50 protein-coding genes and 1 pseudogene are annotated in these 50,899 nt (G+C 61.4%); 23 read left to right on the forward strand and 28 right to left on the reverse strand.

Annotated elements, in window-relative coordinates; translation table 11 throughout:
* Window positions 1-5: 5 nt before the first annotated feature.
* Both ppk1 and hemB read right to left on the reverse strand, forming a co-directional pair.
* Window positions 6-2,234 (reverse strand): polyphosphate kinase 1, encoded by a 2,229-nt coding sequence (ppk1, locus tag SNL23_RS19040; protein ID WP_076013100.1) that lies wholly within the window; start codon window positions 2,232-2,234, stop codon window positions 6-8.
* Between the two features lie 18 nt (window positions 2,235-2,252).
* Window positions 2,253-3,266: a porphobilinogen synthase gene (hemB, locus tag SNL23_RS19045; RefSeq protein WP_167664031.1), complete on the reverse strand. Its 1,014-nt coding sequence runs from the start codon at window positions 3,264-3,266 to the stop codon at window positions 2,253-2,255.
* Window positions 3,267-3,495: 229 nt separating this feature from the next.
* Between hemB and SNL23_RS19050 the strand changes: the two genes are divergently transcribed.
* Window positions 3,496-4,134: a DedA family protein gene (locus SNL23_RS19050; protein ID WP_318303106.1), complete on the forward strand. Its 639-nt coding sequence runs from the start codon at window positions 3,496-3,498 to the stop codon at window positions 4,132-4,134.
* Here the strand turns inward: SNL23_RS19050 and SNL23_RS19055 are convergent.
* Window positions 4,115-5,350 carry a sterol desaturase family protein gene (locus SNL23_RS19055; protein WP_167664030.1) on the reverse strand — a complete coding sequence of 412 codons (1,236 nt, stop codon included), beginning with the start codon at window positions 5,348-5,350 and terminating at the stop codon, window positions 4,115-4,117. The genes SNL23_RS19050 and SNL23_RS19055 overlap by 20 nt on opposite strands.
* Window positions 5,351-5,465: 115 nt before the next feature.
* Here SNL23_RS19055 and elbB point away from each other — a divergent pair, with 115 nt between their 5' ends.
* A complete protein-coding gene (elbB, locus tag SNL23_RS19060) occupies window positions 5,466-6,131 on the forward strand; it encodes an isoprenoid biosynthesis glyoxalase ElbB (protein WP_167664029.1) in 666 nt (221 codons plus the stop codon).
* Here the strand turns inward: elbB and SNL23_RS19065 are convergent.
* Entirely contained in the window at window positions 6,128-6,580 is a 453-nt protein-coding gene (locus SNL23_RS19065; RefSeq protein WP_167664028.1) for a YaiI/YqxD family protein, read from the reverse strand. The two genes, elbB and SNL23_RS19065, sit on opposite strands and share 4 nt — an antisense overlap.
* A 2-nt stretch (window positions 6,581-6,582) precedes the next feature.
* On the reverse strand, window positions 6,583-8,478 hold the full coding sequence (locus tag SNL23_RS19070) for a cytochrome c/FTR1 family iron permease (protein WP_318303108.1): 1,896 nt from the start codon (window positions 8,476-8,478) through the stop codon (window positions 6,583-6,585).
* A gap of 305 nt (window positions 8,479-8,783) precedes the next feature.
* Between SNL23_RS19070 and SNL23_RS19075 the strand changes: the two genes are divergently transcribed.
* Genes SNL23_RS19075 through SNL23_RS19090 form a run of 4 tightly spaced genes read left to right on the forward strand, consistent with a single transcriptional unit; the run spans window position 8,784 to window position 11,933 of the window.
* Complete coding sequence (locus SNL23_RS19075; protein WP_318303110.1) at window positions 8,784-10,181, forward strand: COG3014 family protein; 1,398 nt, start codon at window positions 8,784-8,786, stop codon at window positions 10,179-10,181.
* A gap of 10 nt (window positions 10,182-10,191) precedes the next feature.
* Window positions 10,192-10,563 (forward strand): YcfL family protein, encoded by a 372-nt coding sequence (locus SNL23_RS19080; protein ID WP_003214024.1) that lies wholly within the window; start codon window positions 10,192-10,194, stop codon window positions 10,561-10,563.
* 35 nt (window positions 10,564-10,598) lie between these two features.
* Window positions 10,599-11,186 carry a penicillin-binding protein activator LpoB gene (gene lpoB, locus SNL23_RS19085; RefSeq protein WP_076013106.1) on the forward strand — a complete coding sequence of 196 codons (588 nt, stop codon included), beginning with the start codon at window positions 10,599-10,601 and terminating at the stop codon, window positions 11,184-11,186.
* Between the two features lie 3 nt (window positions 11,187-11,189).
* Window positions 11,190-11,933 (forward strand): penicillin-binding protein activator LpoB, encoded by a 744-nt coding sequence (locus SNL23_RS19090; RefSeq protein ID WP_318303112.1) that lies wholly within the window; start codon window positions 11,190-11,192, stop codon window positions 11,931-11,933.
* A gap of 141 nt (window positions 11,934-12,074) precedes the next feature.
* On the opposite strand, the gene SNL23_RS19095 is transcribed toward SNL23_RS19090, so the two are convergent.
* The 3 genes from SNL23_RS19095 to SNL23_RS19105 form a co-directional block, all read right to left on the reverse strand.
* Window positions 12,075-12,707 (reverse strand): LysE family transporter, encoded by a 633-nt coding sequence (locus tag SNL23_RS19095; RefSeq protein ID WP_003208844.1) that lies wholly within the window; start codon window positions 12,705-12,707, stop codon window positions 12,075-12,077.
* A gap of 170 nt (window positions 12,708-12,877) precedes the next feature.
* The gene (locus SNL23_RS19100) at window positions 12,878-13,444 is read right to left on the reverse strand and encodes a mechanosensitive ion channel family protein (RefSeq protein ID WP_318303113.1); all 567 of its coding nucleotides are present in this window, start codon (window positions 13,442-13,444) and stop codon (window positions 12,878-12,880) included.
* Complete coding sequence (locus SNL23_RS19105) at window positions 13,444-15,354, reverse strand: ATP-binding cassette domain-containing protein (protein ID WP_318303115.1); 1,911 nt, start codon at window positions 15,352-15,354, stop codon at window positions 13,444-13,446. Before SNL23_RS19105 ends, SNL23_RS19100 begins: the two co-directional genes overlap by 1 nt.
* Before the next feature lie 50 nt (window positions 15,355-15,404).
* Between SNL23_RS19105 and SNL23_RS19110 the strand changes: the two genes are divergently transcribed.
* On the forward strand, window positions 15,405-15,866 hold the full coding sequence (locus SNL23_RS19110; protein WP_167664023.1) for a TIGR02444 family protein: 462 nt from the start codon (window positions 15,405-15,407) through the stop codon (window positions 15,864-15,866).
* A gap of 245 nt (window positions 15,867-16,111) precedes the next feature.
* On the opposite strand, the pseudogene SNL23_RS19115 reads toward SNL23_RS19110, so the two are convergent.
* A pseudogene (locus tag SNL23_RS19115) lies at window positions 16,112-17,125 on the reverse strand (AlgP family protein); the annotation flags it as partial.
* Window positions 17,126-17,317: 192 nt separating this feature from the next.
* On the opposite strand from SNL23_RS19115, the gene SNL23_RS19120 reads away from it, so the two are divergent.
* Window positions 17,318-17,983 carry an FKBP-type peptidyl-prolyl cis-trans isomerase gene (locus SNL23_RS19120; protein ID WP_318303117.1) on the forward strand — a complete coding sequence of 222 codons (666 nt, stop codon included), beginning with the start codon at window positions 17,318-17,320 and terminating at the stop codon, window positions 17,981-17,983.
* Window positions 17,984-18,036: 53 nt separating this feature from the next.
* Here the strand turns inward: SNL23_RS19120 and SNL23_RS19125 are convergent, their stop codons facing one another.
* The 7 genes from SNL23_RS19125 to SNL23_RS19155 form a co-directional block, all read right to left on the reverse strand.
* A complete protein-coding gene (locus SNL23_RS19125; protein WP_076013113.1) occupies window positions 18,037-18,495 on the reverse strand; it encodes an Rsd/AlgQ family anti-sigma factor in 459 nt (152 codons plus the stop codon).
* A 206-nt stretch (window positions 18,496-18,701) separates the two neighbouring features.
* Window positions 18,702-19,223: a disulfide bond formation protein B gene (locus tag SNL23_RS19130; RefSeq protein ID WP_318303118.1), complete on the reverse strand. Its 522-nt coding sequence runs from the start codon at window positions 19,221-19,223 to the stop codon at window positions 18,702-18,704.
* A gap of 237 nt (window positions 19,224-19,460) precedes the next feature.
* Window positions 19,461-20,702 carry a heme biosynthesis protein HemY gene (locus SNL23_RS19135; RefSeq protein ID WP_318303119.1) on the reverse strand — a complete coding sequence of 414 codons (1,242 nt, stop codon included), beginning with the start codon at window positions 20,700-20,702 and terminating at the stop codon, window positions 19,461-19,463.
* 5 nt (window positions 20,703-20,707) lie between these two features.
* Complete coding sequence (locus tag SNL23_RS19140) at window positions 20,708-21,826, reverse strand: uroporphyrinogen-III C-methyltransferase (protein WP_318303120.1); 1,119 nt, start codon at window positions 21,824-21,826, stop codon at window positions 20,708-20,710.
* Between the two features lie 18 nt (window positions 21,827-21,844).
* Entirely contained in the window at window positions 21,845-22,612 is a 768-nt protein-coding gene (locus SNL23_RS19145) for a uroporphyrinogen-III synthase (protein ID WP_318303121.1), read from the reverse strand.
* Window positions 22,609-23,550: a hydroxymethylbilane synthase gene (gene hemC, locus SNL23_RS19150; protein ID WP_003208822.1), complete on the reverse strand. Its 942-nt coding sequence runs from the start codon at window positions 23,548-23,550 to the stop codon at window positions 22,609-22,611. Before hemC ends, SNL23_RS19145 begins: the two co-directional genes overlap by 4 nt.
* Before the next feature lie 138 nt (window positions 23,551-23,688).
* Complete coding sequence (locus tag SNL23_RS19155) at window positions 23,689-24,435, reverse strand: LytR/AlgR family response regulator transcription factor (protein WP_017476662.1); 747 nt, start codon at window positions 24,433-24,435, stop codon at window positions 23,689-23,691.
* 562 nt (window positions 24,436-24,997) lie between these two features.
* Here SNL23_RS19155 and argH point away from each other — a divergent pair.
* Complete coding sequence (argH, locus tag SNL23_RS19165; protein WP_076013117.1) at window positions 24,998-26,392, forward strand: argininosuccinate lyase; 1,395 nt, start codon at window positions 24,998-25,000, stop codon at window positions 26,390-26,392.
* Window positions 26,393-26,537: 145 nt separating this feature from the next.
* On the opposite strand, the gene SNL23_RS19170 is transcribed toward argH, so the two are convergent.
* Entirely contained in the window at window positions 26,538-27,197 is a 660-nt protein-coding gene (locus tag SNL23_RS19170; protein ID WP_318303123.1) for a glutathione S-transferase family protein, read from the reverse strand.
* A 125-nt stretch (window positions 27,198-27,322) separates the two neighbouring features.
* Between SNL23_RS19170 and SNL23_RS19175 the strand changes: the two genes are divergently transcribed.
* From SNL23_RS19175 to SNL23_RS19185, 3 genes are all read left to right on the forward strand, one after another.
* Complete coding sequence (locus SNL23_RS19175; RefSeq protein ID WP_076013119.1) at window positions 27,323-27,607, forward strand: hypothetical protein; 285 nt, start codon at window positions 27,323-27,325, stop codon at window positions 27,605-27,607.
* Between the two features lie 148 nt (window positions 27,608-27,755).
* A complete protein-coding gene (locus SNL23_RS19180; protein ID WP_076013120.1) occupies window positions 27,756-28,004 on the forward strand; it encodes a TIGR02647 family protein in 249 nt (82 codons plus the stop codon).
* A gap of 168 nt (window positions 28,005-28,172) precedes the next feature.
* Window positions 28,173-31,013: a class I adenylate cyclase gene (locus SNL23_RS19185; RefSeq protein ID WP_167664015.1), complete on the forward strand. Its 2,841-nt coding sequence runs from the start codon at window positions 28,173-28,175 to the stop codon at window positions 31,011-31,013.
* Here the strand turns inward: SNL23_RS19185 and rnk are convergent.
* The 3 genes from rnk to cyaY all read right to left on the reverse strand — a co-directional run bounded on the left by rnk (window position 31,010) and on the right by cyaY (window position 32,105).
* Window positions 31,010-31,420, reverse strand: coding sequence for a nucleoside diphosphate kinase regulator (gene rnk, locus SNL23_RS19190; RefSeq protein WP_017476667.1), 411 nt, complete (start codon window positions 31,418-31,420; stop codon window positions 31,010-31,012). The two genes, SNL23_RS19185 and rnk, sit on opposite strands and share 4 nt — an antisense overlap.
* 131 nt (window positions 31,421-31,551) lie before the next feature.
* A complete protein-coding gene (locus tag SNL23_RS19195; protein ID WP_010168015.1) occupies window positions 31,552-31,770 on the reverse strand; it encodes a DUF1289 domain-containing protein in 219 nt (72 codons plus the stop codon).
* A 2-nt stretch (window positions 31,771-31,772) separates the two neighbouring features.
* A complete protein-coding gene (cyaY, locus tag SNL23_RS19200; protein ID WP_076013122.1) occupies window positions 31,773-32,105 on the reverse strand; it encodes an iron donor protein CyaY in 333 nt (110 codons plus the stop codon).
* 239 nt (window positions 32,106-32,344) lie between these two features.
* On the opposite strand from cyaY, the gene lptM reads away from it, so the two are divergent.
* The 6 genes from lptM to SNL23_RS19230 are packed head-to-tail and all read left to right on the forward strand — an operon-like array spanning window position 32,345 to window position 36,925.
* Window positions 32,345-32,506, forward strand: a complete 162-nt coding sequence (gene lptM / locus SNL23_RS19205; RefSeq protein WP_003208801.1) for an LPS translocon maturation chaperone LptM — start codon at window positions 32,345-32,347, stop codon at window positions 32,504-32,506.
* 9 nt (window positions 32,507-32,515) lie between these two features.
* On the forward strand, window positions 32,516-33,763 hold the full coding sequence (gene lysA / locus SNL23_RS19210) for a diaminopimelate decarboxylase (RefSeq protein WP_318303126.1): 1,248 nt from the start codon (window positions 32,516-32,518) through the stop codon (window positions 33,761-33,763).
* A 4-nt stretch (window positions 33,764-33,767) separates the two neighbouring features.
* Entirely contained in the window at window positions 33,768-34,598 is an 831-nt protein-coding gene (gene dapF / locus SNL23_RS19215) for a diaminopimelate epimerase (protein ID WP_003208798.1), read from the forward strand.
* Window positions 34,599-34,611: 13 nt separating this feature from the next.
* The gene (locus SNL23_RS19220) at window positions 34,612-35,328 is read left to right on the forward strand and encodes a DUF484 family protein (RefSeq protein WP_010168025.1); all 717 of its coding nucleotides are present in this window, start codon (window positions 34,612-34,614) and stop codon (window positions 35,326-35,328) included.
* Between the two features lie 2 nt (window positions 35,329-35,330).
* Complete coding sequence (gene xerC, locus SNL23_RS19225; RefSeq protein WP_076013125.1) at window positions 35,331-36,230, forward strand: tyrosine recombinase XerC; 900 nt, start codon at window positions 35,331-35,333, stop codon at window positions 36,228-36,230.
* The gene (locus tag SNL23_RS19230; protein ID WP_076013126.1) at window positions 36,227-36,925 is read left to right on the forward strand and encodes an HAD family hydrolase; all 699 of its coding nucleotides are present in this window, start codon (window positions 36,227-36,229) and stop codon (window positions 36,923-36,925) included. Before xerC ends, SNL23_RS19230 begins: the two co-directional genes overlap by 4 nt.
* A 255-nt stretch (window positions 36,926-37,180) precedes the next feature.
* On the opposite strand, the gene sutA is transcribed toward SNL23_RS19230, so the two are convergent.
* The 4 genes from sutA to glnK all read right to left on the reverse strand — a co-directional run bounded on the left by sutA (window position 37,181) and on the right by glnK (window position 39,953).
* Window positions 37,181-37,504, reverse strand: coding sequence for a transcriptional regulator SutA (gene sutA, locus SNL23_RS19235; RefSeq protein ID WP_076013127.1), 324 nt, complete (start codon window positions 37,502-37,504; stop codon window positions 37,181-37,183).
* Between the two features lie 103 nt (window positions 37,505-37,607).
* Window positions 37,608-38,033: a secondary thiamine-phosphate synthase enzyme YjbQ gene (locus SNL23_RS19240; RefSeq protein ID WP_017476675.1), complete on the reverse strand. Its 426-nt coding sequence runs from the start codon at window positions 38,031-38,033 to the stop codon at window positions 37,608-37,610.
* Window positions 38,034-38,242: 209 nt separating this feature from the next.
* Window positions 38,243-39,580, reverse strand: a complete 1,338-nt coding sequence (locus SNL23_RS19245) for an ammonium transporter (protein ID WP_318303129.1) — start codon at window positions 39,578-39,580, stop codon at window positions 38,243-38,245.
* Between the two features lie 34 nt (window positions 39,581-39,614).
* Window positions 39,615-39,953: a P-II family nitrogen regulator gene (gene glnK, locus SNL23_RS19250; protein ID WP_002555808.1), complete on the reverse strand. Its 339-nt coding sequence runs from the start codon at window positions 39,951-39,953 to the stop codon at window positions 39,615-39,617.
* A gap of 419 nt (window positions 39,954-40,372) precedes the next feature.
* Here glnK and SNL23_RS19255 point away from each other — a divergent pair, with 419 nt between their 5' ends.
* Complete coding sequence (locus SNL23_RS19255) at window positions 40,373-40,633, forward strand: accessory factor UbiK family protein (protein ID WP_318303132.1); 261 nt, start codon at window positions 40,373-40,375, stop codon at window positions 40,631-40,633.
* Between the two features lie 52 nt (window positions 40,634-40,685).
* Here SNL23_RS19255 and cfa read toward each other — a convergent pair whose 3' ends face one another.
* Window positions 40,686-41,798, reverse strand: a complete 1,113-nt coding sequence (cfa, locus tag SNL23_RS19260; RefSeq protein ID WP_318303133.1) for a cyclopropane fatty acyl phospholipid synthase — start codon at window positions 41,796-41,798, stop codon at window positions 40,686-40,688.
* A 234-nt stretch (window positions 41,799-42,032) separates the two neighbouring features.
* Here cfa and SNL23_RS19265 point away from each other — a divergent pair, with 234 nt between their 5' ends.
* Both SNL23_RS19265 and SNL23_RS19270 read left to right on the forward strand, forming a co-directional pair.
* The gene (locus SNL23_RS19265) at window positions 42,033-42,941 is read left to right on the forward strand and encodes a LysR family transcriptional regulator (RefSeq protein ID WP_076013130.1); all 909 of its coding nucleotides are present in this window, start codon (window positions 42,033-42,035) and stop codon (window positions 42,939-42,941) included.
* A 97-nt stretch (window positions 42,942-43,038) separates the two neighbouring features.
* Window positions 43,039-44,535: a YifB family Mg chelatase-like AAA ATPase gene (locus SNL23_RS19270; RefSeq protein WP_167664010.1), complete on the forward strand. Its 1,497-nt coding sequence runs from the start codon at window positions 43,039-43,041 to the stop codon at window positions 44,533-44,535.
* Here SNL23_RS19270 and SNL23_RS19275 read toward each other — a convergent pair.
* Window positions 44,522-45,106, reverse strand: coding sequence for a TetR/AcrR family transcriptional regulator (locus SNL23_RS19275; protein ID WP_076013132.1), 585 nt, complete (start codon window positions 45,104-45,106; stop codon window positions 44,522-44,524). The two genes, SNL23_RS19270 and SNL23_RS19275, sit on opposite strands and share 14 nt — an antisense overlap.
* A 114-nt stretch (window positions 45,107-45,220) precedes the next feature.
* Here SNL23_RS19275 and SNL23_RS19280 point away from each other — a divergent pair, with 114 nt between their 5' ends.
* Window positions 45,221-46,144: an ABC transporter six-transmembrane domain-containing protein gene (locus SNL23_RS19280; RefSeq protein WP_318303134.1), complete on the forward strand. Its 924-nt coding sequence runs from the start codon at window positions 45,221-45,223 to the stop codon at window positions 46,142-46,144.
* A 117-nt stretch (window positions 46,145-46,261) separates the two neighbouring features.
* Here SNL23_RS19280 and SNL23_RS19285 read toward each other — a convergent pair whose 3' ends face one another.
* The gene (locus tag SNL23_RS19285) at window positions 46,262-48,238 is read right to left on the reverse strand and encodes a methyl-accepting chemotaxis protein (protein WP_318303135.1); all 1,977 of its coding nucleotides are present in this window, start codon (window positions 48,236-48,238) and stop codon (window positions 46,262-46,264) included.
* A gap of 178 nt (window positions 48,239-48,416) precedes the next feature.
* The gene (locus SNL23_RS19290; RefSeq protein ID WP_318303137.1) at window positions 48,417-49,337 is read right to left on the reverse strand and encodes a LysR substrate-binding domain-containing protein; all 921 of its coding nucleotides are present in this window, start codon (window positions 49,335-49,337) and stop codon (window positions 48,417-48,419) included.
* A gap of 152 nt (window positions 49,338-49,489) precedes the next feature.
* Here SNL23_RS19290 and SNL23_RS19295 point away from each other — a divergent pair, with 152 nt between their 5' ends.
* Window positions 49,490-50,893: a NorM family multidrug efflux MATE transporter gene (locus SNL23_RS19295; protein WP_318303138.1), complete on the forward strand. Its 1,404-nt coding sequence runs from the start codon at window positions 49,490-49,492 to the stop codon at window positions 50,891-50,893.
* Window positions 50,894-50,899 lie beyond the last annotated feature (6 nt).

Consider the following 50,899-nt stretch of genomic DNA (forward strand, 5'->3'; position numbering starts at 1 on the left):
GGCTTTTAGTTCACCGTCAGAATCGGGCTGCCCAGCTTCTCCAACAACGTCGCCTGGGCGCTGCGCGGGTTCTGGTTGCCGGTCGGGGTGTTGCGCACGTAGCGCCCGTCCGACTGCAGGCTCCAGCTGTGGGTGTTGTCGGTGAGGTAACTCTCCAGCTCCTTCTTGACCCGCATGATCAGCTTCTTGCCTTCGACCGGGAAGCAAGTCTCCACACGCTTGTCGAGGTTGCGCTCCATCCAGTCGGCACTGGATAGGAACATCTGCTCCTCGCCGCCATTGAGGAAGTAGAACACCCGTGTGTGCTCCAGGAAGCGCCCGATGATCGAACGCACGTGGATGTTATGGGAGACCCCGGCGATGCCCGGACGCAGGCAGCACATGCCACGCACCACCAGGTCGATGCGCACACCCGACTGACTGGCCTTGTACAGCGCGCGGATGATCTTCGGATCGGTCAGCGAGTTGAACTTGGCGATGATGTGCGCCGGCTTGCCTTCGAGGGCGAACTGGGTCTCGCGGGCAATCATGTCGAGCATGCCCTTCTTCAGGGTGAAAGGCGCGTGCAGCAGCTTCTTCATGCGCAGCGTCTTGCCCATGCCGATCAACTGGCTGAACAACTTGCCGACGTCTTCACACAGCGCGTCGTCAGAGGTCAGCAGGCTGTAGTCGGTGTAGAGCTTGGCGTTGCCGGCGTGGTAGTTACCGGTGCCCAAGTGGGCGTAACGCACGATCTCACCGGCCTCGCGGCGCAGGATCAGCATCATCTTGGCGTGGGTCTTGAAGCCGACCACGCCGTAGATCACCACCGCACCGGCCGCTTGCAGGCGGCTGGCCAGTTGCAGGTTGGATTCTTCGTCGAACCGCGCCCGCAATTCGATCACCGCCGTCACTTCCTTGCCGTTACGCGCGGCGTCTACCAGCGCATCGACGATTTCGGAGTTGGCGCCGGAGCGATACAGGGTTTGGCGTACGGCCAATACATGCGGGTCCTTGGCGGCCTGGCGCAGCAGGTCGACCACCGGGGTGAAGGACTCGAACGGGTGCAGCAGCAGGATGTCCTGCTTGCTCACCACGCTGAAGATGTTCTCGCTGTTCTGCAGCAGTTTCGGGATCTGCGGGGTGAACGGCGTGTATTGCAGCTCCGGATGGCTGTCCAGGCCAGTGATGCTGAACAGGCGCGTCAGGTTCACCGGGCCGTTGACCTGGTAAAGCTCGGTCTCGCTCAGGTTGAACTGCTTGAGCAGGTAGTCGGACAGGTGTTTCGGGCAGGTATCGGCCACTTCCAGGCGCACCGCGTCACCGTAGCGACGGGAGAACAGCTCGCCGCGCAGGGCGCGGGCCAAGTCTTCGACGTCCTCGGAGTCCAGCGCCAGGTCGGCGTTACGGGTCAGACGGAACTGGTAGCAGCCCTTGACCTTCATGCCCTGGAACAGGTCATCGGCGTGGGCGTGGATCATCGACGAAAGGAATACATAGTTATCGCCAGCGCCCCCCACCTCTTCCGGTACCTTGATGATCCGTGGCAGCAAGCGCGGTGCCGGGATGATCGCCAAGCCGGAATCGCGACCGAAGGCGTCGATACCTTCCAGCTCGACGATGAAGTTCAGGCTCTTGTTCACCAGCAACGGGAACGGGTGCGTCGGGTCGAGGCCGATGGGGGTGATGATCGGCGAAATTTCGTCGCGAAAGAAGCGGCGCACCCAGGTCTTGATCTTGGTGGTCCAGTGACGGCGCCGGATGAAGCGGACGTGATGCTTTTCCAGTTCCGGCAACAGAATGTCGTTGAGGATCGCGTATTGGCGGTCCACATGGCCGTGCACCAGCTCGCTGATGCGGGCCAGGGCCTGATGCGGTTGCAGGCCGTCGGCGCCGGCCTGTTCACGGGCGAAGGTGATCTGCTTCTTGAGGCCGGCAACACGAATCTCGAAGAACTCGTCCAGGTTGCTGGAGAAGATCAGCAGGAACTTCAGCCGCTCCAGCAACGGGTAGGACTCATCCAGTGCCTGTTCCAGCACGCGGATGTTGAATTGCAGTTGTGACAGCTCGCGATGGATGTACAGGCTGCTGTCATCCAGGTTGGGAATCGCAACCACCGGCACTGGTGCGGCGGCAGGCGTTTCGGCCACCACGGCAGGCGGTGCCGGCTCCAGCTCCGGCGGGGTCTCGGTGACTTGTTCAACCACCGGGTGAGCGTCTTTTACGGCAACTTCTGTGAGTCCTTCGGTATTCATCGAGTGTTCCTGTGAGGGCTAGTGTTGCTCTCTAAGCAATTGGGCGGCGCGGGCGGCGAAGTAAGTCAGGATGCCATCGGCACCCGCACGTTTAAAGGCAGTCAGGGATTCAAGGATCACCCCTTCACTCAACCAACCATTCTGGATTGCGGCCATGTGCATGGCGTATTCACCGCTGACCTGATAGACAAAGGTCGGCACCTTGAATTCCTCTTTGACCCGATAAAGGATGTCGAGGTACGGCATCCCGGGCTTGACCATGACCATGTCGGCACCTTCAGCCAGGTCCGCCGCCACTTCATGCAGGGCTTCGTGGCTGTTGGCCGGGTCCATCTGGTACGAGGCCTTGTTGGCCTTGCCCAGGTTCAGCGCCGAGCCCACCGCATCGCGGAACGGGCCGTAATAGGCGCTGGCGTACTTGGCCGAGTAAGCCATGATGCGCACGTTGACGTGGCCGGCCAGCTCCAGGGCTTCGCGAATCGCCTGGATGCGACCGTCCATCATGTCAGACGGTGCCACTACCTGGGCGCCCGCTGCGGCGTGGGACAAGGCCTGCTTGACCAGCGCATCAACGGTGATGTCGTTCTGAACATAGCCTTCTTCGTCGAGAATGCCATCCTGCCCGTGGGTGGTGAACGGGTCCAGGGCCACGTCGGTGATCACTCCCAGTTCCGGAAAGCGTTCGCGCAAGGCGCGGGTGGCGCGCTGGGCGATACCCTCCGGGTTCCAGGCTTCGGCGGCGTCCAGGGACTTGAGTTCAGACGGCGTGACCGGGAACAGCGCCAGCGCCGGGATCCCCAGTTCAACCCAGTTCGCGGCCTCTTCGAGCAGCAAATCAAGGGTCAAGCGCTCCACGCCCGGCATCGACGCCACCGCTTCCCGACGATTTTCACCGTCCAGCACAAACACCGGCAGGATCAGATCATTCACCGTCAGGACGTTTTCACGCACCAGGCGACGGGAAAAATCATCGCGACGGTTGCGACGCAGACGGGTGGCGGGAAACAGGCGGTTGGCGGGGGTAAAGCTCACGGCAGACTCCTGAGCCCGGCTTGACGGGCGAGCGTGACAGTTATAAGCGGCCATTATGACGAAGGAATTACAGTTGTGGTGAGCTCATGCACCGTAAGGCAACCGGCATGCGACCCGTAGTCGCATTCGTCGTTTATGTAGGAATTGTTCACTTCGTGACACATCTCGATACTTTCATGAATGTTCACGAAGGCGTAGGCTGCGCGTTCATTTCGCCAGCACCCAGACCATGCTTCAACAATTTCTGCATGACTTCGGCTACTTTGCGCTGTTCCTAGGCACCTTCTTCGAAGGCGAAACCATTCTGGTTCTCGCAGGCTTCCTGGCGTTCCGTGGATACATGGATATCAACCTGGTGGTGGTCGTTGCCTTTTTCGGCAGCTACGCCGGTGACCAGTTGTGGTACTTCCTGGGGCGCAAGCACGGCCGCAAACTGTTGGCACGCAAGCCGCGCTGGCAACTGCTGGGTGACAAGGCCCTGGAGCACATCCGCAAGCACCCGGACATCTGGGTGCTGAGCTTCCGTTTTGTCTACGGTTTGCGCACGGTGATGCCGGTGGCCATTGGTTTGTCGGGCTACCCGCCGGGCCGCTACCTGTTGCTGAACGGGATTGGCGCCGCCGTGTGGGCCGCGGCGCTGGGGGCTGCGGCTTACCATTTCGGCGCGGTACTGGAAGGCATGCTAGGCAGCGTCAAGAAATATGAGCTGTGGGTACTGGGCGCACTGCTGGTGCTGGGCCTGGGCTTGTGGATCCGCCGGCGCGTCAAGAACGCCCGCCTGACCCGCGAAGCCTGCGCTGCGGAAAAGGTTCGCCTGGCGGCAGGCGAACCTGCAAAAACCGAAAAGCCTACGACGCCAGTCGAGTAAGCCGGTCTCTGCAACAGTAGAGGCCGATGCCGCTGAGCAAGCTGTAACTGACCAGGCCCAGCCAGCCCAACGAGCTGGCCGGCCACAGCCCCACCAGCGGCGCCAGCCACACCAACGGCACATTCAGCGCCAGGCGTGCCAGCTCGGCTTTCAACGCCCATGGGCGATTCTCCAGCGCCACCCCCAGGGTGAACAACCCCAACGCCATTGCGCTCCAGCCCAACACCAGGGCGGCGGTCGGCAAGCCCTCGCCGAAATTCATCAAATAGCTGCCAAAGCCAACGTACGCGGCAAACTGCAGGGCGATGTAAACCTGTTGGCGCCCGTCCAGCGGCACCTCGAACTTGCGGAACTGGCTCAAGTCCGGCTTGGCCATCGGGTACTTCGCCGCCACATCCGCCGGGCGCCAGCCGGTGCGCATGAACCAGATGCGCAGCTTGTCCCACCAGCTCTCAGCACGCCGTGCATCACTCCACAACTGCGCATAAAACTGCAGGTTGGCCCACAGCGGGTTCCAACTGGCCAATGGCGTGGTCACGCCAAAGATCACCGGCTCGTTATCGTCTTCTTCCTGGAAGGAGCCAAACAGACGGTCCCAAATAATGAACACCCCGCCGTAGTTGCGATCCATGTAGAGAGCGTTCTGTGCATGGTGGGCCCGATGATTGGACGGCGTAACGAAAAACCACTCGTACCAGCCGAGCTTCGGCACATGGCGTGTGTGCACCCAGAATTGATACAGCAGGTTGAGGGAAGCCACACTGATAAACACCACCAGCGGCACGCCCAACACGGCCAGCGGCAGGTAGAAGATCCAGCTCAGCAGGAAGCCGGTGCTGGTCTGGCGCAAGGCGGTGCTGAGGTTGTAGTCCTCGCTCTGGTGATGCACCGAATGCGCGGCCCAGAGGATGTTGCGCTCATGGCCCATGCGATGCAGCCAGTAGTAGCAGAAGTCATAGAACACAAAGGCGAACACCCAGGTCCAGACGCTTTGGGCCGACAGTTCGATGATCGCCAGGTGCTTGAGCGCGAAGGCGTAGGTAAGGATGCCCACACCTTTGGTCAGCAACCCTGTGGTGGTGGACAGCACGCCGGTGCTGAGGCTGTTGATGGCATCGGCCACCCGGTAGTTGCGTTGGCCACGCCGGTAGTCGGCCAGCAGCTCGACCACGATCAAGGCAATGAAAAACGGTACCGCGTAAGGGACGAAGTCCATGGGCAAGTCCGGTCAATTATTGTTACATCAAGATTAGGTGTAACCGCGAAATATCCCATTGGCATCGAGTTACAAATTGGTAGACATTTAACGCCATGAATCAGGAGAAATGCCCATGAGCAAAAAGATTGCAGTGATCCTTTCCGGCTGTGGCGTGTACGACGGCGCCGAGGTTCATGAAAGCGTGATCACCCTGCTGCGCTTGGACCAGCGCGGCGCCGAGGTGCAGTGTTTTGCGCCGAACATTGCCCAACTGCATGTGATCAATCACCTGACCGGCGAAGAGATGCCTGAGTCGCGCAATGTGCTGGTGGAGTCGGCGCGCATTGCCCGTGGCGAGGTAAAGGACATTCGTGAGGCCAACGCCGAGGACTTCGACGCACTGATCGTGCCCGGCGGTTTTGGCGCGGCAAAGAACCTGTCGAACTTTGCCGTGGAAGGCGCCGGGTGCACGGTCAACCCGCAGGTGCTGGAACTGGCCGAAGCCTTTGCCGAAGCGGGCAAGCCAGTCGGCCTGATCTGCATCTCGCCGGCTCTGGCAGCGAAGATCTATGGCCCCGGCGTGACCTGCACCATCGGTAACGATGCCGACACTGCGGCCGCCATGGACAAGATGGGCGCCACCCACCAGGTGTGTGCGGTGGACGATATTGTCGAAGACAAGGCACGCAAACTGGTGAGCACCCCGGCCTACATGCTGGGCAAGCGCATCAGCGAAGTGGCGTCAGGCATCAACAAGCTGGTGGACCGAGTGCTGGAGCTGACCCACGAGAACGATTAGGCCTTCATCAGCCTCGTCAGAATCCGATCCAGTGAGTTGGCAAACGCCTGCTTGTCCTTGTCCCCATGGGGCGGTGGACCACCGCCCATCTGGCCCTGCTCCCGCAGATCGGTGAACAGGTTGCGCACCGCCAGCCGCTCGCTCATGTTCTGCGGGCTGAACTCCTTGCCTCGCGGGTCCAGCGCTGCCACGCCGTTCTTTACCAAACGGTCGGCCAGCGGCACATCGCTGCAGATCACCAGTTCGCCGGGCACCGCGTTCTCCACCAGGTAGTCATCGGCCGCATCCGGACCGCTGGGCACCACAATCAGCTTCACACACGAGAAGCTCGGCTTGATCTGGCTCTGCCCTGCCACCAGCACCACTTCGAACTGGCGCTTGAGGGCGAACTTCACCACCTGGTCCTTGGCCGCCCGTGGGCAGGCGTCTGCATCGATCCACACGCGCATGATTACGCCACCACCCGGCGCTTTTCAGCCAGCCGGCTGCGGCCGTACAGCACCACAATCGCCAGGATCGCCACGGCCTGGGCACTCAACGAATAAGCATCGGCGTGAATGCCCAGCCAGTCGAAGTCAAAGAACGCCACTGGCCGGGTGCCAAAGATCCCGGCTTCCTGCAACGCCTTGACGCCATGCCCAGCGAACACCACCGACAGCGCACACAGCAACGCCGCGTTGATACCGAAGAACAGCGCCAGCGGCAGTTTCGCCGAACCCCGCAGAATCACCCAGGCCAGGCCCACCAACAACACCAGCGCCGTGGCACCACCGGCCAATACCGCGTTGTGCCCGGCTGGGCCTGCCTGCAACCACAGGGTTTCGTAGAACAGGATCACTTCGAACAGCTCGCGGTACACCGAGAAGAACGCCAGCATCGCAAAGCCGAAGCGCCCGCCGCCGCCCACCAGGCTGCTCTTGATGTAGTCCTGCCAGGCGGCTGCGTGACGGCGGTCGTGCATCCACACCCCGAGCCACAGCACCATCACGCTGGCAAACAGCGCCGTGCAGCCTTCCAGCAACTCGCGCTGGGCGCCGCTGACGTCAATCACATAAGCCGCCAACGCCCAGGTGGCCAAGCCGGCCAACAGCGCCAGACCCCAGCCGACGTTGACGCTGCGCACCGCCGATTGCTGGCCGGTGTTACGCAGGAACGCGAGGATCGCCGCCAGCACCAGGATTGCTTCCAGGCCTTCGCGCAGCAGGATCAACAAACCAGAGATATAACTCAGGGACCAGCTCAAGCCATCGCTGCCCAGCAGGCCGGCCGACTCGGTGAGCTTGCCCTTGGCCACGTCCAGGCGCTGCTGCACTTGCTCGATTGGCAACCCGTCCTGCAAAGACTGCCGGTAGGCCATCAAGGCCTTTTCGGTGTCCTTGCGCACGTTGGCGTCGACGTTGTCGAGAGAGCTTTCAACCAGTTCGAAACCTTCCAGGTAAGCCGCTACCGACAGGTCGTAGGCCTGCTCGTGCTCGCCATTACGGTAAGCCGCGAGGCTTTTGTCGAGGGTGGTCGCGGTGTAATCGAGCAACTGCGCCGGGCCACGCTTGACCTGCGGCGGCTGCGCGCGCTGGGCACGGAAAGTGGCGACGGCGTCGGGGCCTTCGGCGGCGAGCACTTCATTGGGGGTTTGGCGCGCCAGGTCAGCGAGGTTGAAGGACTTCTCGCTTTTCGCCGCAGCCGGGTCGGCAGTAAAGCCGGCAATGTAGGTGGCCAGGTCCCAGCGCTGGCGGTCGTCCAGTTGATCGGCGAAAGACGGCATGTCGGTGCCTTCGACGCCCAGCCCAAGGGTGTTGTAGATCGCGTAGAGGCTCAACCGGTCGAGGCGCGCAGCGTCCCGCAGATTGGCGGGCGGCGGGGTCATGCCGACAGAGGCAGGGCCATCGCCGGCGCCTGTGGCGCCGTGGCACACCGAGCAATTCTGCGCGTACAGCGGCGCACCACGCGTCGGGTCGGGCGTAATGGCCGGGGCTTGGCTGACTTCATATGCCACCGCCAGCTTGGCGCCCAATTTCCGGGCCTGGTGAGCAACCAACGCGCCATCCTGATGGGCCGTTACGGCAGCCAGCAGTTCATCCACGCCTTTTATCAGCTCGGCGCGCTCGGGCTTTTCCGGTAGATCGGCCACCAGCCCCTGCAACACCCCGAGAAACTCTACCTGTTCACGGTATTCGGAATCATCGATAACCTTGCCCGCCTCCACTGTCGGGGGGTAGTCCGCACCGATGTAGTCCAGTAAATGCAGGGCTTGGGGCGCGCCCTCGGCAGTTGCAGCCAGCAGGTTGAAACTGCACGACATCAACGCCGGCAGCACCAGCCAGGCAAGAAAACGGAAGGGGGCAATCATGAATGGATCTCAAATGGAAATACGAAGTAACACATTGTCAAACCTTACGGGGTTTGACTCAAGTTGTTAGTGATATGGGCTGGGTTTACCCAAGGGCTGATGCTGGCCTCATTACCGGAAAATGGATCCAAAAGGCCATTGTTTTGCCAGTAATCGGGCTTATAATGCCGCGCCTTCGTTATTGCGAACTGGCATTTTCGCTCCTCTTTTTATGAGGAATTGGCAGGATGCAACGCCTTCCTGCCATTGGTGATTCGGTCCGACCAGCACCTTCGGCCGATTACGTTCAGGGAAGAAGCTCCTCGATGGCATCTCGCGCCTTTACCTCGCTCGCGCTCGCATCAGTCACCTTGTTGTCCGGTTGTTCGATGTTCCGCAGCTACGACACCGAGCTGCAAGCCACCAACCAGCAGTTGGCCACCGGCAATGTCGACGGCGCGCTGACCCTGCTTGAGAAGAACAACACCGGCGACGACAAGGACCTTCTCTACTACTTCGAAAAGGGCGAGTTATTGCGGGCCAAGGGCGACCTGACCGGCAGCCAGACCGCCTGGCGCAGCGCCGACCTGCAAGTCTACAAGTGGGAAGAGTCGGTCAAGTTCGACACCGATAAGTACCTCGCGCAGTTCGGCTCCTTTCTGGTCAATGACAAGGTCCGCCGCTACGAAGGCTACGACTACGAAAAAGTCATGCTCACCACGCAGATGGCCCTGAACCTGCTGGCGCTGAACGACTTCGACGGTGCCCGCACCGAGATCAAGAAGACCCACGAACGCGAAGCGGTGATTGCCGACCTGCGGGACAAGGAATACCTCAAGAGCGAAAACGAAGCCGAGCGCCAGGGCATCGCAACCCAGTTCAAGGACCTGCGCGGCTACCCGGTGGAAAGCCTCAATGCCCCGGAAGTGGTGGGCCTGAAGAACAGCTACCAGAGCGCGTTCAGCCATTACCTGGCCGGCTTCGTCTACGAAGCCCTGGGCGAAAAAGACCTGGCCGCGCCGGGCTACCGCAAGGCCGCCGAACTGCGCCCCAACACCCCACTGCTGGAACAGGCGCTGCTCAACCTGGATAAATCCAAAGTCGGTGCCGATGAGACCGACGTGCTGATCGTGGTGCAAAGCGGCCTGGCACCGGCCCGCGACTCGATTCGCCTGCCGTTGCCGATCCCCATCGACGGCCACCTGGTGATCACCCCGCTGTCGTTCCCGGTGATCAAGGCCGACACCTCCACCGCGACCTTCGCGCAGATCGGGGTCGATGGCCAGCAGCAGAACCTCACGGCCCTGAACAGCACCACCGCCATGTCCCGCCGCGCCCTGCGGGATGACATGCCGGGCATCATCCTGCGCACCACCGTGCGGGCCGTCACTCGCGGCGTCACCCAGAACAACCTGAACAAGACCAACCCGATGGCGGGCCTGGTACTCGGTATCGCTTCGGCCGTCACCGAAGGCGCCGACACCCGCACCTGGCGCACGTTGCCGGACATGACCCAAGTGACACGCCTGCGCCTCAAGCACGGCGAGCACCAGGTCAGCCTGCCCAACGCCCTGGGCGGCACGCTGGTAACGGTCAAGGCCGACCAGCGCTACCAAGTGATCACCTTGCGCGTGGTCGGCAACCAGGTATTCGCCGGCGGTCTTGCGGCCCATGTGGTGCAGAGTAATCCGCCCCAGGCCGTCGCCACTCTCAAACAACCTTAAGGAGCACGCTATGCGTCATTTCATCCTCGGCGCCCTGGCGCTGATCCTGCTGGCCGGTTGCGCCACCCCGCCACCGCCGGAACCTGGCAGCGCCGCGAGCAAAATCGTGGTGATGGGCAAGTTCAAGGGCATCGCCGTCGGCGCGATCCGCGTCGCCCGGGAAAACGGTTTCCTGACCGCCAAGGTGCAGTTGAGCAATATCACCAGCAGCAACCAGATGATGTATTACCGCTTCGCCTGGCTGGGCGCCGACGGCTTCCCGGTGGGCGACGAAGAAACCTGGAAAGTGCTGAACCTCTACGCAAACCAGGCGACCTTCCTGCCGGCCATCGCCAACCTGCCCCAGGCTGCCGACTTCCGCCTTGAAGTGAAAACGCCTTGATCCGCCCACTCATTCAGTTTCAGAGAGACATCCCCATGTTTGCACGCTTCTCGTTCCTCGCCGTGGTCGCCGTTATGGCCAGCGGCTGCGCCAACACCTCGCCGGTACTGGGCGGTAAAAACATCAGCTACGGCGACACCAAGGCCGTGGAACTGGTGACCAACGAGTTCGGTTCCACCGACCTGCAGATGATCGCCGAAAGCATGACCCGCTCCCTGGCCCAGTCCGGCATCCTCCAGGGCCGCCCGGTGGTGCAGGTATATGACGTGAAGAACAAGACCAGCGAGTACATCGATACCCGCGAGATCACCACGTCGATCAAGACCCAGCTGATGAAGACCGGCACCGCTCGCTTCGCCAGCGACAACACCGACATGCAAAGCCAGGTCGACCAACTGAAGCTGCAGAACCAGAGCGGCCTGTACAAGAAGTCGACCGTCAGCAAGACCGGCAACATGGTCGCCGCCAAGTACCGTCTGGAAGGCTCCATCAGCTCCATCGTCAAGCGCAGCTCGGACTACAAGGACGTGTTCTACAAGTTCAGCCTGCAACTGATTGACGTTGAAAGCGGCCTGGCCGAATGGATGGACGAAAAAGAAATCCGCAAGACCACGGAGCGCTAAGCAATGCGTGCATGGATCGGCATGATCGGCCTGTTGTGCGCCTTTGGCGCCTCGGCCGCACCGAAGATCGCGGTGACCGACCTGGCCTACGAGGCCCGGGTGGAGGAGTACATTCACCAGGTCGCGGCCAGCAACAACTTCCAGGCCAGCGCCTATAGCGCCAGCGGCGGCTCGAGCTACAGCGAGTACGAGAGCCGCAACAGCTACATCGAGCAGACCGAACTGCGCAAGTTCAGCGGCGACATCAAGGGTGAAATCCTCAAGTCGCGGCAGTTCCAGCTGGTGCAGGGCACGCCGTACACCGCTGACGCCAAGGGCGATGTGTATGACGTGATCAAGCGGATCAAGGCCGGTAACTTCAAGGGCGCGGACTACGTGTTGTTCGGCACCTTGTCGGACATCGACTTCACCCAGGACGTCAACGCGCTGGACCACACCAACAGTTATTCGGCGGTGCTGGGCCTGACGCTGGTGGCAGACTTCAGCCTGATCAACACCCGCACCTTTGAGATCACCTCGGCGTTTACGGCCATGGGCGAAGGCCAGGACACCAAGCTGGTGAACAACCGTGACGTGCGCGTGAGCCTGAACCGGCCTCGTGTGGTGCGGGAAGTGTCGAAGGCGTTGGGCGAGGATGTTGCGCGGCAGTTGGCCGAACAACTTGGCGGTGGTTATCAGGAGCAACCGGGGCAGCCTGCATTGCGCAATAACCTGCCACGGGATGAAGCGCCGAAGATCTTGCGCTGATCACTGGAAGTACATGCAACACAAAACCAATGTGGGAGCGGGCTTGCTCGCGAATGCTGTGAATCAGTCAATACATCTGGTGACTGACACTCCGCATTCGCGAGCAAGCCCGCTCCCACATTTTTTATCCGGTTTCGTCAGTTATGCCGTTGCGCGGTGCAAGCTGGCCAGGAACCCCGCCGCACCAACAAACAGCCCGGCAAACGTGCGGTTCATGCGTTTCTGCTGCTTGGGTGTGCGCAGCAAGCGCAACACTTTCGACGCCAGCCCGGTGTAGCCGGCCATCACGATCATGTCCACGCAGATCATTGTCGCACCCAGGATCAGGTACTGGTTCAGCAGCGGCGCTTGCGGGTTCACGAACTGTGGCAGCACCGCCAGCATGAACACCAGGGCCTTGGGGTTGCTGGCGTTGACCAGGAATCCACGGAACATCATCGCCATCGGCTTGCCGATCGGGCGAATCGCCGCGTCATCGCTAAGGTCGGTTGGCAGCGCGCGCCATTGCTTGATGGCCAGGTACACGAGGTACGCCACGCCAAACCATTTGATCGCGTAGAACGCCGTGGAGGATGCCGCGAGGATCGCCCCCAGGCCGCCGGCGACCACGGCAATTTGCATCGCCAGGCCCAGTTGCAGGCCCAGGGCATTCCAGTAACCACGCAGGAAACCGTATTGCAGGCCGCTGGACATCGACGCGATGGCGCCGGCGCCAGGAGAGAGACTGATGATCCAACTGGCCAGGAAAAAGGCCAGCCATGTGTCGAGAGCCATTACACACCTCGTATCAAATTCGTTGTCGGCACTAAGCTAACTCCGACACATAAGGGCTGGCTACAGAATTCTTGCTGTAGGAGCGAGCTCGCTCGCGAAAAACCCACAGGCACCACGGACTATCGGAAGCGCTGCGTCATCGTTGACGCTTTTCGCGAGCAAGCTCGCTCCTACAGGCCGGTAATGTCTGTGTCGCGCCAACGGCGCACCGAGCGCTGGAAGAACAGGCTGTTGGGCACTTGCACCATGACACTGCCGGTACCGGCCTCTTCCACTTCGATCAGCGTGGTGTAGAGCAGATTGATCGCCACCACCCGGCCTTTGACGCCGGGCTTGTCGACGGTGTCCACCAACTCGACCACGTCGCCCAAGCGGAACGGCCCAACGGTGAAGATCAGAATGGCGCACAGCAGGTTCGACAACACCGACCACATGGCGAAGAACGCCACCGCAGCCACCGCCACAAAGCCCGACAACGCCGTCCACAGCACCGTGGCGGACACGCCCAGGCGCTCCAGCACAAAGATCAGCGCACTGCCCATGATCAGCCAGCGCAGGCCGCCGCGCAGGGGCATCAGCAACTGCGGCGGGAACGGATAACGCTCCCCAAGGCGGTTCAGGCATTTGGCGACGAACCGCTGGGCGAGATAGCCGCCCAGCAAGATCAGCAAAATCTGTACGGCCACCCAGATCGGCGCGATCCATTGGGCCGGCAGGGGCAGTTGCAGCGCTTCCATCAGGACAACGCCTCCAGCTCCGCTTGCAAGGATTCCAGCAGTTCGAGGGCTTCCATCCAGGTCTCCTCCAACTGTGCCTCACGCACCTTGAGCTTGGCCTGTTCGGCCAGCAGGTCGCGCAATTCATCCTTGCGGGCCGGCTCGTACACGGCGCTGTCACCCAGGCTGGTTTCGATCTTCGCCAGCTTCTCGTGGATCTTGCCCAACTCGACTTCCAGCTTGTCGGCTTCACGCTTGTGCGGTGCCAGCTGCTGACGCAATGCAGCAGCGGCCTGGCGCTGGGCCTTCTTGTCGGTCTTGTCCGGGTTGACCGGCGTGTTGCTGACCGGCGCGTTGCGCAGGCGGTAGTCCGACAGCCAGCGCGCGTAGTCTTCCAGATCGCCGTCGAATTCCTCGACCTTGCCGTCAGCCACCAGCAGGAAGTTATCCGTGGTGCTCTTGAGCAAATGCCGATCGTGAGACACCACCAACACCGCGCCGCTGAATTCCTGCAGGGCCATGGTCAGCGCCAGGCGCATTTCCAGGTCGAGGTGGTTGGTCGGTTCGTCGAGCAGCAACAGGTTTGGCCGGTCCCAGGCGATCAACGCCAGGGCCAGGCGGGCCTTTTCGCCACCGGAGAAATTCAACACCGGCTCGTCGATGCGCGCACCGCGGAAGTCGAAACCACCGAGGAAGTCTCGCAGGGTCTGTTCGCGTTCGGTCGGCGCCAGGCGCTGCAAGTGCAGCAGCGGGCTGGCCTTGGCGTCGAGGGAGTCCAACTGATGCTGGGCGAAATAGCCCACCACCAGGTTCTCACCGCGCACCAGACGGCCGGCCAAAGGCTGCAATTCGCCCGAGAGGTTTTTGATCAGGGTCGACTTGCCCGCACCGTTGGGGCCGAGCAGGCCGATCCGCGCGCCGGGGGTGAGCTGCAACTTGACCTTCTCGAGGATGGTCTTGTCGCCATAACCCAGGCGGGCGTCGGACAGGTCCAGCAACGGGCTGGAGTTTTTCACCGACTCGCGGAACACAAAGTCGAACGGTGAATCGACGTGGGCCGCCGACAGTTCTTCCATGCGCTCCAGGGCCTTGATCCGGCTCTGGGCCTGACGGGCCTTGGTGGCCTGGGCCTTGAACCGGGCGATGTAGCTTTCCATATGCGCACGTTGCGCCTGCTGCTTCTCGTAGGCTTGCTGCTGCTGGGCCAGGCGTTCGGCACGGGCGCGCTCGAAGGCGCTGTAGCCGCCGCGGTAAAGGGTGATTTTCTTCTGGTCGACGTGGGCGATGTTGTCGACCACGGCGTCGAGGAAATCCCGGTCGTGGGAAATCAGCAGCAAAGTGCCCGGGTAGCTTTTGAGGAAGTCTTCCAGCCACAGGATTGCATCGAGGTCCAAGTGGTTGGTCGGTTCATCGAGCAGCAACAGGTCCGAGGGGCACATCAGCGCCTGGGCCAGGTTCAGGCGCATGCGCCAGCCGCCGGAGAAGTCGGCGACCGGGCGGTCCATCTGTTCGTTGGTAAAGCCAAGGCCGGCAAGCATCTTGCGGGCGCGGGCGTCGGCGGTGTAGCCGTCGGCGCTGTCCAGTTCCGAGTGCAGGCGGGCCTGTGCGGCGCCGTCCTGGGCTTTCTCGGCCTCGGCGAGGTCGTGTTGCACCTGGCGCAGGCGCAGGTCGCCATCGAGCACGTAGTCGATCGCAATGCGGTCGAGGGTGTCGATCTCCTGGCGCATATGGGCGATGCGCCAGTCGGCCGGCAGCAGACAGTTCCCGGAATCAGGCGTCAGCTCACCCAGCAGCAAGGCGAACAACGTGGATTTGCCGGCGCCGTTGGCACCGATCAGGCCGGCTTTGTGACCGGCGTGCAGGGTCAGCTCGGCGTCTTCGAGAAGACGTTGCGGGCCACGCTGTAATGTTAGGCTTTGAAGTCGGATCATAATGGCGGCGGAGTCTACCAGCTTCGTTGGCCGCTGGCTTGGGTGTGAATATGTGCGCTGACCTGTGGAGCTTTGCCCTCTCGACTTACGCCCGGCCGGGCGTCGAGGACGCGTGCCTGCGCCTGCAGGCGCAAGGGGCTGATGTGTGCCTGATGTTGTGCGGGTTGTGGCTGGAGCAGCGTGGCGTGGCGCCGGAAACGTCGCGTTTGCAGGCACTTCGGCAGGTCGCCGAGCCGTGGCAGGCGGAGGTGGTCGAGCCGCTGCGGCAAGTGCGCACGCAATGGCGGGCCATGGCGCAGCAGGATGCTGAGCTGGGAGCGTTACGGGAACGGGTCAAGGCTCTGGAGCTGGAAGCTGAGCGGCTGCTGTTATCGCGCCTGGAAGGCGTTGCGCAGGGTTGGCCGATGGCCGAGGCGGGCGTTCAAGCGTGGCTTGAAGGACTGGCGGCCGAAACCGCCAACCTTGACCACGACGCGCTGCATCAGCTGCGCGCCGCAGTCACCAGCACTTAGGAAGCGCTGGTTGGGGTGACGCTTGGCGCTGCCGGTGCAGGCGTGCTGCTGGCCGGAGCGGTTGGCGCTGCGGTGCTGGCAGCCGGTGCCGGTGTCGCAGGCTTTGCAGCTGGGGTAGCTGGTTTGGCCGGTGCAGGCTTGGCGGCTGCTGGTTTTGCGGCTGGCTTTGCAGCAGCAGGTTTAGCGGCTGGCTTGGCAGCTGGCTTGGCAGCTGGTTTAGCAGTTGGCTTGGCGGCTGGTTTTGCAGCAGCGGTTTTAGCAGCTGGCTTCGCGGCTGGTTTCGCAGCAGCAGGTTTAGCGGCTGGCTTGGCAGCTGGTTTCGCAGCAGCAGGTTTAGCAGTTGGCTTGGCGGCTGGTTTTGCAGCAGCGGTTTTAGCAGCTGGCTTGGCGGCTGGTTTTGCAGCAGCAGTTTTAGCAGCTGGCTTGGCGGCTGGTTTCGCAGCAGCAGGTTTAGCGGCTGGCTTGGCAGCTGGTTTCGCAGCAGCGGTTTTAGCAGCTGGCTTAGCGGCTGGTTTCGCAGCAGCCGTTTTAGCAGCTGGCTTGGCGGCTGGTTTTGCAGCAGCCGTTTTAGCAGCTGGCTTGGCGGCTGGTTTCGCAGCAGCAGTTTTAGCAGCTGGCTTGGCGGCTGGTTTCGCAGCAGCCGTTTTAGCAGCTGGCTTGGCGGCTGGTTTTGCAGCAGCCGTTTTAGCAGCTGGCTTGGCGGCTGGTTTCGCAGCAGCAGTTTTAGCGGCTGGCTTGGCAGCCGATTTAGCCGGTGCTTTTGCCGCAGGTTTGGCCGCAGCTTTCGCAGGTGCCTTGGCGGCGACTGCTTTGCTGGCTGGCTTCTTCGCTGCGCTGGCTGCAACAGCTTTAGCCGGAGCACGGGTGCTCAGCACTTTGCCTACAGCTTCCTTCACACGACCAACACCCTGAGCCAGTTTCAGGCTCTCGGAAGCATCACGCTTGAGTTGGGAAATGTAGGTGCGGGTTTCAGATTGACGATCCTTGAGGGCGTCGAGCAAGTCCTCAAGTTCTTTGACGGCGTCCTTGGCTTTGGCTTGTGCCTTGGCTTTGCCAGCGGTCGCGGCGCCTTGCAGTTTGGTACGGGATTTGTGCAGTTTTTCCTGAGCTTTGCCGCGTTGTTTTTCAAGCTTGGCGAGCAACTTCTCAGCATCAGCCAAGGCTTGGGAACAAGCAGTTTCCAAATGTTCGAGCAGGCTGCCCGAAAGTTGTTGGAGCAAATGCAACGGGGTATTTACAGGCTTCTGTTTGGCCGACATGGTTTACCTCCTGGCTGACGTGGGTGCGGCTCATACTAGCCCTCTGCTCTTACCGCCGCTAGGGCATGTTGACAGTATCGATTGGCTTGCGTTGCACCGCACGAAAATTCTTATTGATATAACGAAAATCCACGCCACTTTTTAAGCATTCACACTGGCATAATCCATCGCACTTTCGGCTGGAGAACGCCCATGTCGCGTTACCTTTTTTTAGTGTTGGGCCTGGCGCTTTCAGTGGCCAATTCGAGTGAGAAATCCCCGTCCAAAGATGACCACGACCTGGCCTACAGCCTGGGCGCCAGCCTGGGTGAGCGCCTGCGCCAGGAGATGCCGGGCCTGCAACTCGAGGCACTGATCGACGGCCTCAAACAGGCTTACCAGGGCAAGCCGCTGGCGCTGGACGACACACGCATCGAACAGATACTTGCCCAGCACGAAGCGCAAAACGCACCGGACAATCGAGCACCACAAAGTGAAAAGGCTCTGGCTGCCGAGCAACAATTTTTAGCCAGTGAGAAATCCAAAAGTGGTGTGCGCGAATTGGCAGGCGGCATCCTGATGACCGAACTGACCCCTGGCAGCGGAAAAAAACCTGCGGCCGATGATCGCGTGCAAGTGAATTACGTTGGGCGTTTACCCGACGGGACTGTCTTCGACAAAAGCACGCAGCCTCAGTGGTTTCGCCTGGACAGTGTGATCAGCGGCTGGCGAAGCGCGTTGCAACAGATGCCGGTGGGTGCGAAATGGCGTCTGGTGATTCCGTCCGACCAAGCCTATGGGGCTGACGGTGCCGGCGAGTTGATCCCGTCTTACACACCGTTGGTATTTGAGATCGAATTACTCGGCGCGAGTGCCTGAACCCAAACGAAAAACGGTGCGCAATGCGCACCGTTTTTTTGTGTTGCGGCGAGTCAGGCTTTGGCCGCCAACTCTTCCTTGTGAGCATTGTGCAGCACTTCGATCAGACAATCTTCCAGCTCGAAACGCTCATGCAGCAAACCGCCCAACTCTTTGAATTTTTCTGCGACACATTTGCCGGCATCACACAGGTCGTTGAAGGCCAGCAGCTTCTCGGTGATGACATCGATGCGCGGGTAAATCGTTTCTGCCAGGTCCAAGCCACGTTGATCGTCGAAGGCCTCGGCCTCTTTGGTCAACTGCTCGTAGACACCGAAGTGCCCCGCCGAGACGTAGTCCACCAATACACCGCAGAATTCCTGCAACGGCTTGCGGTTCTCGCTCAGCGCTTCGGGCTTGGCACCGAGAGCATCAAAGGACCGAACCAGTTCGTGACGCGCTTTCAACCAACCATCGATCAGTTTGTGCACCCCACCCCAGCGTTCCTGAGCATTCTGACAACTTTCCAACATGATGATCTCTCTTCCCTATAGGGGCGCCGCCCGCTGCCCGCGCAACACTTCAAGGTTAAAGCGGCAACCGGGCAGACGTGCATCGAACAGTCTGTTTCACTAACGCGTGCGGGCCAGATTATGCCCGCACGACTATGGCATCAAGGTACGCAGGAGAGAAAGTTCATACAAGTGTTTAATCCCTTCCTACAACCCGCGGGCACCTGTCAGTGCCGTGCAAGGCCAAAACGCTGACTCAACGCCAACCGCGAGAACTGCGCTACACCAAGGATCAGCATCGCCACGAAGAACAGCAGGCTCCACTCGGGAATACTTAAATCGAACAGCGTCCAGTTGATTTCCACACAGTCAACGCTGCCCTTGAACATCAGGGCCAACGCTTCTCGTATCGACAGGTTTTCGATCATGGATTGAAGGCCGGGCCAACAGGTCGGCAGCTGCTCCGGCGGCGTATTTTGCAGCAGCACCTGGCGTACGGCGGTGATGGCGCCCAGCACGGCACAGCCCATGCTCGCCGCCCAATACACGTAGATCCCGGAACGCTTGGGCCCATGAATCGCCGCCACCAGGTTGATCAGCGTGAAGGCCGCCACAAGAATTCGTTGCACCTGACACAGGAAACAAGGCCGCAACAGCGCGGCATACTCCAGGTAAAAGGACGCGCCCAGCGTCAGCGCACCAGCCAGGAACGCCAGGAGGAACAGGGAGCGTGAGGGGGCCAAAGACATTGTTTATCCGCAACGCAAGAGATAGGTAGTTACGGTAGAGGAAAGGCCTTACCCCTTTCAATACGCGCCAGAGCAGACGATTCCGCGAGAGCGTAGGGATATCCCGTCAGAAGGTGAGCGATTAAACGCCCGTCTGCGTAGGAGTTTACTACAAGCCATATTGCCTACAGCTATTGAGCGCTATTGAAGGGTTGCCCACGAGACAACTCTGAGGCAACCCCTACGCCATTTCCTACCTCAAACCCGTGCCGGCACAGGCAGAGGTGACGCCAGTAGACGCTTGTCCAACAGGCCCAGGCCTTCCTGGAACAACTGGTTGCTGCGCTCGGTGTCGCCCAATTGCGCCAGCAGGCGTGCCAGTTCGGCGCAGGCTTCGGGATTGCGCTGCACCTGCAGGCTGCTTTCCAGGTAGTCCCGCGCCTTGCCCCACAGGCTGTTTTGCAGGCACAGGCGGCCGAGGGTCAGCAACAGGCTGGCATCGCCCGGATGGTCCTTGAGCCAGCCTTCGGCAAACTTCAACTGCTTCGCCGAATCGCTGCCTCGCAGCAAGCCGTAGAGCCTGATCAGATGGCTGTCGTACTCACGCTTGAGCGCACCACGCAGCACCTCTTCAGCCTTGGCATCCGCGCCCAATTGACGCAGTTGCTCGGCGTAGGCCAGCACCAGTTGCGGCTCCTGGCGCTGGGCCGAAGTCAATTGCTGCCACGCCCGCTCAAGGGATTGCTGACCAGCTTCGCCTTGCTCTTCGCGTTGGGCCGCCAAGGTCAGGTTCTCGCCCCATGCACGACGCTCCAGGTCGGCCAGCTCGGCAGGCGGCAGCGCTTTGTCTTTGCGCAGTTCCGGCAATAGCCGAATGACCGAAGACCAATCACCGCGCTGTTGATACAGCCGCTGCAATTGACGCAATACCTGGACGTTATGCGGATGCCGCTCATGCATGGCCTGCAAGGTGACCAGGGCACCCTCGGTGTCACCACGGTCCATCTGCAACTGCGCATGACTCAAGGCCACCGCGAGTTCTGCTTGGGGCTGGCGCTCAAGCGCCCGCTCCAGCAGGCCGTCCGCCTCCTCATAACGGCCCTGTTCGTTGGCCGCGCGGGCAGCGCCGAGGTAGTAGAGCAATGGCTGGCGTTCCGCTTCGGCCGCACGGTGCAAGTGACGCTCGGCACTGGCCCACCGCCCTTCGGCGAGGTCCATCTGACCCTGTTCGATGGCGATCTGAACACGACGACTACGATTGCGCCGCGACCATGGGTTGACCACACCACCGGAAGTCAGCACCAGGCTCAACAGCACCCTGACCAGATAGATCACCAAGCCAATGGCAAACACCGCCACCAGCGTCGACCAAAGTCCGGACTCGTAATGCAGCACATGGGGATAAGTAATCAGCACGTAACCGGTGTGTTTCGAAATGCCCACAGCCAGTGCCAGGGCGATCGCAATCGCCAGCACCAGGATCACATAGAAACGCTTCATCGGCTTTACTCCTGGGTCGCCGGCTTGCCAGCAGAAACCTTGGCTTCTTCGGCAGACAGGTGGCGACGGTCAAGGTAAGCCTGCACGGCGGCCAGGCTTGCGGCCAGGTCCGGCGTTACCACCGAGACAGCCTTGGGCTCGAGCTCGGCAATACGGGCCAGCATGTTTTTGCTTTGCGGGTTGTCTTGATTGAAGTTGTCCTGCAGGACGCTGCGCGCCTCGCCCAAGGATCGGCTATACACTGCCGGCTCGCCGTTGAGCGCCGCCCATTGCGCCTGCTCCAGCGCCAGGCTCAGCGCCAGGCGCACCTGATTCAGACCTTGCCCTGCCAGCAGCGGACGAATGTTGTCATCCGGGTTGAAGTCGATGCGGAAATACCGCGAGATCTGTTCCCACCACTGGCTCCAGCGGCTCTCCGTATCGGCGGTCGGACGGCCCCCATTGGCGGCTTCCGGGAGCTGGTATTCCGGGGCGATGGCCGACAGTTGCACGACCTGATCGCGCAATGCCGCCAGTTGCAGGTACAACCCGGTACGGTCCGGCTGTTCGATATTGAGCAACGCGGCGAGGCTCTTGGCCAACTGCTCACGGGCGGCGTACGAGCCGGGATCACTTTGTTCGCGGAGGATTTCGTCAGCGCCTTGGACCAGCGCTTGGGCACTGTTGATGTCCTGCAAGGCGGAAAGACGCAGGCTGGCCAGGCGGATCAGGTGTTCGGCCTCGGCCAGGCGCCAGTCCTGGCGGCTGGCACCCAACACGGTTTCCAGGCGTTGGCTCAATCGCTGCTGGTCGCCCTGCAATTGCGCCACCAGCCGGCGACGCTCTTCCAGTTCTTCAGCACCCGGCAATTGCCCCAGGCGTGCCGACAGCTGCTGCTGGCTCTGCTTGAGGCTCTGGGATTGGTCGTCCAGGGTCTGCACTTGGCCCAGCTGTTGCTGGCTGCTCGCCTGCAGTGCACGGACCTGCCAGATCCCCCAACCACCGGCGGCAACACCGGCAGCGCCGAGCAACAAGGCCACGATAGCCAGGCCGTTACCACGGCGCGGGGCGGTGGTAACCGGTGTCTCAACAGGCGCATCAAGCGCGGGCTGAGCTTCATCTTTAGGCAAGGCTGTTTCGCTCACGTATCCATCCTTTGCGTATTAGAGAGTGGGAACGGAGAAACTCCGTAACGCCACTAACAAAGCCGCGGCACTGGCGCCACGACAATCCACAACTTCTTGCGCACCAGCGACACGGGCCATCTCGGCGACTCGTGGGCTGGGCACGAACAATGGCAGCTGTGCCACCAGGGGCCAATCCGGGCCGGCCAGGGCTTGCAGGTGTAAAAAACCCTGCCCACTGCTGACCACCACGCCGTTCAAGCGTTCCACGTTTATGCGTTGGATCAGGGTTGCACTGTCGTAATCCGGCAGGAAACGGCGATACAACTCCAGATAGTCGACACTAGCACCTTGCTCGCGCAAACGCTCAGCCAGCAACTCGCGCCCGCCCTCGCCCCGCAGGATCAGCACCCGGGCCCCAGGCCGGGCGATAGCCTCGCGCAAGGCGACCAGTTCAAGCAAGGCTTCACTGTCGTCGCCTTCCTTGGGATAGCTGACATCAAGGCCGTGGTCCGCCAGCACCTGCGCTGTAGCAGCACCGACGCTGAACCATGGCAATGCCGGTGGCTGTGGCCAGTGTTGAGCCAATAACTGCAAACCCAGGCGCGCCGCCGGCTTGCTCACCACGATCACCGCGCAATAACGGTCCAGCTCGCGAAAGATCGCGTGTTGCTCAGGCGTGACGGGCAGCGCTTCGATCTCCAGCAACGGCAGGCTGCTGCTGAAAATACCTTCTTCAGATAACGTCGCGGCCAACGCTGCCGACTCCTCGGCAGGCCGCGTCAGCAGCACACGCCATTGCGTCACTGCGGCCCGGCCTCGCCGTACACCGCTTGCAGAATGGCACCGGCGCCTTTCTCCAGCAGTTCCTCGGCGACTTTGATCCCCAGGCTGGTCGCTTCGCTTTGTGGCCCGCGGATCTCTGCGGTGAGCAGCAACCCACCACTCGGATCGCCCACCAGCCCACGCAGCCAGAGGTTCTCACCTTCAAGCACCGCGTAGCAGGCGATCGGCACTTGGCAGCCACCGTTGAGGTGCTTGTTCAAGGCGCGTTCGGCGGTGACGCGAATCTCTGTGTCCTGGTGATCCAGTGGCTTGAGCAGCGCGTGAATTTCGCTGTCGACGGTGCGGCATTCGATCCCCACGGCGCCCTGCCCGCCAGCCGGCAAACTGTCTTCGACGCTGATGGCCGATGTGATGCGGTCTTCAAAACCGAGGCGGATCAAGCCGGCTGCCGCGAGGATGATCGCGTCATATTCACCGGCGTCGAGCTTGGCCAGGCGGGTATTGACGTTGCCCCGCAGAAAGCGGATTTGCAGGTCTGGGCGGCGGGTCAGCAACTGTGCCTGGCGACGCAGGCTGGAGGTGCCGACGACACTGCCCAGCGGCAGTTCATCAAGAGAGGCGTAGGTATTGGAAACGAAAGCATCGCGCGGGTCTTCGCGCTCGCAGATGCAAAAAAGGCCCAGGCCTTCGGGGAAGTCCATGGGCACATCTTTCATAGAATGCACGGCGATGTCGGCTTCGTTCTCCAGCAGAGCGGTTTCCAGTTCCTTGACGAACAGGCCCTTGCCGCCGATTTTCGACAATGGCGAATCAAGCAGCTTGTCGCCGCGACTGACCATGGGCACCAGGGACACCTTCAGGCCAGGATGAGCCTGCTCAAGACGTGCTTTGACGTACTCGGCCTGCCATAAGGCCAAGGCACTTTTACGGGTGGCGATGCGGATTTCGCGAGAGGACATGGATCAATCCGTACTGAATAGATACGGCAGATAATAACAGCTCAGGCAAATGCGCTTTGATTTGAATCAGCAAGTGCGGGGCCTCCCTGGCCGCGTCGCACCGGGATATGGGCGGTGAAGCTCGCGTCAGCCCTTGGGCTAAAGCTGCTGCATCATCTTGCGCACGCCGGCGACGTGGCGCCGGCTGACGATCAAGGCGTCGCCATTGAGGCCTTTCAGGAACAGCTGAAAGTGCCCAAGCGGCGTGCGCTGCAGACGTTCGATACGCTCGCGTGCCACCAGCGCATTGCGGTGGATGCGCACAAAGCGGTCGCCAAATTCGTCTTCCAGGGCCTTGAGCGGCTCATCGAGCAGCACTTCACCGGCCTCGTGACGCAAGGTCACGTACTTGTGATCGGCGATGAAATAGACCACCTGATCCAGGGGAATCAGTTCGATGCCCTTGCGGGTGCGGGCACTGATATGGCTGCGCGGCCCGTTGCCGCCCTGGGCCGCGGGCTGGGTCAAGGCAGCGAGCTGGACGCGATTGGGACGCTCGGCCTTTTTCAAGGCCCGAAGCAACGCATCGGCATTGATCGGCTTGACCAGGAAGCTGGCGCCACTGGCATCCAGAGCCTCGGAGGAGAACTCATCCTGGGAGGCGCACAGCACCACCGAAGGCGGCGATTCTCGCTCGCTCAGGCGGGCAGCTACCTGCAAGCCATCAAGGCCCGGCATGCGGATGTCGAGTAACACGACGTCCGGCTTGAGGCTGTCAATAAGGGCCAAGGCTTCTTCGCCACTGGTGGCGCTCGGCTCAAGGACACTGTAACCCTCAAGTTCACTGACCAAACGGCTCAGTCGCTCGCGGGCTTGGGGTTCGTCATCAACGATCAGGACATTCATATTGCGCTGGATTCCTGCGTGAGTCTCGCACAAGGATAGCGTAGACAGGTGCGGTGACTTCCGTCACGGCGATCCACGCTAAGACTAGCGCGAGCGGCAAAAAGTGCCCCGAGAGTGGCACCAATATTTACCCGGACCTGTTCAATCGCGCCCAAAGCCTGCTGCCTTTGGGCATCGTCGTAGGGTTTGCTGATACACAATACGAACACCCCCTCTCTAATGGTTAGCCTGGAGTTCGACCTCATCGCCCGGCATTGGTGCAATGCACCGTCTGTCAGCGCGACGCTCTATCAGTGCACTGTAGACGCTCGTGAAGACGATATTGCTCAATCGTCAAATATCGTTTCAATAAACACGCTTTGTTTACCCAAGACCGCAAGTTTTAAACCCCCGTTCGGTCCTGGCTCCAGTCTCGTCCTGCGCGAGTCCGGCGGCAAGGCACTTAGCCATCTTGGAAACAAATAAAAATGCCGCGCCCCCGCATCCTCGCCTCCGGGGGCAACCCTGTTATTATCGGCGCCACACTTTCATGCCCTCTTTCCAGCAGATCACGAGCGAATCCATGAGCACCGACAAGACCAACCAGTCCTGGGGCGGCCGCTTCAGTGAACCCGTCGACGCCTTCGTCGCGCGCTTCACCGCCTCCGTCACCTTCGACCAGCGCCTCTACCGCCACGACATCATGGGCTCGATCGCCCACGCCACGATGCTGGCCAAGGTCGGCGTACTGACCGACGCCGAGCGCGACAGCATCATCGACGGCCTGACCACCATCCGTGGTGAGATCGAAGCTGGCACCTTCGACTGGCGCGTCGACCTGGAAGACGTGCACATGAACATCGAAGCCCGCCTCACCGACCGCATCGGCGTGACCGGCAAGAAACTGCACACCGGTCGCAGCCGTAACGACCAGGTGGCCACCGACATCCGCCTGTGGCTGCGGGACGAGATCGACCTGATCCTGGCCGAAATCACCCGCCTGCAAAAAGGCCTGCTGGAGCAGGCAGAGCGTGAGTCCGGTACCATCATGCCCGGCTTCACCCACCTGCAAACCGCCCAGCCTGTGACCTTCGGCCACCACCTGCTGGCCTGGTTCGAAATGCTCAGCCGCGACTACGAGCGCCTGGTGGACTGCCGCAAGCGTGCCAACCGCATGCCTCTGGGCAGCGCCGCACTGGCTGGCACCACCTACCCGATCGACCGCGAATACACCGCGCAGCTCCTGGGTTTCGACGCGGTGGGTGGTAACTCCCTGGACGGCGTGTCGGACCGTGACTTCGCCATCGAATTCTGCGCCGCGGCCAGCATCGCGATGATGCACTTGTCGCGTTTCTCCGAAGAGCTGGTGCTGTGGACCAGTGCGCAATTCCAGTTCATCGACCTGCCGGACCGCTTCTGCACCGGCAGCTCGATCATGCCGCAAAAGAAAAACCCCGACGTGCCTGAGCTGGTGCGTGGCAAAAGCGGCCGTGTATTCGGCGCACTGATGGGCCTGTTGACCCTGATGAAAGGCCAGCCGCTGGCTTACAACAAGGACAACCAGGAAGACAAGGAGCCGCTGTTCGACGCCGCCGATACCCTGCGCGACTCGCTGCGGGCCTTTGCCGACATGATCCCCGCGATCAAGCCCAAGCACGCCATCATGCGTGAAGCGGCCCTGCGTGGTTTCTCCACCGCCACCGACCTGGCCGACTACCTGGTACGCCGTGGGCTGCCGTTCCGTGACTGCCACGAAATCGTCGGGCATGCCGTGAAATACGGTGTGGACACCGGCAAGGACCTGGCGGAAATGAGCCTGGAAGAGCTGCGTAAGTTCAGCGACCAGATCGAGCAGGACGTGTTTGCGGTACTGACCCTGGAAGGCTCGGTGAATGCCCGTAACCATATCGGCGGGACTGCGCCGGCGCAGGTGAAGGCTGCCGTGGTTCGCGGCCAGGAACTGCTCGCCAGCCGCTAACCCAAAGGTAAGTACCCCGGCAAATAGGGGCGAACACTGAACCTGTGGCGAGGGAGCTTGCTCCCGCTGGACTGCGCAGCAGTCCCATTTTTGGGGCCGCTTCGCTGCCCAACGGGAGCAAGCTCCCTCGCCACAAAAGCAGTCTTTATTTCTTGGCGGCAATCATCGCCATAAACGCCGGCATCGCCGCTTCCTTGTCCGCCGCTACCCGCCGGGCATTCGGCAACGCCTGCAAGCGCTCCAGCAACGCCCTGGCCTTCGGCAACTCAGCCAACAGGTCCAGCCCAAACAGCTTCCCAACCACGGCACACGCCAGGTCCACGCTGTACACAAAGTACAAATCCGCAATCGTGAAACTGTCCCCCGCCACATACGGCGCGAACTTCCCGTGCCGCCCCAACGATGCGATCCCCAGCAATAACTCCGCCTTGGACTTCTCCTTGATCGCCTCCGGCACCGGCATCCCGAAAAACGCCTCGGCAAAAGACGCCCGGGCCGGCAGCTCGATGTACAGCTCGATTTCCCTGCACAACGCCAGCACCTGGGCCCGCTGAAACGGATCGCTGGGCAGCAGCGATCGACCGCCCTGGGTCTGTTCGATGTATTCGAGGATCACGCTGGTTTCGTTGATAAAGCCTTGTTCGACACCCAACACCGGCACCTTGCCCCGCGGGCTCACGGCCAATGCTTCAGGGGTCTGGCCTGCGTAGAACGGCACCTCTTCGAAGGGCAGCCCTTTCTCCAGCAGCGCCAGTTTGACCATGTTGTAGTAGTTGCTGACCGAAAATCCATAAAGCTTGAGCATCACAAAGCCTCCAGGCCGTGTACGGGGTTGGCAGCAGTGGTTATAGAACGGGATGCCACGCCTGACCAGCAGCATCAGCCGAGTGAATGGGGGTAGACTGGCGCCCTTTCCTTCAGGAGCCTGCCATGAGCGAGCCAACCGATATCGACAACGACGAAGAAGAGTTCGCCGAGACCACCTTGATTGAAGCGATCGAAAACCAGCTCGAAAGCGACAACCCGCCCGCCGCCAAGGCCACGTTCAACAAGCTGACCCTGGTGGGCTACGAGCGCGAAGACATCCTGCAAATGATGGCCCACGTACTCGCCATCGAAATCGACGCCTTGCTCGAAGAAGACCGCGCCTTCAATACCGAATGGTATGAAACTGCCTTGCGCGCCCTGCCAGAGCTACCGCCCGAGAAGCAATAAGCCCGACACCGCGCTGGCCAGCAAGCGCTTGCTGGCCACAATCCTGCCCCACATCAACACTGCATGAGTTCCGACTGGACAGCTCGCCAAAGTGCGTTCACCTTATGGCTGCTAACGTCTAAAAATTCCTAGAAAGTCTGGAGTCCTTATGTCGTATACCCCTGAGTTGGTTGCCGAACTGGAAATCCTTGCACTCTTCAACCTGGGCAGCTCCCAGGAAGGTCTGAAAGTTCATCAGACTGCCGCTCCTACTGCCATTGCCGCTGCCCGGCGCCTGTTTGATAAAGACCTGATCGACCAGCCAGATGGTGGCTACCTCACCAGCCTTGGCCGGGATGCTGCCGAACACGCACAAAGCCTGCTGATTATCCTGACGACCAGCAAAGAAGCCGCCTGACACCTCGTATCGCCCACGGGATCCTCTTTTCACGGATTCCGCGGGCATTTCTGCGCCCGGGATAAAATTCTGGCGCCAAAAACAAAATCCCGCTAAACCTCCTACGCTACTGGCTGTAAACTCCTACACGGCCGCCCATGTCGGGCCCTGCGAGCCACCGAGTTCGACATGACCCGCACCCACGAAATCCGCCCCGACCTGGACGAAGGCATCGACCGCAAGGTGCTGACCCAGTTGCGCGCGCGGTTTCTGGCCCTGAACGAGGGCCGCATGGCCCGGGCCGTCGAAGGGCTGACGCCACGCCAGCAAAGCGTACTGACGCTGCTGCCGCTGTTCTTTCACGTCAACCATCCGCTGCTGCCGGGCTATGTGTCGGGCAGCACGCCGGCCGGCCTGTCGAATTTTGAACCCGACGCACAAGCCTTGGCCGAGGCTCAGCGCCTGACCCGCACGTTTTCCTACAAGCCCCGACACGGCAACCCACCGCGGCCGATTCATGGCCTGTTTCTGATGGGCAGCCTCGGCACGCTGGCCCAGGCCGATCAAAGTGATATGGACGTGTGGGTCTGCCACGCTGCCGATCTCAGTGAGAACGAGCTGGCCGAGCTACGCAAAAAATGCCAGTTGCTGGAAACCTGGGCCTTGAGCATGGGCGCCGAGGCGCATTTTTTCCTGATCGAGCCCACGCGGTTTATCCAGGGCGAGCGTGACACCCAGCTCAGCTCCGAAGACTGCGGCACCAGCCAACATTACCTGCTGCTGGACGAGTTCTACCGCACCGCCATCTGGCTGGCCGGGCGCACGCCGATCTGGTGGCTGGTGCCGGTGTATGAAGAAACCCGCTATGCAGAATTCACCCACGCGCTGATCTCCAAGCGCTTTATCCGCGCCGATGAAACCCTCGACCTGGGCCATCTGGCTCACATCCCACCGGGTGAATTTATCGGCGCCGGCCTGTGGCAATTGTTCAAGGGCATCGAATCGCCCTACAAGTCGGTACTCAAACTCCTGCTGACCGAGGTCTACGCCAGCGAACACCCGAAGGTGCAGTGCCTGAGCTTGCGCTTCAAACGCGCGGTGTTTGCCAACCAGATGGACCTCGACGAGTTGGACCCGTACATCGTGGTCTACCGCCGCATCGAGGAATACCTCAAGGCCCGCAACGAGCCGGAGCGCCTGGAACTGGTGCGGCGCGCCCTGTACCTGAAGGTCAACCGCAAACTCACGGCCGGCCAACGCACCGACCGCTGGCAACGCTTGCTACTGGAGCGCCTGGCCCGTGAATGGGGCTGGGACCAGCGCCAACTGGCCCTGCTGGACAGCCGCAGCCAATGGAAAGTCCGCCAGGTGGCTTCCGAGCGCCGGGCGCTGGTGAACGAGCTTAACTACAGCTATCGCTTCCTGACCCAGTTTGCCCGCACCGAACAGACCGTCAGCCTGATCAACAAGCGCGACCTCAATGTGCTCGGCCGGCGCCTGTACGCCGCTTTTGAGCGCAAGGCCGGCAAGGTCGAGTTCATCAACCCCGGCATTGCGCCCGATCTTGCCGAAGACACCCTGACCCTGGTGCAGTCGCCCAACCGCAAAGAGCCGGGCCAGCATCATTGGGGCCTGTACAACGGCAGCCTGACCGCCCTGGAATGGGAGCACTTCGCGCCGATCAAGCGCAGCCGCGACCTGCTGGAAATGCTCACCTGGTGCCACCGCAACGGCGTGATCGACAGCAGCACCCGCCTGGCTTTGCACCCCGGCAGCAGCGACATGACCGAATTCGAGCTGTTCAACCTGCTGGGCGGCCTGCAACAGACCGTCGTCCTGCCCTTGGCCAGCGTCGATGAAGAACGCCTGTTGCGCTCGGCGGTGCCCGAGGAAGTGCTGCTGTTGATCAACGTCGGCGTCGACCCGCTCAAGCACCACCGCGACCTGAATATTTTGATGACCACCGAGCGCACCGACTCCCTGAGTTATGCGGGCGTGCGGGAAAACCTGGTGCTGACCCTGGACCAGGTCATCCTCAACAGCTGGAACGAGGTGATGGTCAGCCGCTACGACGGCCCCCACGCGCTGCTCGACTGCCTGCGCGACTACCTCAATCAACTGCCGGCCAATCATTTGCCGAGATTGCGCGTGCGCTGCTTCTGCCACAACCGCGCGCAATTCATTGCCCAGCGCGTGGAAGAGATCTTCGACACCGCGCAAAACCTGCTGCTCAGCCAGGAAAACCATCGCTACCTGGTGCAGGTACAACAGCACTACCACGTGATGGAGTTGACGCCCGGCCAAGCCAACCATGTGTCACTGGCGACCCAGGACGCGTTGATCGCCTACCTCAGCGAAGAGCTGGCCAGCTACAGCCCGCTGCACCTGGACAGCATGGCCCTCGAAGACCACGACCTGGCGCTGTTGCTGCCGATGGGCCTGCCCGACTGCGTGCAGGTGTTCTACCGGATCAACGAAGGGGTTGCCGAGCTGTACGTGCTGGATGAATTCAACGCGCTCTGGCAGCAGCGCCTGCCGTTTCACGACGAGCAAAGCCTGTTGGTGCCGCTGCAACGCTTCCTGCAGTCGATCATTTATCGCCGTGACGCGCTGCTGCCGCTGGACCCGCAACAACCCCTTGGCGCGGTGCAAATCCTGTATTACCAGCTGTTGCCGTCTGGCACCGGCCGGGCACGCAGGGCCGAACCGCGCCCTGCGCCGCAAACCCCGGCCAATAAACCGTTCTACGACGTGCAGGCGATTATCGGCAAGGCAGCGCCGGGCCAGGTGGGGATCACCTTGTACTGCAATCAACGGGAGTTTTCCGAGCTGGAATTTGGCGACCAACTGTTTGCGGTGGTCGCCCAGCAAATCGTCGGGCAACGCCGGGAGGCCGAGCGCTACCGCTGCTACATCACCGATCTGGACCTGTCCGGCCTGCTCGGTGATGTTCAAAGCCCGAGCAATCTGTACCTGCGCTACAAGGCTGATCTGGAACTGGCGCTCAATGAGGCGCTGAACCAGGTTTAGAGAGGAAAGGCGCCACCGTCTTTCGGCTGGCCTTCGACGCCGAGCAATTCAAGCTTCAGAGTCTTGCCACCCGGTGCTGGCCAGTCGATGTGCTGGCCGACTTGCAGGCCCAGCAATGCACTGCCCACTGGAGCCAGGATCGAGATTTTGCCTTCGTCGGCGTTCGCGTCCTTGGGGTAGACCAGGGTCAGGTGATAGTCCTTGCCACTGCCTTGTTCGCGGCAATGCACACTGGAGTTCATGGTCACGACCGTTGCAGGCACTTCATCGTGGCCAACCACTTCTTCGGCGCGGTCGAGTTCGTGTTGCAGGGCTTCAACGCCCGGCGATGCCTCGCCGACACGGTCGATCAGTTGCTCAAGACGCTGCACGTCAAGACGGGTGAGGATGATGGAAGGTGCGGTCATGATTCAGGCAGACTCCTTTTTTCTGCACAAAAAAGCAAAACCCCGCCAGGAAAAGGCGGGGTTCTCACGGACCTCGATGAGTTGAGGTGTATCCGGACACTACCACAGCACAATAAATAAACAAGACGGCCTCAGGCGCAGGCCTTGCGCTGCTCGGCCTGGGCGACGATCACGCGGCGCCGCGCATCATCGGCGGAGCGCCATTCGCGGATGTCTTCCACATGGCGGAAGCAGCCGAGGCAGACTTTGTGCTCATCCAGCCGACATAAGCTGATACAAGGTGACGGCACCGCCGGGCTGACATTGCTGAACAGCGGCTTGGGCGGGCGTACGGGTGCGGGCTGCGTCACGATCAGATCTCGTCGAAGTCCAGCTCGGCGCCGGTATATTCATGGACCAGGCGCGTGAGCATCTCGCCCAACAACTCTTCGCTCTTGTCGCACTGCCATTTGCCGCTTTCTTCGTCGTAGTCGAAGTGAACGCCACCGGAACGCGCAGCCAGCCACAGCTGACGCAGCGGTTCCTGGCGACTGAAGATCAGTTGCTGGCCGCTCTCGAACTTGACGGTCAGCACACCGGCCGAGTTCTCCAGGTCCACATCCAGACCGCTGTCGTCGAAAATATCCTCCAGCGCTTGCTGGGTCGAATCCACCAGGTCGTGAAAACGGGCTTCGGTCAAACTCATTGTGGGAACCTCGAAAAGTGTCTGGTCTCGCTCAAGCGCCGCACAATACGGACGCGCCATCATGATTGCAAAGGATACCGATTTCATTACCCGCAGCCGCGTGAATTATCCCTGATTAGCGTAAGCGCAATCGCGACAAACTCGGCAAAGCCCCGCCGGACGGGTATTTCGGCACATAGGCAATCCGGCGGGTGGTCGGTATACTCGGGCGCAATTAATGCATATTCAAGGATTTCGCCATGAAGCGCCTGATCTCTTCCCTTGCTGCGCTCGTCGCGGTCGCTTGCCTCGTTAGTGCCTGTGGTCAAAAAGGCCCGCTGTATCTGCCCGATGACAGCAAAGACCCGAATGAACAGGCGCAATCGTCGCAAACCAAAGCGCACAAGCACGACACCTACTAAGGGAACATCATGGACGCTTTTAACTACCGGGACGGCGAGCTGTTCGCGGAAGGTGTCGCGCTGTCCGCCATTGCCGAGCGCTTTGGTACCCCGACGTACGTGTACTCCCGTGCCCACATCGAAGCGCAATACCGCTCCTTTGCCGACGCGCTGGAAGGCACGCCAAGCCTGGTGTGCTACGCGGTAAAAGCCAACTCCAACCTGGGCGTACTGAATGTCCTGGCGCGCCTGGGCGCCGGTTTCGACATCGTGTCCCGTGGTGAGCTTGAGCGTGTGCTGGCGGCGGGTGGCAAGGCTGACAAGATCGTGTTCTCCGGCGTCGGCAAGAGCCGCGAAGACATGCGCCGGGCCCTGGAAGTAGGCGTGCACTGCTTCAACGTTGAATCCACCGACGAGCTGGAGCGCCTGCAAGGGGTGGCCGCCGAGATGGGCGTACGCGCGCCGATCTCCCTGCGGGTCAACCCGGACGTAGATGCCGGCACTCATCCGTACATTTCCACCGGTCTCAAAGAGAACAAGTTCGGCATCGCCATTGCCGACGCCGAGGACGTGTACATCCGCGCCGCCCAACTGCCGAACCTGGAAGTATTGGGCGTCGACTGCCATATCGGCTCGCAACTGACCAGCCTGCCACCGTTCCTCGACGCCCTCGACCGCCTGCTGGCGTTGATCGACCGTCTCGGCGAATGCGGCATCTACCTGCACCACATCGACCTCGGTGGCGGCGTGGGCGTGCGTTATCGCGATGAAGAGCCGCCGCTGGTTTGCGACTACATCAAGGCCGTGCGCGAGCGCACCGAAGGCCGCGACCTGACGCTGATGTTCGAGCCGGGCCGCTACGTTGTCGCCAATGCCGGCGTGCTGCTGACCCAGGTCGAGTACCTCAAGCACACCGAACACAAGGATTTCGCCATCGTTGACGCGGCGATGAACGACCTGATCCGCCCGGCGCTGTACCAGGCCTGGATGGATGTGACGGCCGTCAAGCCACGCGCGGGCGAAGGCCGCACCTACGACGTGGTCGGTCCGATCTGCGAGACCGGCGACTTCCTGGCCAAGGAGCGTCAGCTGGCCCTCGAAGAAGGCGACCTGCTGGCGGTGCATTCGGCCGGTGCCTACGGGTTTGTCATGAGCTCCAACTACAACACCCGCGGACGTACCGCCGAGGTGCTGGTGGACGGTGATCAAGCGTTTGAAGTGCGTCGCCGCGAGACGGTAGCCGAGTTGTTTGCTGGCGAAAGCCTGCTGCCGGAGTAAGGCCATGTTGCTGCGTTTTACCAAGATGCACGGGCTGGGCAATGACTTCATGGTTCTCGACCTGGTCAGCCAGCACGCGCACATCCTGCCCAAGCACGCCAAGTTGTGGGGCGACCGGCACACCGGTGTCGGCTTCGACCAATTGTTGCTGGTGGAAGCACCGAGCAACCCGGAAGTGGATTTCCGTTACCGGATCTTCAACTCCGACGGCTCAGAAGTGGAACAGTGCGGCAACGGTGCCCGCTGTTTCGCCCGTTTTGTGCTGGACAAGCGCCTGACCGCCAAGCGGCAGATTCGCGTCGAGACCAAAAGCGGCATTATCGAGCTGGATATTCGCAGCGACGGCCAGATCGGCGTCAATATGGGCGCCCCACGGCTGGTGCCGGCGGACATTCCGTTCCAGGCCACCGAGCAAGCGCTGAGCTACGCCGTGGACGTGGACGGCAAGACCGTCAACCTGGCTGCTGTGTCCATGGGCAACCCCCATGCCGTGCTGCGGGTCGATGACATCAACAGCGCACCGGTTCACGAACTTGGGCCGAAGATCGAAAACCACCCGCGCTTTCCGGCGCGGGTCAACGTGGGTTTCCTGCAGGTCATCGACCGTTCCCGTGCGCTCTTGCGCGTCTGGGAACGCGGTGCCGGCGAAACCCAGGCTTGCGGTACCGGCGCCTGCGCCGCTGCCGTGGCCGCGATCAGCCAGGGGTGGATGGATTCGCCACTGCTGATCGACCTGCCCGGCGGACGTCTGTCCATCGAATGGGCAGGCCCCGGCCAACCGGTGAAAATGACCGGCCCGGCCACCCGCGTCTACGAAGGACAGGTCCGTCTATGAGTGAGCAAATCTAATGACTGATAAGCCTCAAGTACCCGCGAAAGCATCCCCAAGCGAAAGTCTGGAGGCCGCAGCCGTTGCGGCGTATCTGGAGGCTAATCCGGACTTCTTCGTCGAACACGAAGAGCTGCTGCCAGCCCTGCGTATTCCCCACCAGCGCGGCGATACCGTGTCGCTGGTGGAGCGGCAGATGAAAATCCTGCGCGAGCGCAATATCGAGATGCGTCATCGGCTCTCGCAGCTGATGGACGTGGCCCGCGACAACGACCGCCTTTTCGACAAGACCCGCCGCCTGGTCCTGACCCTGATGGACGCCGCCAGCCTGGAAGAAGCGGTGATTGCCGTCGAAGACAGCCTGCGCCAGGACTTCCAGGTGCCTTTTGTCAGCCTGATCCTGTTCAGCGACAACCCGATGCCGGTAGGGCGTTGGGTCAGCGGCAGCGATGCCCAGACTGCCATTGGCGGCTTGCTGTCCGAAGGCAAGACCATCAGCGGCACCCTGCGTGAGCATGAGCTGGACTTCCTGTTTGGTGCCGAGCAGCGCCAGCAGATCGGCTCCACGGCGGTGGTTGCCCTGAGTCATCAAGGGCTGCATGGAGTGCTGGCCATCGCCAGCCGCGATCCGCAGCACTACAAAAGCTCGGTGGGCACGCTGTTCCTGAGCTACATCGCCGAAGTGCTGGGCCGCGTCCTGCCGCGCTTCACCACCGCCTTGCGCGCGGTGCGCTAGCCATGGAACGACAACTGGACGCCTACTGCGCTCACCTGCGCAGCGAGCGCCAGGTGTCACCGCATACCCTGGAAGCCTACCGGCGGGACTTGAACAAGGTCCTGGCGTTCTGCGAGAAACAACACATTAGCAGCTGGAAGGCCCTGGATATCCAGGGTCTGCGCAGCCTGATCGCCCGCCTGCACCAGCAAGGCCAATCCTCTCGCAGCCTGGCGCGCCTGTTGTCGGCGGTGCGCGGCCTCTATCACTACCTGAACCGCGAAGGCCTGTGCGACCACGACCCGGCCAACGGCCTGGCGCCGCCCAAGGGCGAGCGTCGCCTGCCCAAGACCCTCGATACCGACCGTGCCCTGCAATTGCTCGACGGCGCGGTGGAAGATGACTTCTTGGCCCATCGCGACCAGGCGATCCTCGAACTGTTCTACTCCTCGGGCCTGCGCCTGTCGGAACTGACCGGGCTTAACCTCGATCAACTGGACCTGGCAGATGGCCTGGTGCAAGTGCTCGGCAAAGGCAGCAAGACCCGCGTGTTGCCGGTGGGCAAAAAGGCCCGCGAAGCCTTGCTGCTGTGGCTGCCTCTGCGTGCGCTGGCCAACCCGGCGGATGACGCGGTGTTTATCAGCCAGCAAGGCCGGCGCCTCGGGCCCCGGGCCATTCAGGTACGGGTCAAGGCCGCCGGCGAGCGCGAGCTGGGGCAAAACCTGCACCCGCACATGCTCCGGCACTCCTTTGCCAGCCACTTGCTGGAGTCGTCACAGGACCTGCGCGCGGTGCAGGAACTGCTTGGCCACTCCGACATCAAGACCACCCAGATCTACACCCACCTGGACTTCCAGCACCTGGCAACGGTGTACGACAGCGCCCATCCACGGGCCAAACGCATTAAGGGCAGTGACTCATGAGCATCAAGCTGATCACCTTCGACCTGGACGATACGCTCTGGGATAACGTGCCGGTCATCGTCAGCGCCGAGGCGTCAATGCGCGAGTGGTTGGCGACCCATGCCACCAAGGTGGGCGACTTGCCCCTGGAGAAGTTTGCCAGCCTGCGCCAACAGGTGCTGGAGCGGCATCCTGAGCTGAAATACCGCATCAGCGTGCTGCGTCACAAGGTGCTGCAATATGCTTTCGAAGAGGCTGGGTATCCGCTGCCGGAAGCGGCGCAGATGGCGGATGTGTGCTTTGAAGCGTTCATCCACGCCCGGCACCAGCTCACGGTATTTCCCGAGGCCGAGCCGATGCTCCACGCGCTACGCCAGCACTATCTGCTGGGGGTGATTACCAACGGCAATGCCGATGTTCAGCGTGTGGGGCTGGCAGATTACTTTCACTTTGCCCTGAGGGCTGAAGACATTGGTATCGCCAAACCGGATGCGCGGTTGTTTCAGGAAGCCTTGCAGCGCGGTGGCGTAGAGCCGGGCGCGGCGGTGCATGTGGGTGATCATCCGGGGGATGACATTGCCGGTGCGCAGCAGGCGGGACTGCGGGCGGTGTGGTTCAACCCGGCGGGCAAGGCCTGGGAAGCAGAAAAACGCCCGGATGCCGAGATTCGCAGCCTGACCGAGTTGCCAGCACTCCTCGCCCGCTGGAACGCGTAACCTGATGATGAAGGGCTTTTGTGGCGAGGGAGCTTGCTCCCGCTGGGCTGCGAAGCGGCCCCTGAACCAGCCACGACGGCCTTTCTGAAAGAACGCGTCGACCCAACCAGGGGCCGCTTCGCGCCCCAACGGGAGCAAGCTCCCTCGCCACACACGCTCTTCATCCTTAGATGTGTGTTGGCCCTAACCATTTTGTAGCGCCCATGAAAAAGCCCGCAGCGACGGCGGGCTTTTTCAGCAAGCGAACAGCTGACCTTAGATAGGCCGGCTGCCGTACTTGTTATCAGGCTTCTTCGGCGGATCTGCCACCACGTTAGCCTCGACTTCCTGCACTTTGCCGCCTTTAGCGAGGAATTCTTCCATCGCACGGGCCAGCGCATCGCGCTCTTTGTTCTTGGCTTCTACGCTCGGCAGTTCGTCGACCGACACCGCAGCCTTGGCCTTGCCCTTGGCTGCCGGGGCCGGTGCATCGTCGCCACCGTCGTCGTCAGCCACGTCTTCGGCAGCCGCCTCAAGACCTTCTTCGGTTTCGTCGTCGCCTACTTCGAGGTCGTCGTTTTCCAGATCATCGTCGCTCATGTTCTACCTCATGACTTGCGAAAAGCAGATTAGTTATAGCCCAGCTTCGCCACCTGTCGACGGCCGCCGGGAAAAAATCAACATCCACCGGATAACCAGTGGCTTATGCCCCATCACCGTGCAAGGTGGCGAGGACTTTACGAGCACCGCCATGATCACGGTGCTCGCCCAGATAAACACCTTGCCAGGTCCCCATCGCCAAGCGGCCGGCCCTTACCGGCAAACTCAACTGACAGCCCAGGAGACTGGCCTTGAAGTGCGCAGGCAGGTCATCCGGACCTTCGTCGTTGTGTTCATATCCCGCCATGCCTTGCGGCACCAGCGCATTGAAAAAACGCTCGAAGTCACGGCGAACCGCCGGGTCGGCATTCTCGTTGACCGTCAACGAGGCCGAGGTGTGCTGCAGCCACAAATGCAACAGTCCCACCCGACAGGCCTTCAATTCAGGCAGGCCGGCGAGCAACTCGTCCGTCACCAGATGAAAGCCCCGGGGCTTGGCCCGCAGGGTTATCAGGGTCTGTTGCCACATACAGTTCTCCGCACATCGGCGCGCATTCTAGCGCGCTCAGGAAAAAAACAAAGTGCCGAATACGCCTACATGCCTGTAAGACATTCGCACACTGAAAAGTGCGGTGTGGATCCCATCACAAAGTCGCCAAAAAACCCATACACCTTTAGCCACAGACAAACCCCGGGCAAAAAAATGCCCGGCAAGCCGGGCATCTTTTTTTCGCGTACTTACAAGTTGTAGCCGCGCTCGTTGTGTTGTGCCAGGTCGAGGCCAACCGCCTCTTCTTCTTCGGTCACCCGCAGGCCCATCACCATGTCCAGCACCTTGAGGATGATGAAGGTCACGACAGCGGTGTAAATGACGGTGAAGCCGACACCCTTGGCCTGAATCCAGACCTGCGCCGCCACGTCAGTCACAGTGCCGAAGCCGCCCAGTGCAGGGGCTGCGAACACACCCGTGAGGATCGCACCCACGATACCGCCGATACCATGAACGCCGAACGCGTCCAGGGAGTCGTCGTAGCCCAGCTTGCGCTTGAGGCTGGTGGCGCAGAAGAAGCAGATCACACCGGCAACCAGGCCGATCACCAGGGCGCCCATCGGGCCCACGGTGCCAGCGGCTGGAGTGATTGCCACCAGGCCAGCGACCACACCCGAGGCGATGCCCAGAGCGCTTGGCTTACCGTGAGTGACCCACTCGGCGAACATCCAGCCCAGCGCAGCAGCCGCGGTAGCGATCTGGGTCACCAGCATCGCCATACCGGCAGTGCCGTTGGCCGCAGCAGCGGAGCCAGCGTTGAAGCCGAACCAGCCAACCCACAGCATGGCCGCGCCCACCAGGGTGTAACCGAGGTTGTGAGGTGCCATTGGGGTAGTCGGGAAGCCTTTACGCTTGCCGAGCACGATGCACGCCACCAGGCCAGCCACACCGGCGTTGATATGCACCACGGTGCCGCCTGCGAAGTCCAGCACGCCCCAGTCGCCCAGCAACGAACCCGGACCGCCCCACACCATGTGGGCAATCGGTGCGTAGACCAGAGTGAACCAGACGCCCATGAAGATCAGCATCGCGGAGAACTTCATACGCTCGGCGAACGCACCGACGATCAGCGCCGGGGTGATGATCGCGAAGGTCATCTGGAAGGTCACAAACACGGCTTCAGGGAACAACGCCGCCGGGCCGGTGATGCTGGCCGGGGTCACACCCGAGAGGAACAGTTTGGACAAGCCACCCACAAACGAGTTGAAGTTGACGACGCCTGCTTCCATCCCGGTGGTGTCGAACGCCATGCTGTAGCCGTAGACGAACCACAGGATGGTGATCAAGCCAGTGATGGCGAAACACTGCATCATCACGGAAAGAATGTTTTTGGAGCGAACCATGCCGCCGTAGAACAGCGCCAGGCCTGGAATGGTCATGAACAGCACCAACGCAGTGGATGTGAGCATCCAAGCGGTGTCGCCGGAATTGAGGACTGGAGCAGCCACTTCGTCTGCCGCCATGGCCAGGCTTGGCATTACGATGGACAACAGGGCTCCGAGCCCTGCGAATTTACGCAGAGTCATATTGTTTTCTCCTGGGGCGTTGGGGTTTGGCGGCTTAGATTGCGTCGGTATCGGTTTCGCCGGTACGGATGCGAATAGCCTGTTCCAGATTGACCACGAAGATCTTGCCGTCACCGATCTTGCCGGTGTTGGCGGCCTTGGTTATCGCCTCGATAACCCGGTCAAGATCCTTGTCGTCAATGGCGACATCAATCTTCACCTTTGGCAGGAAATCGACCACGTATTCCGCGCCGCGATACAGCTCGGTGTGACCCTTCTGCCGACCGAAGCCTTTGACCTCAGTAACGGTAATGCCCTGCACGCCGATCTCGGACAGTGACTCGCGTACATCGTCCAACTTGAACGGCTTGATGATGGCAGTGACTAGCTTCATGAAAACTCTCTCCCGAATTGGTGGACTTGCCCCAGGAAAACAAACCCGTCTCAAGTCTAAGCGCAGTGCCTGGCTTTGTAACGCTTCGTCGCCTTGGCATTTGCCATTGCGACGCTCGCTAACCACTGGTGACGAAACCTACCCCGCTCCGTCGGCGCACTGCATCGTCACAGCGACTGCATCAGTGCATGGGTCATGATCGTCTAAGCAGAAAGCTTGCCAGCTCCGTAAAAATCACTGAAATCAGTCCTTTGTTCGCTCGCGCCCACCTACCGGGCGCTACGACGGCGAAGATACGCACGAAAACGGTGCGCGACCGCCCGTCCCCATGCGCGAAAAGCGTGCGCCGCCGCTGCTGGAAATGACTATAGACGCTGCGTGATACACTGCCGGCCAACAGATTTTCCGGACGATTTCCCATGCTCGCGCCCAAAGACCTCCTCGACGCCCTGAGCGGCCACGCCTCCCGCCTGTTCAGCAGCGACACGCCGCTGCCGCGCAATGAAATTGAAAGCCAGTTCAAAGCGCTGCTGCAAAGCGGTTTCAGCAAGCTGGACCTGGTAAGCCGGGAAGAGTTTGATAGCCAGATGGTGGTGTTGGCGCGCACTCGGGCGCGATTGGAAAGCCTTGAGGCCAAGGTGGCGGAACTGGAAGCGCGATTGACATCGGCCGCCGAATAAACCGGCCCAACCGGGGCAGGTTTCGCCTGTCCCCGCTAAACCGTTGTAACCTTCAGCTCACCCGCTGATACCCGCCGACAACCCCCTTCTTCGACAATACCCACTGCCACAACTGGATATCCCGCGCGCGAAACGCCCCTGCACACGACAGCAGGTAATAGCGCCACATCCGGTAGAAACGCCGCCCGAAGGTTTCGGCAAAATCCGGCCACGCCCGTTCGAAGTTTTCGCACCAGGCCATCAGCGTCTTGTCGTAGTCGGCGCCAAAGTTGTGCAAATCCTCGGCAACAAACAACCCGTCCATGGCGTCGCCAATCTGCCCGATCGAGGGCAAATCCCCGTTGGGAAAGATGTATTTGTCGATCCACGGATCCGGCGTGCTGTTGCGCTGGTTCTTGCCGATGGTGTGCAACAGGAACAGCCCATCGTCCTTCAGGCAGCGGTTGGCTACCTCCATATACGCCCGATGGTTCTTGCGGCCCACATGCTCAAACATGCCGACGCTGGCGATATGGTCGAACTGCTCGTCGATATCCCGATAGTCCTGCAGACGAAACTCGATCGGCAGATGTGAATACTTGGCGCGGCCCCACTCCGCCTGCTCTTTGGAAATGGTCACGCCAACGCACTCGACACCATAGTGCTCGGCAGCATGGCTCATGAAACTGCCCCAGCCACAGCCGATATCCAGCACGCGCATGCCCGGCTTGAGTCCGAGCTTTTTACAGATCAGGTCCAGCTTGGCGAACTGCGCCTGCTCCAGGGTGGTGGCGTCTTTCCAGTAGCCACAGGTGTACGTCATGCGCGAGTCGAGCATGCGCGCGTAGAACTCATTGCCAAGGTCGTAATGCGCCTCGCCGACTTGCCAGGCGCGTTTCTTGTTTTGCAGGTTCAACCACCGGGAGCTGAACGCGTGAAACAACAAGGTGGCCGGGTTGGCCTGGTCGATCACCCCGGAACGCATAAGCCGGTAGAAAAACTCATCCAGCGCCTCGGCGTCCCAACCGCCATCCATGTAATCCTCGCCAAGACCAAGGTTGCCTTTGGCCAGGGCCAGGTCGAACGTGCCACCGTGGTACAGCTGCATATCCGCAGCCGACGGCCCGTTGACCTCGATCTGCGCCTGCACCAGCAACTCCTTAACGAAGCGCGCTCCCTGAGACATCTCATCAGAACCGGAAAAAGAATGACGCGTTTTGTTAAGCACAATTGCTCTCCAGAAATAGCGTTGCCTTTGATTCATACACTGCGAGAAATCTGGCCATGGAAGCGTCTGGCAAGGCCCTTACGGCATCACCGGGTACGCTGGCTGGGAACAGATGTAACAAATCTTATCCAGCCATTTTTTAAAGATATAATGAATTAATCTTATGAAAACCATGCGAAATTGGAATGCAAGATGGACATCAGGGCGCTTCGTTATTTCGTAGAAGTCGTGGACCAGCAGAGCTTCACCAAGGCCGCAGTGAAGCTGCACCTGACCCAGCCAACGGTCAGCAAAATGGTGCAGCAACTGGAGGCGAGCCTTGGGCTGAAGCTGCTGGACCGTATGGGAAAACGCTTCACCCTGACGGACGCCGGGGAAATTGTGCTCAAGCGCGCCAGGGAAATGATCGCGCTGCACGATGAGATGAACGTGGAGTTGCAAGACCTCCAGCAGGTCGAGCGCGGCGCCCTGCGCATGGGGCTTTCGCCCTCCACCCACCTCGCATTGGCGCCGATCTTTGCGGCGTATCACGCCCGTTATCCGAAAATCGAACTGAAACTGTTCGAAAGCGGCGGCAACATCACCATCCAGGACCTGCGCCAAGGCACCCTGGAGTTCGGCACCATCCTGGACTCGCCGCGCGTGGCGGACATCTGGTCCGAATTTGAATCCATGCCCTTGTTCGAATCGCCACTGTGCCTGCTCGCGCCCCATGACTCGCCCTGGCAGGGGCGCAGCTCAGTTGAACTGAGCGAGCTGCAAGCCTGCGAATTCATCTTTTACGATGACACCTTCACCCTTAACCAATTTGTACTCGATGCCTGCGCCCTGGCCGGTTTTGAGCCGCGTATCAGTGGCCGCAGCAGCCAATGGGACTTTATCGCCTCCCTGGTGCGCCTGGGCGTGGGCATCACCCTGCTGCCCCGGGCGTTCTGCGACACCCTCGACGCCAGCCAATTCAGCATCGCGGAAATACAATCGCCGGCCCTGAACTGGCGGCTGATGCTGGCGTGGCGTAGGCAGTGCAAGCTGTCGTTTGCGGCGCAGGCGTGGTTGACGTTGGCGAAGGAGTTCTTGTGCGTGCCGCCACCCAGCCAGTAGCCCGATACGTTCTGTAAAACCTCGCCGCTGCGTTGCGCCAGCGCTGAACTACCCTTGAAAAACCGCAGGAAGCGGCCACTCATTTCAAGGAACGAGCATGTCCCTCGCCATCGTCCACAGCCGCGCCCAGATTGGCGTTGAAGCCCCCGCCGTCACTGTCGAGGTGCACATGGCCAACGGCTTGCCTTCGCTGACGCTGGTAGGCCTGCCGGAAACCGCCGTCAAGGAAAGCAAAGACCGCGTGCGCAGCGCCATTCTCAACTCTGCGCTGCAATACCCGTCCCGGCGCATTACCCTAAACCTCGCGCCTGCCGACTTGCCCAAAGACGGCGGGCGGTTTGATTTGGCGATTGCCTTGGGGATTCTTGCCGCCAGTGTGCAGGTGCCGACGCTGACCCTCGACAACGTGGAATGCCTGGGCGAGCTGGCGCTGTCCGGCGAGGTGCGGGCGGTGAAAGGTGTGTTGCCGGCAGCCCTGGCGGCGCGCAAGGTCGGGCGCACGTTGATCGTGCCTCGGGCCAATGCGGAAGAGGCGTGCCTGGCCTCGGGGTTGAAGGTGATTGCGGTGGATCATCTGCTGCAAGTGGTGGCGCACCTGAACGGTCACGTGCCGATCGAGCCCTTCGTTTCCAGTGGCCTGATGTACCTGAACAAACCCTACCCGGACTTGAGTGAAGTCCAAGGCCAGCTCGCAGCCAAACGCGCGCTGCTGATCGCTGCGGCGGGTGCCCACAACCTGTTGCTCAGCGGGCCACCGGGAACGGGCAAAACCTTGCTGGCCAGCCGTCTGCCGGGGTTGTTGCCGCCCTTGAGTGAGCAGGAAGCGCTGGAGGTGGCGGCGATTCAGTCGGTGGTCAGCCTGGCGCCGCTGAGCCATTGGCCACACCGGCCGTTTCGCCAGCCGCACCATTCGGCATCCGGTCCAGCGCTGGTGGGCGGTGGCTCGAAACCGCAGCCGGGTGAAATCACCCTCGCCCATCATGGTGTGTTGTTTCTCGACGAGCTGCCGGAGTTTGATCGCAAGGTACTAGAGGTGCTGCGTGAGCCGCTGGAATCCGGGCATATCGTGATTTCCCGCGCCCGCGACCGGGTGAGTTTCCCGGCGCGCTTTCAGTTGGTGGCGGCCATGAATCCATGCCCTTGCGGCTATGTGGGCGAGCCGAGCGGGCGCTGTCGATGTACGCCGGAGCAGATCCAGCGCTATCGCAACAAGCTCTCGGGTCCGCTGCTGGACCGGATCGACCTGCACGTGACCGTCGCCCGGGAAAGCACCGCGCTGAACCCCGGCAAACAGTCAGGTGACGATACCGCCAGCGCTTCCATGCTCGTCGCCGAGGCCCGGGAACGCCAACAACGGCGCCAGGGCTGCGCCAATGCTTTTCTCGACCTGCCGGGGCTACGCCAGCACTGCAAACTGGCGAAGGCCGATGAAGGCTGGCTGGAGAGCGCGTGCGAACGACTGACACTGTCATTGCGGGCAGCCCATCGCTTGCTCAAGGTCGCGCGCACCCTGGCCGACTTGGAACAGGTGGAGGCCATCGCTCGCCATCATCTGGCGGAAGCCTTGCAGTACCGGCCGGCTAGCGCTTCTTAGGCAACGCCAGGAGCAGCCCCGCCACTTCCATCACCTCATCCATTACCGCTTCAGCGGATTCAACGGAGGGTTTGAGCATCAAGTCATCGGCATAGCCCATGGCGACGGCGAACAACTGCCGCGCCGCGCGTTTGGGCGACTCACAGCGGAACACCTTGGCCGCCACACCTTGCTCAATGATCTCGGCGAGCATGGCCTGCCATTGGGCGTTGATCACCAGGTAAGCCTGGGCCAGTGGCTCGTCATGCATGGCTTCATCCCAGGCATCCAGCCACAGCGCCCAGCCGGCGTCTGCCGTGGAGGGCAAGCAGTCACGCAGGAAACCTTCGAGCGCTTGCAGCGGCGGCAGACCTTCCAACGGCACCCGCACCTCGTCCAGTTGCTCGTTGGCAAACCGCACAAAGGCTTCGCGGCGCAGGTCTTTCCAGTCGCTGAAGTAGTGATAGACATGGCTGCGGGACAGCCCGGCATGCTCCGCCAGATCGCGGGTGGAGACATCGGCGAAGCCTTTGCTGCGAAACAGCTCCAAGGCGGCAGCGATAATCTGGTCTTTACGGTCGATACGCGACATGAGGCTTTTCCTTCAGGCACCGGCAGATCGACGGCACTTGCTTTTTGAGCGGTCGCTCAAGGATACTTGAGCAGTCGCTCAATACTAGCGCTTATCTCACCCTTGGTGCACCCCATGTCATCCGTAACACCGCAGATTCTGATCGAAGAAAGCAACAAGATCGGGCAACAATCCGCCAGCCAAACCCTCAAGGCGATCGCCAGGGCCTATCCCGGGAAACTGTTCTGCACCTTGTCGCTGGTGGCGCTGGAGAACGCGTTGCTGCTGGCCTACCCGCTGTTTGCCGGGTTCGCGGTGGACTCAATTATCCGCGGCGACGCCGGCAGCGCGCTGTTCTACGCCGCCGTGGTGCTGGCGTTCTGGGTGGTCGGGGCGGCGCGACGGGCGCTGGACACGCGCACCTTCACCCGCATCTACGCCGATCTCGCGGTGCCGGTGATTCTCAACCAGCGCCTGCAAAACCACAGCACCTCACGGGCGGCGGCGCGGGTGGTGTTGGCGCGAGACTTTGTGGATTTCTTCGAAAAACACGTGCCAATCATCGCGACGGCGCTGGTGTCGATCGTCGGTGCGGCAGTGATGCTGTTGGTGATCGAGCCGTGGATCGGCCTGGCGTGCCTGACCGCGCTGGTGCTCTGCACGACCTTGTTGCCACGTTTTGCCCGGCGCAATCAGGAGCTGCATGAGCGTTTGAATGACCGCCTGGAAAAGGAAATCGGCCTGGTGGAAAAGGTCGGCGCGCAGACCTTGCAGCGGCACTACCAGGTGCTGTCACGCCTGCGCATCTGGCTGTCGGACCGCGAGGCCGCAGCGTTCCTGTTTATCGGCACGCTGGCGGCACTGCTGTTTGTGGTTGCGATCAGCCAGTTGGCGCTGTCGCCGGCAGTCAAGGCCGGCCACGTGTATGCGGTGATGACTTACCTGTGGACCTTTGTCAGCAGCCTGGATGAAGCGCCAGGGATGGTCGACCAACTGGCGCGACTCAAGGACATTGGCAAGCGTGTGGACCCGGGGCTGGGCGACCGATCCGACGTTTGAGGCGTCGAATCGTCCGTCATCGCGGGCAAGCCCGGCTCCCACATTGAACCGATTTCTTCAATTGAACACGGTCAACTGTGGGAGCGGGCTTGCCCGCGATGCGGCCCGAACAGTCAATCAACGAAAACGGTCCACCTCATGCCGCAAGCCCGCCGCCAGGGTCTCCAGTTCCTTGGCGGTAATCGCCAGGTTCGACACCACTTCACGCTGCTCGCTGTTGGCCAGGGCGATGCTCTGCAAGTTGCTGCTAAGCAAGGTCGCGGTGCTGCTCTGCTCCTGGGTAGCGGTGGTAATCGCCGCAAACTGCTGGCCCGCCGAGCGGCTTTGCTCGTCGATCCGCGCCAAGGCTGATGCCACGTCAGCATTGCGTGCCAGGCCTTCCTGCATCAGCACGTTGCCTTGTTCCATGGTGCTGATGGCGTTGCCGGTTTCCTGCTGGATGCTCTGGATCATTCCGGAAATCTCATCCGTGGCTTGACGGGTGCGCGACGCGAGGTTGCGCACTTCATCGGCCACCACCGCAAACCCGCGCCCTTGCTCACCGGCCCGCGCCGCTTCGATGGCGGCGTTGAGCGCCAGCAGGTTGGTCTGTTCGGCAATCGCGGTGATCACACCGACGATCCCGCCGATTTCCTGGGAGCGCTGGCCCAAGGTATTGATCACCGTGGCCGTGCTGTTCAGCGCGGTGGCGATGTGTTCCAGGGACGACGACGCTTCTTGCATCGAGGTGCGGCCGATCTTGGTTTGCTGGGCGTTGTCCTGGGCCAGGCGCTCGGTGTTGCCCATGTTGTCGGCGATGTTCAGCGAGGTGGCGCTGAACTCTTCTACCGCGCCGGCCATGCTGGTGATTTCGCCGGACTGTTGCTCCATGCCTTCGTACGCACCGCCGGACAAACCCGACAGCGCCTGGGCGCGGCTGTTCACGTCTTCTGCCGCCTTGCGGATATGCGACACCATGGTCGACAGGGCTTCGCCCATCTGGTTGAAACTGCGGGCTAGCTGGCCGATTTCATCATGGCTGGAAACGTTCAAGCGCACGCTCAAATCACCGGCGCCCAGGGCTTCAGCCTGACGCACCAGGTCGCCCAACGGCTGCAATTTGCTGCGCAGCAGCCAGACCGCCGCGCCCACCGCCAGCAGCATCGCGAGCAAACTGCCGATCGCCAGGCGAATCCCCACCGACCAGGTCACCGCGCGAATTTCGGCTTTCGGCATGCTCGCCACCACCGACCACGGGCCGCCTTCAAACGGCACCGCGACGCTGTAGAAGTCTTCGTTCTTGTCGCTCCAGAAACGGCCTTTTCCAGGTTTGGCGGCCAGGTCGAGCATGACCGGAATCGACTGATCCAATGCCTGCACCCCAGCTGGTGGGACCAGCCAGTGCTTCTGTTCGTCCAGCAGCGCCAGGGAACCGGTCTGGCCGATGCGGAAGCGCTTGAGGTTGTCGAACTGGGCGTTCTGCGCATCGGTGTAGTCGAAGCCGACAAACAGCACCGCAATCACTTTGCCGCTGGCATCACGCACCGGGCTGTACTGGGTCATGTAGGAGCGATCAAACAACACCGCGCGGCCGACATAGCCCTGCCCGCCGAGCAAGCGTTGATAGGCCGGGTGCTGATGATCCAGCGCCGTACCGATGGCGCGGCTGCCGTCCTGCTTGGTCAGGGACGTGCTGACGCGGATAAAGTCCTCGCCGCTGCGTACGAATACGGTCGCCACGCCGCCGGACATCTGCTTGAACTCATCAACTTCAGCGAAATTGTTGTTGAGCACTTCCTCGCCCAGGTAAAGGCCCGGGGTCTGCACGCCCGCCACCGTCACCGGTTGTTCAGGACGCGTGCTCAAGCCGGCGCTGAAGCGCTTTTCAAACAGCCCGCTCAAACGCTGAGTGCTCTCGCGCAAGGTGCTGTGGAAGGTATTGAGTTGGTCGGCCAGCAAGCGAGCCTCGCTGGCCAGATGCTCCTCGCGGGTGTCGAGGTTGGCTGAGTCCAGCGAACGCAAGGCGAACACCGTGCTGCCGCTGATGACGACAGCCAGTATCACGGCGAGGGCAAGCCCCAGTTGAGAGGCGATCCGGGCGCGAGGTTGAGACATGAAGGCTCCTGGCCGAGGCCAGGATCATCCTGATCTCATAGCGCTGCTCGGCAAAATTCTAATAGGGGAAACGTTGTAGAACGGTAGTTCCAACAACCCTACTTCGGCGGGCAGGCTCAATACTTGAGCGAATCACAGGGGTATCACGCAAACGATTGCTCGCAAATGTGCAATCCGCTCAATCCAGCCGCTCTACCTCGGGCAATTCCATCGCCTGGACCTCACCCTGGAGAAAGTCCGCCAGCCGGCGCAAACGCTCACCACCGGGTCGGGTTTTCGGCCACACCAGATAGTAACTTTCCCCACTGGCCACGGCGGTTGGCCATGGCAGGCTCAGGCGGCCTTGGGCAACGTCTTCGGCCACCATCAGCAGGTCGCCCATGGAAACGCCGTAACCCCGCGCGGCAGCGATCATGCCCAGCTCCAATGTGTCGAACACCTGCCCGCCCTTGAGCGATACCTGGGATGACAACCCCATGCGCTCCAGCCAATAGCGCCAGTCACGCCGGTCGGGTGTCGGATGCAGCAACTCGGCGGTAGCCAGCCGTGTGACATCCCAGGGCCCGTCGCTCAACAGGTTGGGGGCGCCCACCGGAATCAACAGCTCAGGAAACAGGTAACTGGCTTCCCAGTCCGGCGGGAAATGGCCATTGCTCAGTAACACGGCGCAATCGAACGGCTCCTGGTTGAAGTCCACTTCATCGATGCTCATCCAGGCGCTGGTCAGTTGCACTTCATTGCCCGGCTGCAAATGCCGGAAGCGACTGAGCCGCGCCAGCAGCCAGCGCATGGTCAGGGTGGAGGGCGCCTTCATGCGCAGGATGTCGTCCTCTGCGTTCAACGTGTGACAGGCGCGTTCCAGGGCCGCGAAGCCTTCGCGCACGCCCGGCAGCAACAGGCGCGCCGCCTCGGTGAGCTGCAAGGTGCGGCCGCTGCGTTGGAACAGGCGGCAGGCGAAGTGCTCTTCCAGGGTACGAATGTGCCGGCTCACCGCGCTTTGGGTGATCGACAACTCTTCCGCCGCCCGGGTGAACGAGTTGTAGCGGGATGCGGCTTCAAACGCGCGCAAGGCGTAAAGAGGAGGAAGACGACGAGACATGGCGAAAGCTCCGACGGCGCAATCTCGAAACCCTACCAGAATCATTCAGGCATGAGTTTTAATCATGCGTGCCATCGGATTTATCCCTTTGTGCAACGCGCTGTGAGCGCCGAGAATCAACCCTTCCACCCTTCCCTGACTTTTTGAGCGTGATGATCATGCAGCATCCGGCACGTACCGAACTCTGGGCCATTCTGCGGCTGTCAGGGCCGTTGATTGCCTCACAGTTGGCCCACATGCTGATGGTGCTGACCGACACCCTGATGATGGCCCGCCTGAGCCCCGAGGCCCTGGCCGGCGGTGGCCTGGGTGCGGCGAGCTATTCGTTCGTGTCGATTTTCTGCATCGGCGTGATCGCCGCCGTGGGCACGCTGGTCGCGATCCGCCAGGGCGCGGGCGACATTGAAGGCGCCACCCGGCTGACCCAGGCTGGGCTGTGGCTGGCCTGGTTGATGGCGCTGGTGGCCGGCTTGTTGCTGTGGAACCTCAAGCCAGTGCTGCTGATGTTCGGCCAGACCGAAACCAACGTCGCGTCGGCCGGCCAGTTCCTGACTATCCTGCCGTTCGCCCTGCCCGGCTACCTGACGTTCATGGCCCTGCGCGGCTTCACCAGCGCCATCGGCAAGGCCACGCCGGTGATGGTTATCAGCCTGGGCGGCACGGTGATCAACTACCTGCTCAACCACGCGTTGATTGAAGGCATGTTCGGCCTGCCGAAACTTGGGCTGGTGGGCATTGGCCTGGTCACGGCCATCGTCGCCAACTGCATGGCCCTGGCGCTGATCTGGTACATCAAATACAACCGCGCCTACGACGCCTATCCGCTGCGCAAGGGCCTGCTGCGGCCCAACCTGCATTACCTGCGGGAACTGTGGCGCCTTGGCCTGCCGATTGGTGGCACCTATGCGGTGGAAGTCGGGCTGTTTGCGTTCGCGGCGCTGTGCATGGGCACCATGGGCAGCACGCAATTGGCCTCGCACCAGATTGCCCTGCAGATTGTGTCGGTGGCGTTCATGGTGCCGGCGGGCATGTCTTACGCGATCACCATGCGCATCGGCCAGCATTACGGGGCCGGGAATCTGCTGGAAGCACGGCTGGCCGGACGGGTTGGCATCGGCTTTGGCGCATTGGTGATGCTGGGCTTTGCAGCGGTGTTGTGGTTGTTCTCGCACCAGTTGATCAGCTTGTTCCTCGACCAGAATGACCCGGCGTTTCGCGACGTGATCAACCTCGCGGTCAGCCTGCTGGCGGTGGCCGCTTGGTTTGAGCTGTTCGACGGCGTGCAGACCATCGCCATGGGCTGCATTCGCGGGCTCAAGGATGCCAAGACCACGTTCCTGGTCGGGTTGGGTTGCTATTGGCTGATCGGCGCACCGGCCGCCTGGCTGATGGCGTTCAACCTCGGCTGGGGGCCGACCGGCGTGTGGTGGGGCCTGGCCCTGGGCCTGGCGTGCGCGGCAGTCAGCCTGACCTGGGCGTTTGAACGGAAGATGAAGCGGATGATTCGCCAGGAGCCTGAAGCCCACCGCGGATTTCAAGCCCCGCAGCCTGAGTAACGGCTG

It is taken from the genome of Pseudomonas sp. SED1 (genome assembly GCF_034044025.1).
Lineage (GTDB): Bacteria > Pseudomonadota > Gammaproteobacteria > Pseudomonadales > Pseudomonadaceae > Aquipseudomonas.

Bases quoted from the DNA above. Each gene is read 5' to 3' on its own strand.
- SNL23_RS19105 (WP_318303115.1), bottom strand. From the start codon at position 15,354: ATGATCCGACTTCAAAGCCTAACATTACAGCGTGGCCCGCAACGTCTT.
- ppk1 (WP_076013100.1), bottom strand. From the start codon at position 2,234: ATGAATACCGAAGGACTCACAGAAGTTGCCGTAAAAGACGCTCACCCG.
- SNL23_RS19270 (WP_167664010.1), top strand. From the start codon at position 43,039: ATGTCCCTCGCCATCGTCCACAGCCGCGCCCAGATTGGCGTTGAAGCC.
- SNL23_RS19180 (WP_076013120.1), top strand. From the start codon at position 27,756: ATGTCGTATACCCCTGAGTTGGTTGCCGAACTGGAAATCCTTGCACTC.
- SNL23_RS19125 (WP_076013113.1), bottom strand. From the start codon at position 18,495: ATGTTGGAAAGTTGTCAGAATGCTCAGGAACGCTGGGGTGGGGTGCAC.
- hemC (WP_003208822.1), bottom strand. From the start codon at position 23,550: ATGTCCTCTCGCGAAATCCGCATCGCCACCCGTAAAAGTGCCTTGGCC.
- SNL23_RS19130 (WP_318303118.1), bottom strand. From the start codon at position 19,223: ATGTCTTTGGCCCCCTCACGCTCCCTGTTCCTCCTGGCGTTCCTGGCT.
- glnK (WP_002555808.1), bottom strand. From the start codon at position 39,953: ATGAAGCTAGTCACTGCCATCATCAAGCCGTTCAAGTTGGACGATGTA.
- SNL23_RS19220 (WP_010168025.1), top strand. From the start codon at position 34,612: ATGACTGATAAGCCTCAAGTACCCGCGAAAGCATCCCCAAGCGAAAGT.
- SNL23_RS19075 (WP_318303110.1), top strand. From the start codon at position 8,784: ATGGCATCTCGCGCCTTTACCTCGCTCGCGCTCGCATCAGTCACCTTG.
- sutA (WP_076013127.1), bottom strand. From the start codon at position 37,504: ATGAGCGACGATGATCTGGAAAACGACGACCTCGAAGTAGGCGACGAC.
- SNL23_RS19095 (WP_003208844.1), bottom strand. From the start codon at position 12,707: ATGGCTCTCGACACATGGCTGGCCTTTTTCCTGGCCAGTTGGATCATC.
- SNL23_RS19275 (WP_076013132.1), bottom strand. From the start codon at position 45,106: ATGTCGCGTATCGACCGTAAAGACCAGATTATCGCTGCCGCCTTGGAG.
- SNL23_RS19090 (WP_318303112.1), top strand. From the start codon at position 11,190: ATGCGTGCATGGATCGGCATGATCGGCCTGTTGTGCGCCTTTGGCGCC.
- SNL23_RS19295 (WP_318303138.1), top strand. From the start codon at position 49,490: ATGATCATGCAGCATCCGGCACGTACCGAACTCTGGGCCATTCTGCGG.
- SNL23_RS19290 (WP_318303137.1), bottom strand. From the start codon at position 49,337: ATGTCTCGTCGTCTTCCTCCTCTTTACGCCTTGCGCGCGTTTGAAGCC.
- SNL23_RS19080 (WP_003214024.1), top strand. From the start codon at position 10,192: ATGCGTCATTTCATCCTCGGCGCCCTGGCGCTGATCCTGCTGGCCGGT.
- dapF (WP_003208798.1), top strand. From the start codon at position 33,768: ATGTTGCTGCGTTTTACCAAGATGCACGGGCTGGGCAATGACTTCATG.
- SNL23_RS19280 (WP_318303134.1), top strand. From the start codon at position 45,221: ATGTCATCCGTAACACCGCAGATTCTGATCGAAGAAAGCAACAAGATC.
- lptM (WP_003208801.1), top strand. From the start codon at position 32,345: ATGAAGCGCCTGATCTCTTCCCTTGCTGCGCTCGTCGCGGTCGCTTGC.
- SNL23_RS19050 (WP_318303106.1), top strand. From the start codon at position 3,496: ATGCTTCAACAATTTCTGCATGACTTCGGCTACTTTGCGCTGTTCCTA.
- SNL23_RS19175 (WP_076013119.1), top strand. From the start codon at position 27,323: ATGAGCGAGCCAACCGATATCGACAACGACGAAGAAGAGTTCGCCGAG.
- xerC (WP_076013125.1), top strand. From the start codon at position 35,331: ATGGAACGACAACTGGACGCCTACTGCGCTCACCTGCGCAGCGAGCGC.
- SNL23_RS19170 (WP_318303123.1), bottom strand. From the start codon at position 27,197: ATGCTCAAGCTTTATGGATTTTCGGTCAGCAACTACTACAACATGGTC.
- SNL23_RS19245 (WP_318303129.1), bottom strand. From the start codon at position 39,580: ATGACTCTGCGTAAATTCGCAGGGCTCGGAGCCCTGTTGTCCATCGTA.
- SNL23_RS19055 (WP_167664030.1), bottom strand. From the start codon at position 5,350: ATGGACTTCGTCCCTTACGCGGTACCGTTTTTCATTGCCTTGATCGTG.
- SNL23_RS19255 (WP_318303132.1), top strand. From the start codon at position 40,373: ATGCTCGCGCCCAAAGACCTCCTCGACGCCCTGAGCGGCCACGCCTCC.
- SNL23_RS19120 (WP_318303117.1), top strand. From the start codon at position 17,318: ATGTCGCGTTACCTTTTTTTAGTGTTGGGCCTGGCGCTTTCAGTGGCC.
- SNL23_RS19265 (WP_076013130.1), top strand. From the start codon at position 42,033: ATGGACATCAGGGCGCTTCGTTATTTCGTAGAAGTCGTGGACCAGCAG.
- SNL23_RS19100 (WP_318303113.1), bottom strand. From the start codon at position 13,444: ATGGAAGCGCTGCAACTGCCCCTGCCGGCCCAATGGATCGCGCCGATC.
- SNL23_RS19155 (WP_017476662.1), bottom strand. From the start codon at position 24,435: ATGAATGTCCTGATCGTTGATGACGAACCCCAAGCCCGCGAGCGACTG.
- SNL23_RS19110 (WP_167664023.1), top strand. From the start codon at position 15,405: ATGTGCGCTGACCTGTGGAGCTTTGCCCTCTCGACTTACGCCCGGCCG.
- SNL23_RS19240 (WP_017476675.1), bottom strand. From the start codon at position 38,033: ATGTGGCAACAGACCCTGATAACCCTGCGGGCCAAGCCCCGGGGCTTT.
- SNL23_RS19285 (WP_318303135.1), bottom strand. From the start codon at position 48,238: ATGTCTCAACCTCGCGCCCGGATCGCCTCTCAACTGGGGCTTGCCCTC.
- lysA (WP_318303126.1), top strand. From the start codon at position 32,516: ATGGACGCTTTTAACTACCGGGACGGCGAGCTGTTCGCGGAAGGTGTC.
- SNL23_RS19230 (WP_076013126.1), top strand. From the start codon at position 36,227: ATGAGCATCAAGCTGATCACCTTCGACCTGGACGATACGCTCTGGGAT.
- cfa (WP_318303133.1), bottom strand. From the start codon at position 41,798: ATGTCTCAGGGAGCGCGCTTCGTTAAGGAGTTGCTGGTGCAGGCGCAG.
- SNL23_RS19070 (WP_318303108.1), bottom strand. From the start codon at position 8,478: ATGATTGCCCCCTTCCGTTTTCTTGCCTGGCTGGTGCTGCCGGCGTTG.
- SNL23_RS19135 (WP_318303119.1), bottom strand. From the start codon at position 20,702: ATGAAGCGTTTCTATGTGATCCTGGTGCTGGCGATTGCGATCGCCCTG.
- SNL23_RS19185 (WP_167664015.1), top strand. From the start codon at position 28,173: ATGACCCGCACCCACGAAATCCGCCCCGACCTGGACGAAGGCATCGAC.
- cyaY (WP_076013122.1), bottom strand. From the start codon at position 32,105: ATGAGTTTGACCGAAGCCCGTTTTCACGACCTGGTGGATTCGACCCAG.
- argH (WP_076013117.1), top strand. From the start codon at position 24,998: ATGAGCACCGACAAGACCAACCAGTCCTGGGGCGGCCGCTTCAGTGAA.
- elbB (WP_167664029.1), top strand. From the start codon at position 5,466: ATGAGCAAAAAGATTGCAGTGATCCTTTCCGGCTGTGGCGTGTACGAC.
- rnk (WP_017476667.1), bottom strand. From the start codon at position 31,420: ATGACCGCACCTTCCATCATCCTCACCCGTCTTGACGTGCAGCGTCTT.
- SNL23_RS19065 (WP_167664028.1), bottom strand. From the start codon at position 6,580: ATGCGCGTGTGGATCGATGCAGACGCCTGCCCACGGGCGGCCAAGGAC.
- lpoB (WP_076013106.1), top strand. From the start codon at position 10,599: ATGTTTGCACGCTTCTCGTTCCTCGCCGTGGTCGCCGTTATGGCCAGC.